The organism is Gordonia sp. YC-XJ4 (assembly GCF_059511865.1).
On record NZ_CM183447.1, the window covers coordinates 3163906 to 3221114 of the forward strand.

55 protein-coding genes, 1 tRNA gene and 2 rRNA genes (2 of these 58 only partly in view) are annotated in these 57209 nt (G+C 66.1%); 17 read left to right on the forward strand and 41 right to left on the reverse strand.

Features of this window, described 5'->3' with window-relative positions:
- Together ppk2 and AC5ZH6_RS13915 are read left to right on the forward strand one after the other, a co-directional pair.
- Nucleotides 1–235 carry the final stretch of a polyphosphate kinase 2 gene (gene ppk2 / locus AC5ZH6_RS13910; protein WP_006368082.1) on the forward strand. It extends 596 nt beyond the left edge of the window, so only the last 235 of its 831 coding nucleotides appear in the window; its start codon lies off the left edge, out of view; its stop codon occupies nt 233–235.
- Between the two features lie 95 nt (nt 236–330).
- Nucleotides 331–630: a DUF503 domain-containing protein gene (locus AC5ZH6_RS13915; protein ID WP_006368083.1), complete on the forward strand. Its 300-nt coding sequence runs from the start codon at nt 331–333 to the stop codon at nt 628–630.
- A 36-nt stretch (nt 631–666) separates the two neighbouring features.
- Here AC5ZH6_RS13915 and AC5ZH6_RS13920 read toward each other — a convergent pair whose 3' ends face one another.
- Nucleotides 667–1242 carry a mismatch-specific DNA-glycosylase gene (locus AC5ZH6_RS13920; protein ID WP_288336621.1) on the reverse strand — a complete coding sequence of 192 codons (576 nt, stop codon included), beginning with the start codon at nt 1240–1242 and terminating at the stop codon, nt 667–669.
- A gap of 19 nt (nt 1243–1261) precedes the next feature.
- Nucleotides 1262–1612 (reverse strand): VOC family protein, encoded by a 351-nt coding sequence (locus AC5ZH6_RS13925; protein WP_006368085.1) that lies wholly within the window; start codon nt 1610–1612, stop codon nt 1262–1264.
- A gap of 95 nt (nt 1613–1707) precedes the next feature.
- On the opposite strand from AC5ZH6_RS13925, the gene AC5ZH6_RS13930 reads away from it, so the two are divergent.
- Genes AC5ZH6_RS13930 through poxB form a run of 3 tightly spaced genes read left to right on the forward strand, consistent with a single transcriptional unit; the run spans nt 1708 to nt 5110 of the window.
- Nucleotides 1708–2130 (forward strand): PIN domain-containing protein, encoded by a 423-nt coding sequence (locus tag AC5ZH6_RS13930; protein ID WP_288336626.1) that lies wholly within the window; start codon nt 1708–1710, stop codon nt 2128–2130.
- A gap of 58 nt (nt 2131–2188) precedes the next feature.
- The gene (locus AC5ZH6_RS13935; RefSeq protein ID WP_288336622.1) at nt 2189–3313 is read left to right on the forward strand and encodes a baeRF11 domain-containing protein; all 1125 of its coding nucleotides are present in this window, start codon (nt 2189–2191) and stop codon (nt 3311–3313) included.
- 45 nt (nt 3314–3358) lie between these two features.
- Entirely contained in the window at nt 3359–5110 is a 1752-nt protein-coding gene (gene poxB, locus AC5ZH6_RS13940) for a ubiquinone-dependent pyruvate dehydrogenase (RefSeq protein WP_211544799.1), read from the forward strand.
- Between the two features lie 31 nt (nt 5111–5141).
- Here the strand turns inward: poxB and AC5ZH6_RS13945 are convergent, their stop codons facing one another.
- The 5 genes from AC5ZH6_RS13945 to AC5ZH6_RS13965 form a co-directional block, all read right to left on the reverse strand.
- On the reverse strand, nt 5142–6506 hold the full coding sequence (locus AC5ZH6_RS13945; protein ID WP_249155031.1) for a glycoside hydrolase family 183 protein: 1365 nt from the start codon (nt 6504–6506) through the stop codon (nt 5142–5144).
- 195 nt (nt 6507–6701) lie between these two features.
- Nucleotides 6702–7511, reverse strand: a complete 810-nt coding sequence (locus AC5ZH6_RS13950; protein ID WP_211544796.1) for a shikimate 5-dehydrogenase — start codon at nt 7509–7511, stop codon at nt 6702–6704.
- The gene (locus AC5ZH6_RS13955; RefSeq protein ID WP_211544795.1) at nt 7511–7972 is read right to left on the reverse strand and encodes an NUDIX hydrolase; all 462 of its coding nucleotides are present in this window, start codon (nt 7970–7972) and stop codon (nt 7511–7513) included. Before AC5ZH6_RS13955 ends, AC5ZH6_RS13950 begins: the two co-directional genes overlap by 1 nt.
- A 7-nt stretch (nt 7973–7979) precedes the next feature.
- Entirely contained in the window at nt 7980–10421 is a 2442-nt protein-coding gene (locus AC5ZH6_RS13960; RefSeq protein ID WP_288336624.1) for a Tex family protein, read from the reverse strand.
- A gap of 83 nt (nt 10422–10504) precedes the next feature.
- Nucleotides 10505–11500, reverse strand: a complete 996-nt coding sequence (locus AC5ZH6_RS13965; protein ID WP_006368093.1) for a hypothetical protein — start codon at nt 11498–11500, stop codon at nt 10505–10507.
- Nucleotides 11501–11612: 112 nt separating this feature from the next.
- Here AC5ZH6_RS13965 and AC5ZH6_RS13970 point away from each other — a divergent pair, with 112 nt between their 5' ends.
- Nucleotides 11613–13484, forward strand: coding sequence for an acyl-CoA thioester hydrolase/BAAT C-terminal domain-containing protein (locus tag AC5ZH6_RS13970; RefSeq protein ID WP_288337778.1), 1872 nt, complete (start codon nt 11613–11615; stop codon nt 13482–13484).
- A 20-nt stretch (nt 13485–13504) separates the two neighbouring features.
- On the opposite strand, the gene AC5ZH6_RS13975 is transcribed toward AC5ZH6_RS13970, so the two are convergent.
- Entirely contained in the window at nt 13505–14524 is a 1020-nt protein-coding gene (locus AC5ZH6_RS13975) for an LLM class flavin-dependent oxidoreductase (protein ID WP_288337779.1), read from the reverse strand.
- 74 nt (nt 14525–14598) lie between these two features.
- Between AC5ZH6_RS13975 and AC5ZH6_RS13980 the strand changes: the two genes are divergently transcribed.
- Complete coding sequence (locus AC5ZH6_RS13980) at nt 14599–15699, forward strand: threonine aldolase family protein (protein WP_288337780.1); 1101 nt, start codon at nt 14599–14601, stop codon at nt 15697–15699.
- 50 nt (nt 15700–15749) lie between these two features.
- Here AC5ZH6_RS13980 and AC5ZH6_RS13985 read toward each other — a convergent pair whose 3' ends face one another.
- Nucleotides 15750–16625, reverse strand: coding sequence for a hypothetical protein (locus AC5ZH6_RS13985; RefSeq protein WP_288337781.1), 876 nt, complete (start codon nt 16623–16625; stop codon nt 15750–15752).
- Between the two features lie 77 nt (nt 16626–16702).
- Here AC5ZH6_RS13985 and AC5ZH6_RS13990 point away from each other — a divergent pair, with 77 nt between their 5' ends.
- The 3 genes from AC5ZH6_RS13990 to AC5ZH6_RS14000 all read left to right on the forward strand — a co-directional run bounded on the left by AC5ZH6_RS13990 (nt 16703) and on the right by AC5ZH6_RS14000 (nt 20225).
- The gene (locus AC5ZH6_RS13990) at nt 16703–17785 is read left to right on the forward strand and encodes an alpha/beta hydrolase (protein WP_288337782.1); all 1083 of its coding nucleotides are present in this window, start codon (nt 16703–16705) and stop codon (nt 17783–17785) included.
- 139 nt (nt 17786–17924) lie between these two features.
- The gene (locus tag AC5ZH6_RS13995; RefSeq protein ID WP_006368099.1) at nt 17925–18698 is read left to right on the forward strand and encodes an acetoin reductase; all 774 of its coding nucleotides are present in this window, start codon (nt 17925–17927) and stop codon (nt 18696–18698) included.
- 153 nt (nt 18699–18851) lie between these two features.
- Nucleotides 18852–20225, forward strand: coding sequence for an NADP-dependent succinic semialdehyde dehydrogenase (locus AC5ZH6_RS14000; protein WP_288337803.1), 1374 nt, complete (start codon nt 18852–18854; stop codon nt 20223–20225).
- Nucleotides 20226–20268: 43 nt separating this feature from the next.
- Here AC5ZH6_RS14000 and AC5ZH6_RS14005 read toward each other — a convergent pair whose 3' ends face one another.
- The 3 genes from AC5ZH6_RS14005 to AC5ZH6_RS14015 form a co-directional block, all read right to left on the reverse strand.
- The gene (locus AC5ZH6_RS14005; RefSeq protein WP_288337783.1) at nt 20269–21426 is read right to left on the reverse strand and encodes a GTP-binding protein; all 1158 of its coding nucleotides are present in this window, start codon (nt 21424–21426) and stop codon (nt 20269–20271) included.
- A gap of 44 nt (nt 21427–21470) precedes the next feature.
- Complete coding sequence (locus tag AC5ZH6_RS14010; RefSeq protein WP_026920084.1) at nt 21471–21893, reverse strand: nitroreductase family deazaflavin-dependent oxidoreductase; 423 nt, start codon at nt 21891–21893, stop codon at nt 21471–21473.
- A 144-nt stretch (nt 21894–22037) separates the two neighbouring features.
- On the reverse strand, nt 22038–22514 hold the full coding sequence (locus tag AC5ZH6_RS14015; protein WP_079929876.1) for an OsmC family protein: 477 nt from the start codon (nt 22512–22514) through the stop codon (nt 22038–22040).
- A gap of 207 nt (nt 22515–22721) precedes the next feature.
- On the opposite strand from AC5ZH6_RS14015, the gene AC5ZH6_RS14020 reads away from it, so the two are divergent.
- On the forward strand, nt 22722–23597 hold the full coding sequence (locus AC5ZH6_RS14020; RefSeq protein ID WP_288337784.1) for an SDR family oxidoreductase: 876 nt from the start codon (nt 22722–22724) through the stop codon (nt 23595–23597).
- 9 nt (nt 23598–23606) lie between these two features.
- Here AC5ZH6_RS14020 and AC5ZH6_RS14025 read toward each other — a convergent pair whose 3' ends face one another.
- A complete protein-coding gene (locus AC5ZH6_RS14025) occupies nt 23607–24146 on the reverse strand; it encodes a hypothetical protein (protein WP_288337785.1) in 540 nt (179 codons plus the stop codon).
- A gap of 84 nt (nt 24147–24230) precedes the next feature.
- On the reverse strand, nt 24231–25145 hold the full coding sequence (locus AC5ZH6_RS14030; protein WP_288337786.1) for an exodeoxyribonuclease III: 915 nt from the start codon (nt 25143–25145) through the stop codon (nt 24231–24233).
- 173 nt (nt 25146–25318) lie between these two features.
- On the opposite strand from AC5ZH6_RS14030, the gene AC5ZH6_RS14035 reads away from it, so the two are divergent.
- On the forward strand, nt 25319–26116 hold the full coding sequence (locus tag AC5ZH6_RS14035; RefSeq protein ID WP_288337788.1) for a DUF1684 domain-containing protein: 798 nt from the start codon (nt 25319–25321) through the stop codon (nt 26114–26116).
- 32 nt (nt 26117–26148) lie between these two features.
- Here the strand turns inward: AC5ZH6_RS14035 and AC5ZH6_RS14040 are convergent, their stop codons facing one another.
- Both AC5ZH6_RS14040 and AC5ZH6_RS14045 read right to left on the reverse strand, forming a co-directional pair.
- Nucleotides 26149–26541 (reverse strand): PPOX class F420-dependent oxidoreductase, encoded by a 393-nt coding sequence (locus tag AC5ZH6_RS14040; RefSeq protein ID WP_271355492.1) that lies wholly within the window; start codon nt 26539–26541, stop codon nt 26149–26151.
- A gap of 71 nt (nt 26542–26612) precedes the next feature.
- A complete protein-coding gene (locus tag AC5ZH6_RS14045) occupies nt 26613–27020 on the reverse strand; it encodes a VOC family protein (protein ID WP_271355491.1) in 408 nt (135 codons plus the stop codon).
- A 75-nt stretch (nt 27021–27095) separates the two neighbouring features.
- Here AC5ZH6_RS14045 and AC5ZH6_RS14050 point away from each other — a divergent pair, with 75 nt between their 5' ends.
- The 4 genes from AC5ZH6_RS14050 (at nt 27096) to AC5ZH6_RS14065 (ending at nt 30098) form a co-directional block, all read left to right on the forward strand.
- Nucleotides 27096–27674, forward strand: coding sequence for a TetR family transcriptional regulator (locus AC5ZH6_RS14050; protein ID WP_288337789.1), 579 nt, complete (start codon nt 27096–27098; stop codon nt 27672–27674).
- A gap of 193 nt (nt 27675–27867) precedes the next feature.
- The gene (locus AC5ZH6_RS14055; protein WP_006368113.1) at nt 27868–28302 is read left to right on the forward strand and encodes a MarR family winged helix-turn-helix transcriptional regulator; all 435 of its coding nucleotides are present in this window, start codon (nt 27868–27870) and stop codon (nt 28300–28302) included.
- A 65-nt stretch (nt 28303–28367) separates the two neighbouring features.
- The gene (locus AC5ZH6_RS14060; RefSeq protein WP_288337790.1) at nt 28368–29864 is read left to right on the forward strand and encodes a DHA2 family efflux MFS transporter permease subunit; all 1497 of its coding nucleotides are present in this window, start codon (nt 28368–28370) and stop codon (nt 29862–29864) included.
- 18 nt (nt 29865–29882) lie between these two features.
- A complete protein-coding gene (locus tag AC5ZH6_RS14065) occupies nt 29883–30098 on the forward strand; it encodes a MerR family DNA-binding transcriptional regulator (protein WP_288337791.1) in 216 nt (71 codons plus the stop codon).
- 574 nt (nt 30099–30672) lie between these two features.
- Here AC5ZH6_RS14065 and AC5ZH6_RS14070 read toward each other — a convergent pair.
- From AC5ZH6_RS14070 to AC5ZH6_RS14085, 4 genes are all read right to left on the reverse strand, one after another.
- Nucleotides 30673–31575 carry an SDH family Clp fold serine proteinase gene (locus AC5ZH6_RS14070; protein WP_288337792.1) on the reverse strand — a complete coding sequence of 301 codons (903 nt, stop codon included), beginning with the start codon at nt 31573–31575 and terminating at the stop codon, nt 30673–30675.
- A gap of 173 nt (nt 31576–31748) precedes the next feature.
- Nucleotides 31749–31913 carry a hypothetical protein gene (locus tag AC5ZH6_RS14075; protein ID WP_288337793.1) on the reverse strand — a complete coding sequence of 55 codons (165 nt, stop codon included), beginning with the start codon at nt 31911–31913 and terminating at the stop codon, nt 31749–31751.
- 109 nt (nt 31914–32022) lie between these two features.
- On the reverse strand, nt 32023–32526 hold the full coding sequence (locus tag AC5ZH6_RS14080) for a hypothetical protein (RefSeq protein WP_288337794.1): 504 nt from the start codon (nt 32524–32526) through the stop codon (nt 32023–32025).
- Nucleotides 32527–32624: 98 nt separating this feature from the next.
- Nucleotides 32625–33392 (reverse strand): hypothetical protein, encoded by a 768-nt coding sequence (locus tag AC5ZH6_RS14085; RefSeq protein ID WP_288337795.1) that lies wholly within the window; start codon nt 33390–33392, stop codon nt 32625–32627.
- Nucleotides 33393–33536: 144 nt separating this feature from the next.
- Here AC5ZH6_RS14085 and AC5ZH6_RS14090 point away from each other — a divergent pair, with 144 nt between their 5' ends.
- Nucleotides 33537–34238: a tyrosine-type recombinase/integrase gene (locus AC5ZH6_RS14090; RefSeq protein WP_288337796.1), complete on the forward strand. Its 702-nt coding sequence runs from the start codon at nt 33537–33539 to the stop codon at nt 34236–34238.
- Between the two features lie 181 nt (nt 34239–34419).
- On the opposite strand, the gene AC5ZH6_RS14095 is transcribed toward AC5ZH6_RS14090, so the two are convergent.
- From AC5ZH6_RS14095 to AC5ZH6_RS14195, 21 genes are all read right to left on the reverse strand, one after another.
- Nucleotides 34420–36045: a DUF5677 domain-containing protein gene (locus tag AC5ZH6_RS14095; RefSeq protein ID WP_288337797.1), complete on the reverse strand. Its 1626-nt coding sequence runs from the start codon at nt 36043–36045 to the stop codon at nt 34420–34422.
- 133 nt (nt 36046–36178) lie between these two features.
- A tRNA-Pro gene (locus AC5ZH6_RS14100) sits at nt 36179–36252 on the reverse strand.
- 92 nt (nt 36253–36344) lie between these two features.
- Nucleotides 36345–36611 (reverse strand): GlsB/YeaQ/YmgE family stress response membrane protein, encoded by a 267-nt coding sequence (locus AC5ZH6_RS14105; RefSeq protein WP_006368449.1) that lies wholly within the window; start codon nt 36609–36611, stop codon nt 36345–36347.
- 47 nt (nt 36612–36658) lie between these two features.
- Nucleotides 36659–38107 (reverse strand): ribosome biogenesis GTPase Der, encoded by a 1449-nt coding sequence (gene der / locus AC5ZH6_RS14110; RefSeq protein WP_288337804.1) that lies wholly within the window; start codon nt 38105–38107, stop codon nt 36659–36661.
- 5 nt (nt 38108–38112) lie between these two features.
- A complete protein-coding gene (gene cmk, locus AC5ZH6_RS14115; protein WP_014360195.1) occupies nt 38113–38796 on the reverse strand; it encodes a (d)CMP kinase in 684 nt (227 codons plus the stop codon).
- Nucleotides 38793–39872, reverse strand: coding sequence for a pseudouridine synthase (locus tag AC5ZH6_RS14120; RefSeq protein ID WP_006368446.1), 1080 nt, complete (start codon nt 39870–39872; stop codon nt 38793–38795). The genes cmk and AC5ZH6_RS14120 overlap by 4 nt, the downstream gene beginning before the upstream one ends.
- Before the next feature lie 3 nt (nt 39873–39875).
- A complete protein-coding gene (scpB, locus tag AC5ZH6_RS14125; protein ID WP_288337799.1) occupies nt 39876–40739 on the reverse strand; it encodes an SMC-Scp complex subunit ScpB in 864 nt (287 codons plus the stop codon).
- Nucleotides 40736–41590, reverse strand: coding sequence for a segregation and condensation protein A (locus tag AC5ZH6_RS14130; protein ID WP_006368444.1), 855 nt, complete (start codon nt 41588–41590; stop codon nt 40736–40738). The genes scpB and AC5ZH6_RS14130 overlap by 4 nt, the downstream gene beginning before the upstream one ends.
- Nucleotides 41587–42552: a ParA family protein gene (locus AC5ZH6_RS14135; protein WP_006368443.1), complete on the reverse strand. Its 966-nt coding sequence runs from the start codon at nt 42550–42552 to the stop codon at nt 41587–41589. Before AC5ZH6_RS14135 ends, AC5ZH6_RS14130 begins: the two co-directional genes overlap by 4 nt.
- 131 nt (nt 42553–42683) lie before the next feature.
- Nucleotides 42684–43613, reverse strand: a complete 930-nt coding sequence (gene xerD, locus AC5ZH6_RS14140) for a site-specific tyrosine recombinase XerD (protein WP_006368442.1) — start codon at nt 43611–43613, stop codon at nt 42684–42686.
- A gap of 56 nt (nt 43614–43669) precedes the next feature.
- Nucleotides 43670–44326: an NUDIX domain-containing protein gene (locus AC5ZH6_RS14145; RefSeq protein WP_014360198.1), complete on the reverse strand. Its 657-nt coding sequence runs from the start codon at nt 44324–44326 to the stop codon at nt 43670–43672.
- Nucleotides 44323–46086 carry a CTP synthase gene (gene pyrG / locus AC5ZH6_RS14150; RefSeq protein ID WP_288337801.1) on the reverse strand — a complete coding sequence of 588 codons (1764 nt, stop codon included), beginning with the start codon at nt 46084–46086 and terminating at the stop codon, nt 44323–44325. The genes AC5ZH6_RS14145 and pyrG overlap by 4 nt, the downstream gene beginning before the upstream one ends.
- Before the next feature lie 182 nt (nt 46087–46268).
- Entirely contained in the window at nt 46269–47210 is a 942-nt protein-coding gene (locus AC5ZH6_RS14155; RefSeq protein ID WP_006368439.1) for a copper transporter, read from the reverse strand.
- 3 nt (nt 47211–47213) lie between these two features.
- On the reverse strand, nt 47214–48401 hold the full coding sequence (steA, locus tag AC5ZH6_RS14160; protein WP_006368438.1) for a putative cytokinetic ring protein SteA: 1188 nt from the start codon (nt 48399–48401) through the stop codon (nt 47214–47216).
- A 95-nt stretch (nt 48402–48496) separates the two neighbouring features.
- Entirely contained in the window at nt 48497–50245 is a 1749-nt protein-coding gene (recN, locus tag AC5ZH6_RS14165) for a DNA repair protein RecN (RefSeq protein ID WP_006368437.1), read from the reverse strand.
- A gap of 2 nt (nt 50246–50247) precedes the next feature.
- A complete protein-coding gene (locus AC5ZH6_RS14170; RefSeq protein WP_006368436.1) occupies nt 50248–51333 on the reverse strand; it encodes an NAD kinase in 1086 nt (361 codons plus the stop codon).
- Between the two features lie 30 nt (nt 51334–51363).
- Entirely contained in the window at nt 51364–52290 is a 927-nt protein-coding gene (locus AC5ZH6_RS14175; protein ID WP_006368433.1) for a TlyA family RNA methyltransferase, read from the reverse strand.
- Between the two features lie 29 nt (nt 52291–52319).
- Complete coding sequence (locus AC5ZH6_RS14180; protein ID WP_006368431.1) at nt 52320–52613, reverse strand: hypothetical protein; 294 nt, start codon at nt 52611–52613, stop codon at nt 52320–52322.
- Between the two features lie 13 nt (nt 52614–52626).
- Nucleotides 52627–54654, reverse strand: a complete 2028-nt coding sequence (locus tag AC5ZH6_RS14185) for an HAD-IIA family hydrolase (protein ID WP_006368430.1) — start codon at nt 54652–54654, stop codon at nt 52627–52629.
- A gap of 136 nt (nt 54655–54790) precedes the next feature.
- A 5S ribosomal RNA gene (rrf, locus tag AC5ZH6_RS14190) occupies nt 54791–54907 on the reverse strand.
- A gap of 112 nt (nt 54908–55019) precedes the next feature.
- Nucleotides 55020–57209, reverse strand: a 23S ribosomal RNA gene (locus AC5ZH6_RS14195) (it continues 949 nt past the right edge of the window).

The window sequence follows — 57209 nt, forward strand, 5'->3', positions numbered from 1 at the left end:
CCACACGGACACCTCGATCTGCCCGTGGTACGTCGTCGAATCCGACATCAAGAAGCACGCGCGCCTCAACATGATCTCGCATTTGCTCTCGACCATCGAGTATCATGAGGTCCCGAGTCCGAAGGTCAACCTGCCCAAGCATCCCATCGAGACCGGCAACTACCACCGTCCCCCGCGATCGTTGTCGAAATACGTCCCCGACCACGTGGCCACCCTGCTCGGCTCGCCGGAATGATTCCTGTGCGCGCCCTGGTGATCTCCCGCACGGACGCACCCCGACGTTCCCCCACGCGGTGCGTCCGTGCAGACGGGGCGTAGTATCACCCCACGATGTGGATCGGTTTCGCAGAGTTCGATTACCTGCTCGGTGATGTTCATTCCCTCAAGCAGAAGCGGTCGGTGATCCGACCGATCATCGCCGAGATGAAATCGCGGTTCGCCGTGGCCGCCTCCGAGGTCGATCACCGGGAGGTGCACCGGCGCACGGGAATCGGGGTTGCCGTCGTGTCTCCGGACCGGGCGCACGCGGTGGAGATTCTCGATGCGGTGGAACGCTATGCCGCCGCACGCCCTGAGGTGCAGTTGCTCTCCGCCAGGATTCGCGTGATGCAGTCGGGCGACATCGAGTGACGCCGCGACGATCGCAGGGCGGACGATCGCAGGACGTCAGTCGGTGACCACCCCGGCGGCCATCGCGACCTCTCGATAGGCCCGAGCCAACGAGTCCACGGTCTCGTGGGCATTGAGCCCGCTGGGGTTGGGTACCACCCACAGCTGCGCCCCGGCCCAGTCCGGGGTGTCGGGCTGTCGTCCGGGCGTTGCGTTGCGCTGCCCGAATGCGGTGCGGTAGGCCGTGATTCCGAGGATCGCCACCACCCGCGGAGCGACCCGGGCAACGGTCGAGCGCAATCGTTGCCCGCCCGAGCGCAATTCGTCGGCGGAGAGGTCGGCAGCCGCTGCGGTGGCCCGCTCGACCACGTTCGTGATGCCGATCCCCGCGTTCAGGAGAGCCGCGCGATCGGCCTCGCTCATGCCCGACGACGCATCGATCACGTTGTCGGTGATCCCGGCGCGGTGCAGCGCCGGGTAGAAGCGATTACCCGGCCGGGCGAAGTGTGCGCAGGTGGCCGCGCTCCAGAGCCCGGGGTTGATCCCCACGAACAGCAGTCGGCATCCGGGACCGAGGAGGTCGTCGATCCGCTCGTCGCGGTGCGAGAGCAGTTGCGCCTTGGTGAAGCCCATCGGTAGAGATGCGTGGCGATCAGTGGCCCGAGGCCACGCAGAACTGGTTGCCGTCGGGGTCGGCCAGGGTGATCCACGCGAATCCGTCGATCTCGTGTTCCCCGATGCGTGTGGCGCCGGCGTCGACGAGTCGTTGTGCTTGAGCAGTGCGGTCGTCGGCGGTGAGGTCGAGGTGCACTCGGTTCTTGCCCGGTGTCGGATCCTCCACCTTCTGGAAACCCAAGGTCGGTGCGCCCTCGCCGAGGGAGACCATCACGAAGTAGCCCTCGTTCTCGGCGACGACGGTGCCGCCCATCGCGTCGGCCCACCACCGGCCGAGTCGTACCGGGTCCAGCGAATCGATGGTGATCATGCCGATGGCGAGGCTCATGTCTCGACCGTAGCCGAATCATGCGTGATGGTGCATTCACCTGGTCGTTCGGCGTCACGGGTTGACCGGCGCGAGTCGTCGTGAGTGCATGGGACATGCCACGCAGCGAGCCCGACATCGATCACCCCGCCGACGGACAACCGGTCCTCGTCGTGGATGCGGCCAACGTCGTCGGTTCGGTGCCCGACGGATGGTGGCGCGACCGGCGCGGGGCCACCGAACGCCTGCGGGACCGGCTCGCCGCCGTCGCCGACTCCGGTGTCGCAGGGTTCGAGGGGCCCGTGAACATCGTCCTGGTCGTCGAGGGCCGGGCGCGGGGCATCGCCTCGACCGCGTCGGTCACCGTCATCGACGCCGACGGCTCGGGTGATGACGCGATCGTCGACGTGGTCGCGCGAACCGACACATCACAGCTCGCCGTGGTCACCGCCGACCGCGAATTACGAAGGCGCGTAACCGCTCTCGGTGCCGTGACACTCGGCCCATCGGTGATCACCCGACAGAATCCCCACGTGTGAGTCGACGTCGTGGTTACAGTGAGGAGGCAGCCGTACGGACGACCCGAAAGGACGGACCATGGCCCGCTTCACCCTCCCGACCCTCGATGATCTCAAGGAGCTCGGGGCACCGCGCGAGAACGCGATCACGATCTACGCCGAGACCTCACCGGCACCGGACGCGCGCGAAACCAGCTATCTGAACGCCAAGAGCGCCTTTGACCAGGGCATCCGAACCCTGCGGGAAATCGGGATTCGCCATGCCGTCGAGGAGTCGCTGCGCGCGCAGTGGGAGAAGGTTCGTTCCGACGAGGTATGGGGGCGTTTGTCGCGATCGGTCGCGATCTTCCTGACCCCCGACCAGGTCGAGATGTTCGCCCTGCCCAACCGGTTGGAGAATCAGTCCCAGGTCGGTTCATATTTCGATCTCGGACAGATCGTGCGTGCGGTCACCGCGAGCCAATCGGCCTTCGGGTTGACGCTTTCTGCCAACGGATGGAATCTGTGGGAGGCCACCGCGACCACCGTGGCCACCGAACTCGAACTCAGCGGTGAGCACGCCGTCGATGCTGCCGACGCCACCAATCGCGCCACGATCCGTGACCGGGGCCATGTTCGCCGTCTCGTCGGCGACGAAGGCAAGAAGGTTCTGCTCGAGCAGTACGCCAAGCGCGTGGCCGAGGCAGTGAAAGCCGAACTGGCGCCGCGAGATCCGCACGGCGAGCGACCGTTGTTCCTGTTCGCCGCCGACCCGCTGCTCGATCTGTATCGCAACGTCGAGTCAACGCGTCGTGTCGTCGCCGTCCCGGGTGCACCCGACGAATTGCATGCCGACCGCATCGACGCAGCCATCCGCGCCGAGATGCCCACGCTCAATGCAGAGCGGAACAATGCCGTTCTCGATCGCATCGCCGACGGCGTCTCCTCCGGACTGGTGGCCACCGACCTGGCCGACATCAGCCGTGCCGCCACCTCCGGCGCGGTGTCGACATTGCTCTACGACTTCACCGTCGATGTGCTGGGTAGCATCGACACCCGAACCGGGGAGGTCACGGTCGACGACACCGGTCACGATGTACTGTCCGACATCGTGGTGACGGTCCTCGACCATGGCGGCGAGGTGATCCCGGTGCGCGACAACGAGATCTCCAATTCCCTCTGGAACGGCACCGCCGTCGCCGGACTCCGATTCCGACCGACCTGAGGCCGACCCACCCGACGTCCCGATACCCAGACCTGAGGAGATCCCTTGGCCCACACCGTCGCTGCCGAAATCGTCGAGACTCTCCGGGCCTCGGGTACCGAGCGCGTGTACGGCATCCCCGGCGACTCGTTGAACGGCTTCACCGATGCGCTGCGGAAAGACGGCACGATCGGCTGGGTGCACGTGCGCCACGAGGAGACCGCAGCGTTCGCGGCCTCGGCCGACGCCGCACTCACCGGTGAACTCGCCGTCTGTGCGGGTAGTTGTGGACCGGGCAATCTGCACCTGATCAACGGCCTCTACGACGCCCACCGCTCACGGGTGCCGGTGTTGGCCATCGCCGCGCACATCCCGGCCGCCGAGATCGGCAGCGGCTACTTCCAGGAAACCCACCCCGAGCGACTGTTCACCGAGTGCAGTTCGTTCTGCGAGATGGTCTCGACGCCCGAGCAACTCCCCCGGCTTCTCGACATCGCGATGCGCACCGCTGTGGAGCAGCGTGGCGTCGCCGTCCTGATCGTCCCTGGCGAGATCTTCCTGGCCAAGACCGCGCGCCGCAAGAATCGTTCACCGATCCGCGCGATTCCCACCGTGATTCGGCCCACCGACGACCAATTGCGCCGGGTGGCAGAGCATCTCAATGGTGCGCAGCGGGTGACCATCCTGGCCGGTGCGGGCACGGCCGGCGCCCACGACGAGGTGGTGGCGTTCGCCGACGCGCTTCAGGCGCCGATCGTGCATGCCTTGCGCGGCAAGGAGTTTCTCGAGTACGACAATCCGTTCGACGTCGGGATGACCGGGCTGCTCGGCTTCTCCTCGGGCTATCGCGCGATCGAGAAGTGCGACACGCTGGTCATGCTCGGCACCGACTTTCCGTATCAGCAGTTCTTCCCCACCGAGGCGACCATCATCCAGCTCGACATCCGCGGCGAGCAGATCGGGCGCCGTACCCGCGTCGATATCGGGCTGGTCGGCAGCGTCGCCGACACCCTCTCGGCGTTGACTCCGCTGCTGACGCGCGAGCGGCCGTCGGACCACCTGAGTGCTGCGCTCGATCACTATGCGAAGGCGCGGACGTCTCTCGACGAACTCGCCGTCGACGACGGCAAGACACCGATCCACCCCCAGTATCTGACGATGCTGCTCAGCAAGTACGCCGATCCCGACGCGGTGTTCATCCCCGATGTGGGGTCGCCGGTGGTGTGGGCCGCACGCTACCTCGCGATGAACGGATCCCGAAGGCTGATCGGGTCGTTCACGCACGGATCGATGGCCAACGCCCTGTCGCAGTCCGTCGGCGCGCAGGCGTCGCTGCCCGGCCGGCAGGTCATCGCACTCGCCGGTGACGGCGGACTGACGATGCTGTTCGGTGAGTTGATCACGCTGACGCAGAATCGGCTTCCGGTAAAGGTCGTCGTCTTCGACAATTCGTCACTGAATTTCGTCGAGGTGGAGATGAAGGCGGCCGGGTTCGTCAACTACGGCACCGACCTCGAGAATCCCGACTTCGCCGCCGTCGCACAGTCGTTGGGTATCTACGGGCGACGGATCGAACACCCCCGCGAGTTGGATGAGGCCGTGCGCGAGTTCCTCGCCCACGACGGTCCGGCCGTCCTCGACGTCGCGACTGCGCGCCAGGAGTTGTCGATCCCGCCGACCATCACCGCTGCGCAGGCCAAGGGCTTCACGTTGTACGCCATCCGCACGGTGCTGTCCGGTCGTGGTGACGAGCTCGTCGACCTCGCCGAGACCAATCTGTTCCGTCGATTGTTCGACGCCGCCACACCCGACGACTGACCCCGGCACCGGCGACACGTGTCCGCGTGCGTCAGTGCGGGATTTTCGACAGGTCCGAGTGCAGCAGCATGACGTTATAGTCACTCCACCGGGAGGCGTTGAAGTACAGATCTTTTCCGGTACCGAGGATCGCCGGTGAGTGCGGCTGGATCATCGGCCCATACAGGACGACGGCGACTGGCGGCACCAGGTAGGTCGGAGCACTCCACGGGCCCTCGGGATGGTCGGCGGTCCGGAGACGAATCCCGTTGTCCCCGTCGAGCATCATGTACTTGTTCAGGTAGGGACTCCAGGAGACCGACGCCTCGGTGACCGGTGGCGGCAGGATCTGCGCCGAACCGTCGTCGGGGATGGCGGTGATGTCGCGTTTCCATCCACGTCCGGCCCCACTGCCGGTCCAGTACTCGTAGTTCTCGAGATTGCGGATGTCCCCGGGCGCGAATCGGGCGAGGAACGCGGCGCCGAATCGTCCGTTGGGCGTACCGAGTTGGTAGATGTAGCCGGCATCGGCTCCGTGGCCGCGGAAGTAGGCGCTCTGCTGGAACTTGCCGTTGTTGTAGGTGACCTCACGCAGTGCACCCGGGAGCGCGAGGGTCACCGGGGCGTTGATCAGGATGGTGTTGGGGTCGGTGGCCCACGTCTGCCCGTTGTCGGTGGAGTAGGCGATCGCCGAGAAGTTGGTGACCCAGTGTCCCGCGTCACCCCACGACCGCACCGACATGTAGTTCATGTACTGCGTGTAGCCGCCGTCGCCGTCGGGCAGCGAGATGGCTGTGGTCGGGATGGTGGTGACCTCGACCTGACTGACCCCGATGGCCGGGATCAGCTGCGTCGCGAAGTTGGGGGCGTCGGCGCCGACCACACTGCCCGATCGGGGATCGCCGGGTACCGCGTCGGGAACGCTGACCCCGTCGGTGAAGTCGTCATCGGTGGAGCGGAGCAACACGTTGTGCCGCCACTGTTGCCCCGCCACGGCGCAGTCGCCGAAGGTATCGCCGAAGGCCATCAGCGTCTGCCCGGAACCGTTGTCCCAGCTGATCCCGAGGTCGGTGCCGGAGATACCGAACCGCGAGAACGTCTGATCGGGACTCTTCGGCCCGGTGATCCAGGCGACCGTGTTGGTACTCGGTCCCCGGTAGATCGGCAGATTCCCCTGCGGGCCGGTGTTGGGATTGCTCGAACTGCCTGATCCCGTCCCCAGTGATCCCGAGCCCGCCGACCCAGAACCCAGTGAGCCGGTGGAGCCCAAGGATCCGGTTGACCCGGTACCGCCGTTGCCACAGGGTGCTGCGTTCGCGGCGCCGGTTCCGGCGAGAATGCCACCGCCCACCATCATGGTCGACACGACGATGGCGACCGCCGCCACTCGCGCACGTCGAACAAGACGAATGTTCATGAATCGTGGCTCTCCCGGCGTTCGTTCTGACACGAGCTGCGCCGTTTCCGATGACAACGATAGGTGTGACAGAAGTGGTGTGTGGTGCTGGTGAGACAATCAGATCAGGTACGACGTGCCGGCGACACCGGTGGCGATCACGAATGAGTTTCAGCTTGGCGACGTCGGTGAGATCCCATGCAGCGGTGGGGACCGTCAGCGGCGAGAGAACTCCGATGCCCGAGCGACCTGCTCTGCGGTCAGCGCGACTCCGGTGTACTTCTCGAACTGCCCGGCCGCCTGGAGCGCGATCACCTCGGCTCCGGTGATGACCTGCTTCCCCGCCGTCCGGGCGGCAACGATCAGCGGCGTCTCCGGTGGGAAGGCAACCACGTCGAACACCGTTGCGGCAGCGGCAATCGTGGCATCGTCGAACGCCTGCGCGTCCGCATCGGCGCCGGACATCCCCAACGGGGTCACGTTCACGATGATGTCGGCACCGGGTGCGGGAGCACTGATGTGGCGATACCCGTATTTGTCGGCGAGCGCCGAGCCGGCGGACTCGTTGCGCGCCGCGACGGTGAGGTCGCCGAACCCGGCACTGCGGAACGCCCCGACGACGGCCCGCGCCATCCCGCCCGAGCCCTGCACCATCACCGCGGCATCCCGATCGAGCTCGTGGCTCTCGAGGAGCGCCGACACCGCCTCGACATCGGTGTTCGACGCGATCAGCCGACCGCTGTCATTGACGATCGTGTTGATCGATTCGATCACCGACGCCGACTCCTCGATCTCGTCGACGAGCGGGATGACCGCCTCCTTGAACGGCATCGACACCGAACATCCGCGAATCCCCAGGGCTCGCACGCCACCGATCGCCCCGGCGATGTCGTCGGTCGTGAACGCCTTGTAGATGAAGTTCAGGCCGAGTTCGTCATACAGATAGTTGTGAAAGCGCGTACCGATGTTCGACGGCCGGCCGGCCAGCGAGATGCACAGGGTCATGTCCTTGTTGAGGATCGGCATCAGTTCAGACTAACCTCGCCGGCCGACGGTTGATCCCGGCTGCGCAGCGCGGGAATCACCTGCTCCACGAGCAGGGGCGCCAACGACACCGACGTGTTCTCGGTGCGTGTACTCCCCGCGTCGTCGAGAGACAGCCATCGCAGTTCGGCGATCTCGGCTGCCGCAGTGGCGTCCTGAACCACGCGACGGTACTCGAAGACGTTGGCGCGCACCGCGAATCCGACTTCGTTGGCCGCGGCGGCGGTGAAGGTCCCGAGCTCGGTCAGGTCCCGGGCAGGCAACCGCACACCGGTTTCCTCGGCGCACTCACGAATCGCGGTCTCGCGCGGAGCCTCCCCGGGCTCGGGTTTGCCGCCGGGCAACATGAACCGGGAGCTACCGACCTTGCGCACGATCAGCAGGGCACCCGATTCGTTTCGCAGCACAACGGCACTGACGGTGATCACCCGATCATCGGTCACCGGCTTCTCAACGCCCGAAGCCCGCGTCCCGCAGGGCCTGTGCCATCGAGCCATTGGGGGCCGCCTCGCGTCGGCGCGAGTTGCCACCCCGTCGGCCGTCGTCTTTCGGCTTGCCACCCCGACGGTCGTTCTTGGTGCCGGACTGAGCATTTCGAGGCTGCGATTTCGCACCCCCGTCCTTGGCTCCGTCCTTGGCCCCGCCACGTCGCGCACCACCGCCGGAGACCTCGTCCTGCAGGCGAAGAGTGAGGCCGATCCGCTGTCGTTCGACGTCGACCTCGAGGACCTTGACCCGGACGACCTGCCCCGAACGCACGACCTCATGGGGATCGGACACGAAGCGATCAGACATCGCCGAGACGTGCACGAGCCCGTCCTGATGGACGCCGACATCAACGAACGCGCCGAACGCGGCGACGTTGGTGACGACACCTTCGAGCACCATGCCGGGCGTGAGGTCGGCGACCTTCTCCACACCGTCGGCGAAGGTCGCGGTGGTGAAGGCCGGACGCGGGTCACGTCCGGGTTTCTCCAACTCGGCGAGGATGTCGGTCACCGTCGGCACACCGAAACGCTCGTCGGCGAAATCGGCCGGGCGCAGGGATCGCAGGGTGCGTTCGTTACCGATCAATTCGGCGAGGCCGATGCCCGAACGATCGAGAATTCGACGCACCACCGGATAGGACTCCGGGTGCACGCCCGAACCGTCGAGCGGGTCGTCGCCGTCGCGGATGCGCAGGAAGCCCGCGCACTGTTCGAATGCCTTGGGCCCGAGTCGCGGAACATCGAGCAGCGCCGTGCGATTGCGGAACGCACCGACCGAATCACGATGGGTGACGATCGCCTCGGCCAGCGTCGGCGTCACTCCGGACACCTTGGCGAGCAGCGGGACCGAGGCGGTGTTGAGGTCCACGCCGACCGCGTTGACGGCATCTTCGACCACCGCGTCCAGACTTCGCGCCAGCGTGCCCGGGGTGACGTCGTGCTGATACTGGCCGACACCGATCGATTTCGGTTCGATCTTGACCAGTTCGGCCAGCGGGTCCTGCAGGCGCCGCGCGATCGAGACCGCGCCGCGCAACGACACGTCGAGGGCCGGGAGTTCGCGCGAGGCGTACTCCGAGGCCGAGTACACCGACGCGCCGGCCTCGCTCACCATCGCCTTGGTCGGCACCGCAGCACCGGCCGATTTGATGTCGGCGATGAGTTCGGTTGCCAGTGCATCGGTTTCGCGGGACGCGGTGCCGTTGCCTATCGCGATCAACTCCACCTGATGACGTGCGATGAGCGCACCGAGCGTCGCCTTGGCCTGATCCCACTGCTTCTGCGGCTGATGCGGATAGATCGCGCACGTGTCGAGCACCTTGCCGGTGGCGTCGACCACCGCGACCTTCACCCCGGTCCGGAATCCCGGGTCGAGTCCGAGGGTGGTGCGCGCGCCGGCCGGTGCGGCCAGCAGCAGGTCCTTCAGGTTGGTCGCGAACACCGCGACGGCGTCCTGCTCGGCGCGCTGACGCAGACGGACGCGGGCGTCCACGGCCGCCGACACCATCAGTTTGGTCCGCCACGCCCAGCGCACGGTCTGCGACAACCACGGGGTTGCCGGGCCCGGATGCGACCGGTCGACACCGAGCGTGGCCGCGACCATCGCCTCGTACTCGTCGTCCTCGCCGGCATCGAAATCCAGCGAGAGCACGTCCTCCTTCTCACCCCGCAGCACGGCGAGCACCCGATGCGAGGGCATCTTCTCCAGCGGTTCGGAGAACTCGAAATAGTCGCGGAACTTCTGTCCGGCAGGCGTTTTCGCAACCACCTCGGAGCGCGGCGCGGTCCGCAGGGCGCCCTGCGACCACAGTTTCTCGCGGACGGCGCCCACGAGTTCGGCGTCCTCCGCGGCCCGTTCGATGAGAATGTGACGTGCGCCCTCGAGGGCTGCCGCGGCGTCGGCGACACCCGCGGAATCCCCGTCCGCCGGGGCGACGAATCCGGCCGCCACGTCCTCGGGGACGAGGGTGGGATCGTCGAGCAGTCGCTGCGCCAACGGCTCGAGACCGGCCTCTCGGGCGATCTGGGCCTTGGTGCGGCGTTTGGGCTTGTAGGGCAGGTAGATGTCCTCGACACGCGACTTGGTGTCGGCGGCGACGAGCGCGACCTTCAGTTCGTCGGTGAGTTTGCCCTGCTCGGAGATGGAGGCCAGCACGGCGGCCCGGCGCTCGTCGAGTTCCCGCAGGTACCGCAGTCGTTCGTCGAGTAGGCGCAGTTGCGCGTCGTCGAGGCTGCCGGTCACCTCCTTGCGGTACCGCGCGATGAACGGGACCGTCGAGCCCTCGTCGAGCAGCGCGACGGCTGCGGCGACCTGGTGCTCCCCGACGGCCAGTTCTTCGGCCAGACGTGCGTTGACGGACTTGACTCCGGGTATTGCCGGTGCGCTCGAACTCACCCGGTGCACCCTACCGAAGGGGTGCGACAGCCCGGCGGGTCAGGCACATGCGTGTCGGTTCACCGGGTCATGGGTCGGTCGTCACCGACCGCTCAGGTCGCCTCGATCGCCGCGCGGAACTCCTCGGAGCGGTAGAACGGTTCGAATTGTCGGCGGACCACCGGCTCGAGCATGTCCCGCTCGTCGAGCCGCGACATCACCGCCGGACCGAAGCGCAGCCCCTCCTCGATCAGATCCGCTCGACCGATACCGAGGTCGGCGAGGAGGTCGACCAGCGTCACCGCACCGTACTTGTCGAAGACGTGGTCGATGCCCTCGTCGAGGAGTGCGCGAAAATAGTCGGTGTCGCGGAAGGACTTCCAGAACTCGAACAGTACGACGACGAGGTCGTCGATGTCGTCGTCGGTCACCAGTTCGCGCCACCAGCCGACCGAGTCGTCCGAGCGCAACCGCCACAGATCGCGCGCCGCGTCGAGCAGGACGGCGTCGCCGTCCTCCTTGGCCGCGGCCAGCACGTAGCTCGCGCCCCGACGGGTGAGGATCGTCAGCGCCGAGGACACCACCGGCACGAGCGGACTTGCGAGCCGGGTGACCCCGCGGACCACCGAGGCGGCCACGCCAGGGCCGCCGGCCATCGCGCGCCCGTCGGCGACTGCGGCGTCGAAGGCGTGCGCCACCACATCCACGCAGGCATCGACCGCGGCCGGGCTGGTCGCGATCTCCGCAGCGATCCGACGGGCGATCCCGGTCTCGGCGATCGCCGTGAACAATTCGTCGGCGTGCCGCGCGTCGAGTACCTCCGTCATCGCGATCTCGTCGTTGACGCGATGGCGGTACAGGCGAGCAGCGATCTCACCGACCAACTCCGGGATCGAGCCCTCCACCGGCAACTGCACGGTGTACTTGTGGGCGGTCAGCTTGATCAGGTCACGGGTGATGACGTCGTCGAGGGTCAACCGGGACACGTCGCCGAGGAAGGCATCGACCTGCTCGACCACGAGTTGGCCGTAAGAGTGGGGGTCGCGCAGTTCGCGCAAGGTGAAAGAGATCTGGGCCTCGAGCAGGCGCGCGGCGAGATCGTCGGTCATCTCACCAGGGTGTCACACCCGGTGGAGGAGTTCGTCGCATTCTCGTGGTCGGGGACGGGTCGGACTCGTAAACTCCCACCGTGCGGGTTTCTTCGGAAGAATGTGGGCTTTCATGGGCTTCCTGATCGGATTCTCCCCCTGGATCGTGTACTGGATTCTGGTGGGCAACATGCCGTTTCGCGGTGCCGTGCTCATCGCGCTGGGATTGTCGGTGATCGCGGTGGCCGTGCAGCGCATCCGCAAACAGCCCTGGCATTCCCTCGAGGTCGGCGCGGTCGTGGTGTTCGTGATCCTGTCGGTGTTGTCGTTCACCGTCAGCGACAGATTCCTCGAGCAATGGCTGCAGCCGCTGGGTAATGCCGGCATCTTCCTCGTCGCGTTGACGGGCCTGCTGATCGGTCGCCCGTTCGTCCGCGAATACGCTGCCGCCTCGGTCGACGCCGCGACGGCCCGCAGCGACGGTTTCCGGGTGATCACCACCGCGATGACGTGGATGTGGACCACGGTCTTCGCATTGATGACGCTCATCTCGTGCATTCCCCCGATCATCCAGGGACAGGCCACGATTCGGGATGGCGGCTCGGTGGCCTCGGTGCTCTGCTATTGGGTCATACCGTTCACGATGATGGGGTTGGCCGGCACCGCGTCGGGAGTGTTCCCATCCTGGTTCGACAAGAAGACCGCGGCGATGTCCGAGCGCGAAGGCGCCGCCGATCCCGGCGCTCCGGTACCCCAGCCGCCGGCTGCCCCGCCGGTCACCGATCCCCATCTACAGCTGCAAGTGCCGCACACCTCCCGCCACGACGAGCCGTTCGCGATCACCGTCTCCACCCGCGCGACCTCGCCGGTGGCGCTGAGCGTTTCCGGGGCAGATCTGTACGGCCGCATGTGGACCTGGCGCGGGTCGGTCGAGAATGGCCAGACGATCGCCGACGAACCTATCTGGGCGATGCAATTCGAGGGCCCGGCCGACCGCGCCGACCTGTTCATCCCGCCGGAGCAACCATGGCAGGTCCGGGTCGAGGCCTCCGTGGACGGTCGGAGCGCGGCACTGACCTGCCTGCGTCGGGCCACCGACCCGGCAGTGGAGGTGATCGAGATCGACGTCGACGGGCGACGGGCACTGCTGGCCGTACCGGCGTCGGCGACCGGCCCCGCCGTCGTCTGTTTCGGCGGATCGGAAGGCGGGGTGGATTCGCAGCGGGCGGCCGTCTGCGCTCTCGCGTCCCGCGGGGTCACGGCACTGGCCTATGCGTGGCTCGACGACGGTCCCGACGCCGCTCCGATCGCCGACATCCCACTCGAACGATTCGCCGCAGCCGTGCACTGGCTGTCGGAGCACGTCGGCGGCCCGGTCGCCGCAATGGGCATCTCGCGCGGCGCCGAGGGTCTCGCGGCCACACTGGCCCGCGAGGCCGATCTCGCCGTGTCTGCGGTGATCCTGCTCAGCCCGAGCAGCGTCACCTGGCAGGCGATCGGGCCCGACGGGGAGATCCCGGGAACATCGTCGTGGACTCATCGCGGACAACCGTGCGCCTACGCCCCACTGCCGAGCGGGGCGTTGATGCCACAACTCGTCGGCAACGCCTGGCGGTTGTCGCGCGACGTCGCGGCGCACCGTCCGACCGTGCTCCGACTGCATCCCGCCTACGAGGAAGGCCTCGCTCGTGACGTCCCACCCGACGCGGTGATCGCCGCGGAGGCCATCGGGTGCCCCGTCCTCACGGTCAGCGGCTCCGACGACGAGCTCTGGCCTTCGGAGTCGATGGCCGATGCCCTGCTCGGGCGCCGGAACAACCCGGCGGACAGACACATTCGGTACGAGGGAGCCGGGCATTTCCTGCGGCCCGGGCTCTATCCGTCGACCGTGTCGAGGACCGGCGGAATCGCCCTCGGCGGCCGCCCTGCCGACCAGGCGGCGGCGTGCCTGTCGTTGACCGAGGAACTGGTCGGCTTCCTCGTCGGCGCACGGCACACGGTGTGAGTCGCACAGCGTGAGTCACCTCACGCCGGTGTCCACCCCAGCGCCGGCCCGAGGCGCTGTGCCATGTCGGTGATGATCTGCCGGTAGTCTTCGTCGTCGAAGCTGAACGGCAGAGCGAACGCCACCTCGTCAGCACGCTGGAACCCCTTGTGCTGGTACAGAATCTCCGCGAGTACTTCCGACGGGCCGACGAGGTCCGGGGAGAAGAGCATGCCGCGCGGGCCCTGCGGGGTGAGGGTGCGCGGCAGACGTGCCTCGGCGTAGGCCCGGTACCGGGCGATCTGCTCGGAGCTCGCCGTGTCGGTGGGAATGACCACGAGCCCCTGTGACACGCGCGCCGACGCCGGGTCACGATGGTGGGCCAGGTAGGCATCGATGTGTTCGGCCTGAATGGTCGCGAAGTCGCGCGCGGTGGTGCCCTCGGTGGTGACCACCGACGAGGTCAGAAAGTTCAGTCCCTGCTCCCCCGCCCAGATCGCCGACTCGCGCCCGCCGCCGTACCACACCCGGTCGGCCAGCCCCGGTGAGTGTGGTTGCACACGCCGCGAGAACGATTCGATGCCGACGACGCCCTCGAAGTCACTGACGGGGTCGCCACGCAGACAGGACAGCAGGCGGACGACCCGATCCTTGGAGAAGTTCTCGATGTCGTGGGTCTCCGGGTACAGGGCGGCCTTGACGTCGTCGTAACGCATCGGGGTACCCACGGAGACACCGGGATTGACCCGACCACCGGACAACACATCGACGGTCGCGAGGTCTTCGGCCAGTCGTAGCGGATTCTCCCAGCCGAGCGGGATCACCGCGGTGCCGAGCTGGATTCGACTGGTACGCATGGCGGCCGCGGCCATCACCGCGACCGGCGAGGAGATCCCGAACTGCAGATGCCGGTTGCGCAACCACACACTGTCGAAGCCGAGGTCCTCGGCTCGCTCGATGACGTCGAGGGTCGTGCGGTGCCCGGCCGCCGGATCGGCCTCATCGAACGACCCGATCGTGAGAAAACCCAGCGACCGCAGGGGTCGATCAGTCGTCGGCATGGCTCTCAGTGTGCCGCACCCCGGCGCGGTGAGCACGGCCCCGAGCGCCTTCGACCCTGTGAGAGCCTGAACTCGTGACGCTTCCCTCGATACACGACTCCTCGTGGCACGCCTTCGCCAGCGACAACTACGCCGGTGCCCACCCGGACGTGATGGCTGCGGTCGTCGCCGCCAACGGCGGACACCAGCGGTCCTACGGGACCGATGTCTACACCGAACGACTTCGAGACGTGGTCGCCGCGCAGTTCGGTGAGCAAGCCGAGGTCTTCCCGGTCTTCAACGGAACCGGGGCCAACATCGTCGCCCTGACCGCGGTGACCCCGCGCTGGGGTGCCGTCGTGACCACCTCCGAGGCACATATCAATGGTTCCGAAGGCACTGCACCCGAGCAGGTTTCGGGACTCAAGATCCTCCATGTGCCCACCCCGGACGGCAAGCTGCGGCCGGCACAGATCACCGCCGCTGCCCGCGCACTCGGCGACGCACAGCGAGCACAGCCGTCGGCGGTGAGTTTGACGCAGTGCACCGAGGTCGGCACCGTGTACACCGCGGAGGAGATCACCGAGATCTGCGCGGTGGCGCACGAGCACGGGATGGCGGTGCACATCGACGGAGCCCGCCTGTGGAATGCCGCGGCGGCACTCGACCTCCCGCTACGAGACTTCACCACCGGCGCCGGCGTCGACGTGGTCAGCCTGGGCGGCACCAAGAACGGCGCGCTCGGCGCCGAGGCGGTCATCGTCATCGACCCGGACCGGACCGCGGGCACCGCCTACGTGCGAAAGATGACGACCCAACTGCCGAGCAAGGTGCGGTTCATCTCGGCGCAACTCCTGGCTTTGTTCGACGGCGATCTCGGCCTCCGCAATGCCACGCACGCCAATGCGATGGCCGCGCGACTGCGGTCAGCACTGGAACACCTCGTCGCGAATGGCTCGCTCCCCGGTCTCGGATTCGCCCAGGACAGTCCCACCAATGCGGTGTTCGCGCGACTCCCGGTCCACATCGCCGACCGGATTCGCGAACAGGTGCACTTCTACGACTGGGACCGCCCCTCCGCAGTGGTCCGCTGGATGACGTCGTGGGACACGACCACCACCGACGTCGACCGATTCGTCACCGCCATCACCGACGCCTTCGCGAGCAGCGCCGGCACCGAAGCGGATCAGTCCTGACGATCGGGCGGTCTGGGTTCACTGCTGTCGGGGTTCACGGGCGGTCCGATTCACGATGGTCGCTGCTCGAGACGGTAATGCAGACGCAACGCCCGCATCGGTCCGAGATCCAATGCGTGGTCGGTGCGCAGTTCTCCCTCGTCGTCGACGAACACATGGATTCGCTCACGCAACGGGGCGCGGGCGGCGTAGGTCCGTCGGCCGAGGACGACGGTGACACACGCCCCGTCCTCGCCGAAGGTCCGCGATCGCGAGGTCAACACCAGTGAGCCATCCGGCTCGGCGCGCGGCCGCAGATATACGCCGACGTTGCCCGCCTCCAGCGGAAAGACCACCGCCACATGGGGTTGTGCCGATCCGGGCAGCATCGCGCTGCGATAGAAGCCGCTGTAGACGGCCGAGCCGTCCAGACGCAGCGTCCGTAGCCAGGCCGCTCCGGCACGATGTCCGTCGACGTCATCGATCACCCGCACACGACTGGTCATGCCGCGGCTCACCGACAATGGTGCGGTCGGTAGCGCCAGCTGCCGAACGCGGCGACCGAAGAGACCGGCGATCGCTGCCGCACCGGGCGCAAGCAGTGGATTCCATTGCGCCCAGACCTCCATGCGCCAGCGCGCGGTGTGTTCATAGAAGTCCCGGACCAGCGGATGCAGTTGTGTCGCAGTGAAGTCGGGCCCGTCGAGCACACTCATGTCGTCGAAGAGTCCGTCGTCGGCGGAGATCGGGCGGACCCGCCCCGAGCGGTCGAGGTCGTCGAACCATGCGTCGCCGACGGTGTGCCGACGATTCATCGGGCCGCGCAGGAAGGCGTGCTCGGACGAGTCGAGGTCGACTGTTCGTCCGACGAGTCGCCACCATGTCCGTGAGGGCAGGTCCAATGCGTGCAGCAACCGGTCCGCCGTCGGCGTCGTGCGCGTGGTCATGGACGCAGATCGTAGGTGACGGTGCTCGATCGCGACGAAGCGACACACACGCCCACCGCGCCGGCGATAATCGGCGCATGGTCGATCCCGAATTGCGCACCATTCCCGCTGGACTCGTCGATGTCACCGTCGGGGTGAGCGATCCCGAGGTGACGAGTGCCGACGCCCTGAGCCACTTCGCCCCGGACGATCCGGCGATGCCGATGTATCAGGTGATCGCCAACAACCGGGCGCCGGTTGCCCTGCGCGACTTGATGATCGCGCCGGTGCGCAGCGGCTACGTCGGCGACGGTCACCAACCCGATCCGACACTCGTCCCGCCGTCGGGCGCACAGGCCGTACCGGATGTCGATGTGAGCGAGATCTATGTGCCGGTCGACGGCGGGGTCGCCCGCTGCCAGCTGTATCGACCGACGGGCACCGATCCCGAGGAACTGCTGCCGGTACTCGTGTACTTCCACGGCGGAGGCTTCACCGTCGGCAGCTCCGACGACTGCGATTTCCTCACCCGCAAACTCGCCGCCACCAACCGTGCGTTGGTGGTGTCGGCCAATTACCGTCTCGCGCCGGAGTTTCCGTTTCCGGTACCGCTCGACGACGCCTACGGCGTGTATCGCTGGGTGACGGGCAATGCTTCACGTATCGGTGGCGACACTCGTTTCCTCGGAGTCGCCGGTGACTCGTCGGGCTCGAACTTTGCCGCCGCGATACCGCTGCGGTGTGCCGACGACGGGGTTCGCACCCCCGACGCCGTGGTGCTGTTGGGCGCGATGGTGGACTTCCGGTACGAGCGCTGGTCGTCGTTTCGTGAGCAGGCTCCGCGCGGCATCGTCTACGACACCGCGTTCACCGGATTCATCCGCGGCGCCTATCTGCCGACCACCCCGTGGGATCACCCGTATGCCAGTCCGATCGAGGGCGATCTGCATGCGTTTCCACCGACGGTGATCGCGACCGGCACCCACGACCCGATCATCGATTCGGCGCGTGCCTTCGCCGATCGCCTCGGCGAAGCGGGCACCTCGGTGACCACGTACTTCCCCGCCGGGATGCCGCACGGGTTCTATTTCTTTCCCGGCGTGCACCCCGAGGAGGACGTCGCGTATCGCATCGTGGCCGATGCGTTGGCACCGCTGATCAGCATGGCCACCGCCGGCTGATCGGCGGTTGGGCGGGCGCGGCGACCCGATGCGGGGGTTGCATCGCCATGCAACCCTATGACCCACGTCACTCCTCGTCGTAGCGTCATGCGCGCACCGGACCGATCAGCGCCCGGGAAGTCGAGAACGAGGAGAAGCAATGAGCGTCGCGCATGTCACCGGGGCCGCACGGGGAATCGGCAAAGCGATAGCGTTGCGGCTGGCCCGCGACGGGCACGACGTGGCCGTCTCGGATCTACCGTCCATGGCCGGTGAGCTGAAGGACACCCGCGCCGAGATCGAGGCGACCGGAGTCGCCTCGGTCGACCTCACCGGTGACGTGTCGGTGCGCCACGACGTCCGGTCGTTGATCAGTGGGACCGCCGAGGCGTTGGGTTCACTCGATGTGATGGTCGCCAATGCCGGTGTCGCACAGACGAAGGCGCTGCTCGATGTCACCCCGGAGGAGTTCGACGCAATCCACGCCGTGAACTCACGTGGGGCGTTCCTGTGCTACACCGAGGCCGCTCGCCAGATGATCGCGCAGGGGTCCGGCGGCAAGATCATCGGGGCCGCATCCATCGCCGCGCACAAGGGCTTTGCCTTGTTGGGTGTCTACTGCTCGACCAAGTTCGCACTGCGTGCCCTGACCCAGTCCGCGGCGCAGGAATGGGCGCCGCACGGTATCACGGTCAACGCCTATTGTCCGGGCATCGTCGACACCGCGATGTGGGAGGAGATCGACCACGACCTCGGCGAGATCAATCACGTCGGCAAGGGCGAGTCGATGAAGGCCATGGCCGCCGGGATCACGCTCGGACGCGTGTCGACCGGAGATGACGTCGCCAAACTCGTGTCCTTCCTGGCGGGTCCGGACTCCGACTACATGACCGGCCAGGCGGTGCTCGTCGACGGCGGGATGATCTTCGTCTGAGCGTGGTGGCCCTGCCGCGCGGCGCCGTGGCTGATCTCGACGGGGTTTGCGATCGGCTCGACGGTGGTAATCGTGGAGGGACAGTCATGGGAGGTGGATCTCCTCCACCTCCCATGATATCCACCGCCCTCGATGCAGAAGGGACTGACGATCATGGCCATCGCCACCGTCGACCCGACCACCGGCAGCACGATCCGCGAGTTCGAGCCCATGACCGACGATGAGGTCGACGCCGTGCTCGACCGCGCGGCGCAGGCATTCCCCGGTTACCGCAGAACGACTTTCGAGCAGCGCGCAGGGTGGCTACATGCGACGGCCGATCTGCTCGAGGCCGAGGCGGACGAGACCGCGGCGATGATGACCCAGGAGATGGGCAAGACCCTCTCGGCCGCGAAGGCCGAGGTCCTCAAGTGCGCGAAAGCCTTTCGCCACTATGCCGACCACGGCGCCGCCATGTTGGCCGACGAGATCGCCGACGCCGATGCCGTCGGGGCGAGCCGCGCGTACATGCGTTACCAGCCGCTCGGTGTGATTCTCGCGGTCATGCCGTGGAACTTCCCATTGTGGCAGGCGGTCCGCTTCATCGCCCCCGCCCTGATGGCCGGCAACGTCGGTGTCCTCAAACACGCGTCGAACGTCCCGCAGTCGGCGCTCTACATCTCCGACGTGCTGCGGCGTGCCGGTCTACCCGAGGGCTGCTTCCAGACCCTGCTGATCCCCTCGTCGATGGTCGAACCGATCCTGCGCGACCCGCGTGTGGCAGCGGCCACGCTCACCGGCAGTGAGCCGGCGGGACGCGCGGTGGCCGCTGTGGCCGGCGACGAGGTCAAACACACGGTGCTCGAACTCGGCGGCAGCGACCCCTACATCGTCATGCCGAGCGCCGACATCTCCGCGGCCGCCGCGACCGCGGTCACCGCACGGGTGCAGAACAACGGCCAGTCCTGCATCGCCGCAAAGCGTTTCATCGTCCACACCGATGTCTACGACGAGTTCACCGAGGCCTTCGTCGCCGGCTTCGCCGAACTCGTCGTCGGCGATCCCACCGACGAGGCCACCGATGTCGGACCGCTCGCCACCGAGCAGGGACGCGAGGATCTCGAGAAGCTCGTCGACGACGCCGTGGCGGCCGGTGCCACCGTGCTGATCGGCGGGCACCGTCTGGACCGCTCGGGCTGGTTCTACGAGCCGACCGTCATCACCGATGTCACCGACACAATGGATCTCTATGCCGCCGAAGCGTTCGGGCCCGTCGCCGCACTCTATCGGGTCGCCGACATCGAGGAGGCGATCGCGATCGCCAACGACACGACCTTCGGCCTCGGCGGCAATGCCTGGACCACCGATCCTGCCGAGCAGCAACGCTTCATCGACGAGATCGACTCCGGTCAGGTGTTCATCAACGGGATGACCACCTCGTATCCCGAGCTCGGTTTCGGTGGCATCAAGCGTTCCGGGTACGGGCGCGAGCTCACCGCCCACGGCATTCGCGAGTTCTGCAACATCAAGACGGTGTGGATCGGCTGACGCTTGCGTCCATGGCACATTGCGCACCATGACCCGTCGGCCGTCAGTGGTGGTGTTGCGCGGGAATGTTCCAGCGTGGCAGCGGATCCGGGTAACCGACCCACGCCTCGGGTCCGGCGAGCATCTCGTCGTCGGTCAGTAGTGCCGATTCGAGGAGGCGCACGGGTTCGCGCTTGTCGAGATGAATCCCGATGAAGACCAGCTCCTGACCCGGCCCGGCGAGCGGGTCATGCTCGGGCGGCGTCCAGTACTGTGCGGGTTCGATCATGAGGTTCGGGCCCGCCTGCGACCAGACCGCAACGATGTCGGGTCGGCTCGCGATCCAGCAGAAACCCTTGCTGCGCAACACTCCTCGGAGTCCGTCGAGAGCGTCGGCGAGGCGTGCCGGATGAAACGGCCGCTCGGCGCGGAACGCCACCGACCCGATTCCGTACTCCTCGGTCTCGGGCACGTGGCCGCCGAGGAGTTCGTCGTCCCAACCGGCCACCGCCGCGGCGGCCTCGTGGTCGAACAGACCCGTGCCGATCACCCGGTCCAGTGGCACCTCGCCGTGGGTGGTGACGATGACCTGGGCGCGCGGATTGAGTCGGCGCACCGTCGCCTCGACGCGGCCGAGCTGATCCGCACCGACCAGGTCGGTCTTGTTGAGGATCACCACGTCGGCGAATTCGACCTGGTCGACGAGGAGGTCGGCGATGGTGCGTTCGTCCCCGTCGCCGGCTTGCAGGGCGCGGTCGTCGAGGCGTTCACCACGCGCCAGCTCGGTGAGAAAGGTCGAGCAGTCGACGACGGTCACCATCGTGTCGAGGACGGCCAGGTCGGCCAGCGAGGAGCCGTCCTCGAAGACCCAGTCGAAGGTTGCGGCAACGGGCATGGGCTCGGAGATGCCGGTCGATTCGATGACGAGATGGTCGAATCGACCCGCCCGGGCGAGATCACCGACCGCGTCGATGAGGTCTTCGCGCAGAGTGCAGCAGATACACCCGTTGGTGAGTTCGACCATGCGCTCCTCGGTGCGGTCGAAGCCACCGAGGTCGATGAGCGAGGCATCGATGTTGATCTCGCTCATGTCGTTGACGATGACGGCGATGCGCCTGCCCTCGCGGTTGGCGAGCAAGGTGTTGAGCAGGGTGGTCTTACCGGATCCGAGGAAACCGGAGAGGACCGTGACGGGAAGCTGGGTTGCAGCGGAGGAGGACACCCGCTAATGATAATTGTTTTCATTAGTGGGTGTCCACGCGGGTGTCACTCCAGAACGAACACCGGGATCAGCCGGTCGGTGTTGACCTGATATTCGGCGTACGGCGGATAGGCGGCCACGGCCAGATTCCACCAGTGCTCTCGCTCGTCTCCGCTGACCTCGCGGGCGGTGAGCTCGGCAACCTTCTGGCCGTCCTGCACGGTGACTTGCGGGTGGGCCTTGACGTTGTGGTACCAGGCCGGATGCTCGGGAGCCCCGCCCTTGGAGGCGACCATCGCGTATCGGCCGTTCTCCTCGACGCGCATCAGCGGAACATAGCGCTTCTTGCCGGATTTCGCCCCGGTCGTGGTGAACAGCACGACCGGCCGGTCGGCCACCTGGACCCCGTCGGTGGTCCCCTGCTCCAGGATCTTCGCGGTCTGCTCGCGCACCCAATCGGTCGGACTCAGTTCTGGTTCATCGCTCATGCCCGGGGCCAACGCACCCGGCCCGCCGGGTATTTCCACCCCCGCGGCACATCACCGACGATCGGTCGGTGACGGGCCGGTCATTGTCCATCGACAGTGTCACTCGGTCAGGGGTCACTCGGTCAGGGGCCACTCGGTCAGGGGTCACTCGGTCAGGGGAGCATTCGTCCACTCGTTGCGGAATTCGAGTCCGCTCCGGATGAACAGTTGGCTGACCGGGCAGCGTCGCTCCACCTCCGATACGAACTCGGCGAACGTGTCTGCGTCGGCGTCGGTCTGCACCGTTGCCTGCACGGTGACCGAGGTGAAGTTGGCGTTGCCGTCCGCCCCGGCGACCAGCACCGCGGTATCCAGGTCGCCTTGCACCCGAAAGTCGAACGCGCCGAGCGAGATTCCCAAGTCCTTGGCAACCAGGGATGCGGTCACCTGGTTGCACGAGGTCAGGGCGCCGAGTGCGTAGAACAGCGGGCTCGGCGCGGCATCACGCCCACCGAATGCGGGATAGGCGTCGGTGTCGAATTCGTGTGCCACCGGCCCTTCGCTGACGAGGTGCTGTGCCACACCGGTTCCCGCCGCGGTGAGGACGAACGGGACAACGGTGGTGCGGATGGTGGCGGTCATGGGTCCTCCCGGGTCGATGGCGATCACCACCCACCTTTGTTGCCGGGACGGCAGCCGACGAGCGTTGTGGCCGCGGTGATCGCAACCCCGGTCCACCCGAGGAATGCCTGCGTCGCGGTGTCGTTGATGTCAAGGGTGTGTGCACTCCCGACGCGGGAGCCAAGCCCATCCAACGCATTCCCATCCAACGATGTGAGGAGAATCCCGATGAGTCCTGTGGACAGCGGTGCCGAGACGAGCGACCAGGCCACGAACACCGATGGCGGCAAGGTCTGGTTCATCACCGGGACCTCACGCGGCTTCGGCCGAGAATGGGCGATCGCGGCACTCGATCGCGGCGATCGCGTTGCCGCCACCGCGCGCAACCTCGACAGTCTTGCCGACCTCGTCGACTCCTACGGGTCCGCGATCCTGCCGATCGAACTCGACGTCACCGATCGCACCGCGGATATCGCTGCCGTTGCTCGTGCTCACGAGCATTTCGGCCGCCTCGACGTGGTGGTCAACAACGCCGGCTACGGCCAGTTCGGCTTCATCGAGGAACTCTCCGAGTCGCAGGCGCGCGACCAGATCGAGACCAATGTGTTCGGCGCACTGTGGATCACGCAGGCGGCGCTGCCGTTCCTGCGTGCCCAGCGCTCCGGTCACATCATTCAGGTGTCCTCGATCGGCGGTATCAGCGCATTCGCCAACATCGGCATCTACAACGCGTCCAAGTGGGCACTCGAGGGCTTCTCCCAGGCGTTGGCCGCCGAGGTCGAGGCGTTCGGCATCCACGTGACGTTGGTCGAGCCGGGCGGATTCGACACCGATTGGGCCGGGGCGTCGGCCAAACACGCCACGGCGCTCCCCGCCTACGACGAGGTCCGCGAGACCGCGGCCCGGGCGCGCCGGTCACGCACCTCCGCACCCGGCGACCCACACGCCTCGGCCGCAGCGATCCTGCAGATCGTCGACGCCGACGAGCCGCCGCTGCGGGTGTTCTTCGGCACCGCCCCGCTCGACATCGCGAAGGCCGACTACGCGAGCCGGCTCACCGAGTGGGAGAAATGGCAGCACGTGGCCGAACTCGCCCAGGGCTGACCCGGCCGCCTACCTGATCGTGTAGACGACACCATCGCCCGCCGCGGCCCGCTCGGTCATGAACTGCACCGCGGTGCGCAGAAAGTTGTTGATGTCCTCAGCCTTCCAGGTGATTCCGCGGGCGAGGGCCGGGTGGTCGTCAGCCACGAGCGGCACCAGCGTGAGATCGCGCGCGATCGCCGCGGTGTCCGTTGTATCGAGGACCCGTACCCAGGGGGTGAACGAATAGTCCTGCCCATAGGACACACTGGGCGCCCCCTCGACCAACGCATACGACTCCCGCGGGCCGGAATCGTCGTCGCGGCCGAAGAAGATGTCCTGGAATACACGAAAAGCCTTGTCTAGGTACAACATCGTGGGGCGCGGCTTGGCGTCGAGCGCGAAGACGCAGTCACTGGCCACCGTCTCGCCGGTCTCGGTCTCAACCGAGACCGGCACCAGACCCCATGCGTCGCCGAGGGGATCGGTACCGAGGAACAGTCCTGGATCACGGTGTGCGTCGTCGATGCGGTCGCCGGGTACCGGATATGCGTAATAGCGAATTCCCATGTGCCACAGTGTTCATCGCCGGCGCAGAGGCGGGGCCGGACCATCCACAGGCATCCACACGCGGCGCAAGGCTGTGGACAAGACCTATGCGGGATCGTGGCAGGTGTGCATGCGATAGTTCACCACGAGTGCGGCGTGATCGGAGAGCCGTTGCGCGGCCGACGGTTCCTTGTCGACCGTCACCTCGGTTGCGCACGCGGCGAGTCGGGGTGTCGCGAGCTGGTGATCGACTCGCCAGCCCACATCCTTGGTGAACGACTCTCCCGCCCAACTCCACCAGGTCAGCGGGCCCGGCCGATCGCCGTGCACCCGCCGCACGACGTCGACGAGGCGACGGGTCCCGAGAATCGACTCGAACCATTCACGGTCCTCGGGAAGAAATCCGTCCATCGAGCGGGCAGCACGCCAGTTCGTCACGTCGTGCCGGGTGTGAGCGATGTTGAGATCCCCGACGAGCAGGAAGTCACGGCCCGCGCGTTGCGCAGCAAGACGATTGCGGTGCAACTCCCGGCCGAATGCCGCGAGAAATCGTTGTTTGCGTTCGTACTTCTGGCCGCCATCGGGTTTCTCGCGCATCGAGCCGGGCCGCTGCCGGTGTGCGGGAAGTCCACCTTTCGGGAGGTAGAGGCACGCCACGGTCACCGGCCGTTCGGCGAGGTCGACCTCGATGTACCGACCATGTGTGGCGAATTCACCGAGACCGCGCGCTTTCGGCGGGTGGGTCAGCCAGGTGCGCACCGCGGTGCCCGGACGCCTGGTCAGTACCGCCACCCCGTTACGGCCGGCGATCGATCCGACGTCGGCCGCGACCGCGTATCCGGGAAACTCGCCGATCTCCGATGCCGGACAACGCAACTCCTGAAGCGCCACGACGTCCGGTGACCGGGATGCAAGCCACTCGTCGAATCCACGGCGGCGCGCGGCGCGGATGCCGTTGACATTGACGGTGGCAACCGTGAACACGGAGTCGGCCCCGTGACCACCGGGTGGATCGGACACAGCAGGCAACACTACGCGGGCCGTATCCCGCGTCCGAGGCCAGGAGTTGCGCGCAGGATGAACGAAATGCCATCGAGCAGGCCACGACTGCGCGTTGCACCAGGTACGCGCAGCACCGCGTCGACCACCCCAGGTCCCCCCGAATCCCCCACCATCGTCAGGAGCCTTGTGCGATGACCGAAACCTTATCGACCGACGCCGATTTCGCCGAGCAGTGGCATGAGTGGCACACCGCTCGCGAACGCGATCTCGCGAACCCGCTCGGATGGTTGTCGATCAACCGACTCGAGTGGCTCGAGACCGAGCCGACCCGATTCGACGGGCTTCCCGGCACCTGGTGGTACGACGATGCGACCGGCCACCTTCGACCCGACGGCGGCGAGACATTCGCAGCCCGCGACTTCGACCTCGATGCGACAGGAGCCGGCGAGATCGTCGAACTCGACGGTGTGCACATCGAAGTCGCGCGCCGCGGCGACGGCTATCTGATCCGGGTGCATGACGAGAATGCGCCCACCGTCCGCGATTTCCGTGGGGTGCCCACCTATGAGCCCGACCCGTCCTGGGCGCTGTCGGCCACCTTCGAGCCCTACTCGACACCCCGCCCGGTGACCGTGGGTGCCGTGGCCGAGGGGCTTGCGCACGTCTACGTCTCGCCTGGCGAGCTCGTCCTGACCCGCGACGGCGCCGACCATCGCCTCATCGCATTCAACGGCAAGGCCGGTGGCCTGTCCGTGCTGTTCACCGACGGCACCTCCGGGGTGACCACGTACGCGGCCAACCGCAGCGTGGCCATCGAGGCCGACGACGAGGTGGTGCGAAGTGGAGGCGAGGTCATCATCGACTTCAACCGGGCGACGAACCTGCCGTGCGCGTTCATCGACTTCGCGACCTGCCCCCTACCGCCGGCCGGTAACACTCTGCCGTTCGACGTGACCGCCGGCGAGAAGATCCCCCACGAGCGAGCGTGACACCTGCGCAGACAGCTCTGCGACAAGCCTTCTCAGCCGACTCCGTGGATCTTGTCGGCGTCGATGGTGAGGATGATGCGGGTTTGGTCGCGTCCCCCGAACCAGGGATACGGCGCTCCGAGGTATTTCTGCGACAACGCCTCGATGTGCTCGGCTCCCCCGTCGGTGGTCGACCCGATCACGTGGCCCCGGATCTCGAAATACCGTGCGGGGTTGTCGGGATCGGAGACGTTGATCGAGACCCGCGGATCGCGCTGGATGTTCTTCTCCTTCTGGAACCCCTGCACCGTGTTGATGAGAACGTGCTCGCCGTCGGTGTCGACCCACGTCTGGGTGAGCTGCGGCGACCCGTCGGGCATGATCGTCGCGACATGGCACGGTGCGGGTCGGCGCAGCAGGGCAACAAGATCATCGGGCAGCGTCATCGAGTCCTCGATTCGTCGCGGGGGCTGTCGTGTCAGCCACCCTGTCGTCTCACCGATCCATCGTGTCACCGCTACGCCGACGCGTAGGCGTCGGCGTACTCGGCACTCGGCGGCAGCGGCTGGATGACGTCGAGAAGGACACCGTCGGGTGCGGCGAGAATGAAATGCCGTTGCCCGAAGTCCTCGTCCCTGAGGCCCATGACGATCTCGATGTCCGGATCAGCCGCCAGGCTGCGGTGGACCGCGTCGACATCGTCGACCTCGAGGTTCACGATCACCCCTCGCGGGAGCGCTCCGTACCCCTCGGGGATCGTGGCGTGATCATGAGCCAGGACGGCCACCTCGAAGGCCCCCAATCTCAGACTGACGTACCAGTCGGACTCGAACGTCGTCTCGAACCCGAGGAGTTCGCGATAAAAGGATGCCGCGGCGCCGACGTCGCGCGACATGAGGACGGGATAGAAACTGGTGGCTGACAAGAGAACTCCCCTTTACGTACAGTGAGTATGTAACGAGATCAGAATACATACGCACCGCACGTAAAGGAAGAGCCCATGCCCCGCGCCTCCGCCGCCGACGCCGCTCAGACCGCCCAGCGCGTTCTCGACTCGGCAACCGAACTGTTCTCGTCACGAGGTTTCGCCGACGTCTCACTTGACGATGTCGCCGGCGCCGCAGGCGTCACGCGCGGGGCGGTCTATCACCACTACCGGAACAAGGCCGAACTGTTCGGCGCTGTCGCCGCACGGCTGCAGGTGCGCGTCGCCGATGCGGTCGTACAAGCAGCACAGGCGGCCGGTGCAGACCCCGGCGACCAACTCCGCGTCGGATCACACGCATTCCTCGACGCGATCACGTCCGGCACCGCGGTACGAATCCTGCTCATCGACGCCCCGTCGGTGGTCGGCTGGCAGGAGTGGCGTCGGCTCGACGCCGAGAATTCCGCAGCACACCTGCGCGATGCCCTGCGTGCGGCCGGCGTCGACGAGGAGCTGCTCGACGCGACCACCGCACAACTGTCCGGCGCCATGAACGAAACCGCCCTCTGGATCGCCCAACACGCGAATACCGATGTGGCTCGCGCCCAAGCACATTCGGCTCTCAACCGGCTACTCGCCGCCTATCTCTCGTGACAGCGTCGCAGGTTCCCGACGGCTGGCGAGGCAGCACTCGGTGCGATCCCGTCGAGTTCGTACGCGCAGTCGAGTTCGTCCACGCAGTCGGCGGTATTGCCCTCGAGACGTGATCCGACGCCATCTCATAGTTGATGTATCAATTATCTAGGCGTACGATCATGCCTGTCGATCGAGTGAGGAGGTACGTCAGGTGTATCCAGATATCGACGATTCCCTCAATTCGTTGGTGTACAGGACGAACACGATACTCAGAGGACGGTGGCAGGCCTACCTGAAGGACTTCGACATCACCTCGGAGCAATGGGCAATACTCAATCGCTTGATCCGGAAAGACGGGTACAACCAGAAAGAACTTTCCGCCGACAGCTTCAAAGAACCGGCGGCAATCACCAGGACGCTCGATCTCCTGGCGAGAAAGGGGCTGGTCGAGCGACGGAGATCGGCGACCGACGGAAGAGAATACCTCGTCTTCATCACAGAGGACGGGAAGCAACTCCTGAGAGAGACGAGGCCGCGCGCGAAGCAGTACAACGATGTGCTCAAAGCGGCGCTGCGCGACGACGAGATGGCGACACTGAAGTCGCTGTTGCGCAAGCTCGGCAATGGGCTGCAATCCGGCCGATGAAGGGCGAGATATTTTTTTTGCCCAGATAATTGATATATCAATCATCTGGCGATTGGTTGACAGAGATGGGAAGCGCGACCGTGCAGACAACCAGAGAAATCAAGTTCTGGCCGATGATGATGACGATGTTCTTGGGCTCGTTCGTCGTCAGGCTCAGCAGCAGCACGATCAACATCGCATTGCCATATCTCATGACGAATCTGCACACCGATCTCGACACGGCGAAATGGTTGATCACCGGCTTCATGCTGACCATGGGCACGTCAGCGCCCCTGACGGCGTTCTTGGGCGAGAGGATCAGCTACAAGCGTCTCTACCTGATCGCCATAGCCGGTTTCTCTGCTGCATCAGCGTTGGTCTTCGTCTCGAACACCATCGACATGTTGATCGCGATCCGGTTCCTGCAAGGGTTCTTCGGCGGCGTCACGATTCCCGCCACCATGGCGATCGTCTATCAGGCCCTCCCGAAGAAAAGACTGATCACCGCAGTCAGCATCTGGAGCATCGCCCCCACGCTGGCACCAGCGGTCGGACCGACGGTCAGCGGCTTCCTTATTCAGTACTTCAACTGGAAGGCCATCTTCTTCATCAACATCCCCCTGGGCTTGATCGCCCTCATCCTGGGAGTCATCTTCTTGCCGGGCTACCGCCTCTCCGCGGACAGCGCCCTCGACATACCCGGCATCGTGTTGAGCGTGCTCTCGAGCACTGTTCTGCTCTTCGCATTCAGCGAGGGTTCGGCCCTGGGGTGGAGTTCTGCGATCATCGTCTGCACGCTGATCGCCGGTGCTGTGTTCCTGGCTCTGTTCATCTTCTGGGAACTGCGGGCGAAGAGCCCGGTTCTGAATCTACGGACATTCAGATATCCGACTTTCACTGCCGGCGTGGTCGTTGGCTGCATCATCAACATCGCCCTGTATTCCGGCATATTTCTCACGCCGATCTTCTTGCAGAACATCCAGGGACTGGCCCCACTGGATGCGGCGCTGGTCCTACTACCCGCCACGATCTGCATGGCTGTCCTGATGCCGATCGTCGGAAGGGTCTATGAACGCATCGGAGCTCTGCCGCTGCTGCTCGTCGGGGTCTTCCTGATCGCATTGGGAACCTGGCGCATGACCCAGCTTTCGGTGACCACATCGCATGATTACGTGAGAATCTGGATGGCACTGCGGTACATCGGACTGGCCCTCGCGACGATGCCCGCCTCCAACGCCGGAATGATCACTCTGCCAAAGGAATTGTCGGGCTACGGCTCGTCCATCCTGAACTGGACGAAGCAGATGTCCGCCTGTCTGTCCATCGGCGTGTTCTCCTCGCTGCTCACCTCCAGGGCGTCGAATCACATCTCCGCGCTCTCGCATTGGGCCACGTCGCCTGCCGGGCTCGCCGCAGCCCATGCGAACGGATACGTCATGGGGATCAACGATGTCTACCTGGTCTCATGCCTCGTCATCTTGATCGCGCTGCCCTTCAGCTTCCTCCTCAGAAGGAGAAGGAAGCTCCACGATTCGCCGGTACCCCCGCACGCCGCGGCCGAGGTTGCACCTGACCCAACGTGAGGTCTCAGGGTCGTGGCCATGAGCCGACGAACCGACGATGACGCGTTGATCGGCGTCGGTGAGCTCGCCCGGGAAAACGGCCTGACCGTGCGCACGCTGCACCACGACGAAGCCGTCGGGCTGTTGCAACCGTCGGCACGCACCGACTCGGGTCACCGTCTCCACGGCCCGACCGAGATCAAACAACTCCAACGGACCCGCGAGGCGGTCCGGTCCGCACTTGTCGGGCCTTGAAGCCGACGACGACCCCACCGCGGACCTGCTGGGCACAATCAACGCCCAGCACGCCGGGATCTCCATATCCGGGCCTACCGGGACCTACGAGCCGCCTACGACCAATTGGTGCAGGTCTTCGGCCTGATACCGGGCGAGGTCGCCACCGATGACGAGGGCCGCCCGGTGCACGCCGAGGTGTTCGCCGGCGACTTCCTGGTCTGGCTGCCCCCAGAGACAGCCGACCACCAGCTGGCATCCCCGGCCACGCTCGGCGCCGCGACCGCTCACTTGATCCCAACGACCGTCCGCGCGGGACCTGTCCTCTGTTCCGCGGTTATGGCGGCCTCGACCGTGCCTCCGACAATCGCCTCCTCGCCGGGGGCTTATACGTCGGGCCGACAGGGTTTGAACCTGCGACCACTTGACCCCCAGTAGCTCGGAGAACGTGCACCTATGTTCGATGGCGTCCGATACGTTCAGCTCAACGGCCTGCCTCCGTTCACCGCGTACAGCCGCGACCACTGCGTACGCGCGGGTCTTGGCCCACTGTTGGCCCCACGTCGAACGTGTGAGCAGCAGTCTAGAGTTCGCCTCAGTTCTTCTTCCGTGCTGCCTGCCGCCGAGCCGCGCGGTTGCCACCGGGTGCTGTCGCCGGTCCAGTGCCGTCAGGCGCGGGGGGTGCCGCGACGACGGGATGGGGGCCGTTGATCACCACCTGCTGACTCTGAATAGCCTCGATGTACGCAACACCGTCGTCGTTCTCGATGATCTTGACTGCGGGTGTCTGATTGAACGTGTGGCGAACCGCGTGGTGAACCGACAAGACGAGGTCTTGCAGTGTCGGGTCCGATTCGAGATCGGTCACAGTGAGGTCGAGCGTGCGCGCCTCGTCTCTGCTTACTCGGCGACCATGGGACTTGAAGTACGAGAAATCCGCAAACCATGCCGCCGCAATGTCCGCCTTGTCAGCTGCATCAGGCTGACCGGCGAACATATGGGCTTCGAGCGCCGTCCGTGCGAACTGCTCCGCGCGGTCCCGAGAGTGCTGACATTGCGCGAGCAGCCCCGGCAATAGAGCGCGCAGCATCGGGAGCCACGCGCCGATATTCGCCGGGTCCTGGCACTCCCGCTTGGCTTGCTCGAACTGGTCGAGGATTGCCTGCCCCGGAGCGGAACGCGGCCCCTCCGGCGTCATGACGGTGAGCTGAGGGTCGATGGGCCCGAGCTGTGAGTGGTTGCCCATGATGATTTCGTCGGCAGCCAGGCTCATCATCGTCGCCGCTGACATCGCGGCCACCGGGATAATGGCCCGAATGTGGTCGAACTGAGTGCGGAGGTAGTCCATGATCGACTCGGCGGCGTCGGGGCTACCACCGGGGCTGGTGATGATGAGGTCCAGGTCGCGAGATTTGACTCCGTAGCAGGCCTCCATGAAGCCCTGGACGTCACCGAGGTTGACGGAGACCGCCTGTCCCGGGACTTCCTTGTTCTCCATCCAGCACGTCGCATAAACAATCGACGTCCTGCCCGTGTGCGCACTCAGCTTCTCGAGATACTTTCGCCGAATCACGTCCTGCGGCGATGGGTGCGGTGGCCCGGTCTTACCTTGCACCGTAAGTAGTTGTTCGGTTTCACCTATCTCGCGAAGAATCCGCCCCCAAGTCGGCATCAGAACTGGGTCGAGTTGTAGCCAGCGACGATGGTGGATTGGGTCGTCTGCGCAGCCGCGAAATACGCGCCTTCGAACTGTTCGTACGCGGTCACGACCTCCTGGATTCCAGGGGCAGCTTGATCGATGATGCGCTGAACATCGGGGTCCACGTCTGTCTGCATGAGCGCTCTCTTTCCCGAGGATGTGGGGTGTCGGACAAGGTTACGTCACAATCCTGCCTGAGTCGGTAGCCTCGCTCGACGTGATCCGTTCAAACCAATGACCGAGCGATCACGACACTGCTCGGTAGCCGCTGCGCAGCTCAGTGAGATAGCGCGTCTCCGCATCACCGGGCGGGACACGCAGCGCGGCGAGTACGTCACCCTCGCCGATCTCGCCGCGCTCATCGAGCACGCGTGCCAGCTCGATGACGGCGGTCCAACACCTGTCGAGCAGCGGCGCGGCGTCCGTCGGCGACGGATTACCCGAGGCCCGCGGCGTCGCGTAGTCGTGAGAGTTCACGTCGAGCACCGCGAACACTTGTCGCTGCGTCGGGCGGGGTCCGAACCGATGACGTGCCTCGGCCATCGGACCGGCGGCGGTGATGAGCGGGTGCATCCCGACGGCATCGGGACGGTTGTTGTGCTCGGTGAACCCGGCGTGATGCCGGTTGTTCGGCGTCAGCACTGCACGTTCGATGCCCGGCCCGAAGATCACCGAGGCGACGCAGTGACCGGATTCGTGCATCGCGGCGGCCATCCGATCTGCACTACGTACGGTCTGTTCACTCGCCACCGGATACCTCCTGGCGATGAGACTCGATGAAGTACGACGACCGGCGCTGGTGGCGCGTCGGCCCACGGTCGAGGCCGATCCGCGAGGTCATGCAGGCATCACAGGTGAATCCGTGAACGCTCCCTCGAAACCGAACGGTGGGCTGCCCGCAGCCGGAGCACGCGTGCAGGTACTCCGCGGTCATGACGTGCTGCCCTTCGTGTCGGTCGCCTGATCGATTCCAAGCTCAGCCAGCACGTCGCGGGCCATCTGGGCGTCGTTGCGGAGGGCCGTGCCGGATGAGGTGGTCCGCTGGGCGCGCCAGTATTCGGCCTTGTCGATGCGGCGTTCGAGGTCGCGGGCGCTGCGATCCACGTCGCGCACACCACGAGGAGGGTGTCGGAGGCAGTCTCACCACCACGTCGGTCGGTGGCCTGATGGCCGAGGAGCCGCGCGAGGGCGTCGGTGTCGCGGCGGGCCAGCTCGATCAGAGGCGCGACCCACGAGCCGTCGGTGAGCATGTCGGCGGTGATCGTCGGGACCGACGTACGCGTGACTGTGCGAAGAGCCGCGCGAGCACGGGTCCGGTCGGCACCGTCGAGTCCCCGGAGCTTGGCGTCGGCGGTAAGTCCGGCGACGGTTCCACACAGCTCTCCCACAGCCCCGACGATGGCCTCGACGTAGCCGACGTACCCACGGGCATTCGGCTGCTCCCAGATCCGTCGGGCAAGCGGTTCACAGATCGCCTCGACCTCGGTGTCGAGACGGAAGTCGGCGTCGAGGGTGAGAGCCACCGGCGTCGGCTCACGTTTCGTGGCCTGGTCGTAGACCGGGGTCGGGGCGGTGGGCCGCTCCCGGCGAGGTGCGAGGTATCCGCTGATCGGCATGGTGGCGTGTCTGCACACCTGCCTCGCCGGGCTGGTCCGTTCGGGTCGTGTCGTGCGGCCCCGCAGGGCAGCCTACGCGCCCGTTGACCCCGGCATTCTTCCGCGCCTGCCGGTGGGCAACCACGGGGTGTACGACCGATCACGGTGCGTGCGACGCTGACCGCATTCACTGCGGTGGTGCAGTCCTACGTCGACCAGGGTGTGCTGCCGCGCAACGTCGCCGCCCTGGTCGAGCGGCCCGCCGCCGCCGATGTCGATGAGGACGACGCGGAGCCGGACTCCGAGACCACGGCGAAGTCATGGACTGTGGCCGAGGCCCAGCGTTTCCGCGAGTCTGTCCGCGATGACCGGTTCTACGCCTGCTGGTTGCTGAGTTGCTACGGACTGCGGCGATCAGAAGTACTCGGCCGTCGGTGGTCGGCTATCGACGGCGAGGTGCTCCGGGTGCGCCGGGGCCGCGTGACCGTCGGCACCGAGACCATCGAGGGCGCGCCCAAGTCGCGTCGGTCCCGCCGGGAGTTGCCGATGCCCGCCGTGCTGATCGAGGCCCTGCGCGCCCTCAAGACTCGGCAGAAGGAAGCGGTTCTCGCCATCGGTGTGCCGTGGGACGAGGATCGCTTCGTGGCCTCCCGTGAGGACGGATCGCCCGCCGCTCCCGACTGGTACTCCGACGAGTTCCATCGGCTGCGTGCCCGCGCCGGGCTGCGTCGTATCAAGCTCCACGGTCTCCGCAATACGTCGGTGACCCTCATGCTCGACCGAGGTCCCGGTGCACATCGTGGCCGGATGGCACGGCCACGATCCAGCGGTCTCGCTGTCGATCTACTCCGACGCGAATGCCGATGAGCTGCGGGCCGCTGGCGCTTCCCTGTTCGGGTCAGCGGCACAGTGAGCGTCGCCGAACCGATTGACCTCACCGGGTTTACCGGCTGGGTCCCGTTCGGAACTTCCGGGCGCGAACGTGCCGACCGGACCAGGGGCGTATACGGTCTCGGCGGTGTCGTCAGGAGGGCGATGAGGACCTTGCTCAATTTTGCTCCAGGTTCGCTACCTCATCGCCGTTCGTCCACGCGAACGCCGACTCGACAGCAGCCGAATCGGTACCCAGCAGGTCGAGACTCCGGCGCATCAGAGCGTTCAGAGTAGCAATCCACGAATCGGCCAGAGCAATGTCCGCACCCACTGGCAGCGAAAGACTTGGGATCAGATGCCCCCGATGAAGGCTGTTCATGCATCGTTCCATGGCATGCGTCTCCACCGACCACCACTCAGAGTGCGTCACCCCGCTCGCCACGGTGTAGGCGTGCCGGTAGTAATCCAGAAGACCTGCTTCCTCCGCCATTTTCCTGAGAGACACCGCAGCGAAGGTGTCCCGGGTGTCAACTGTTCGCAGATCAATTCCCGAGTCATTGTGGCTGAGCGCAGCCACCGCATCAATAGACTCACGCACCGCCGGGGTCTTGTAGCGGTCTGGCAACTCTTCGGCTATAAGCGCATTCAGCTTCGCTTTGCCCTCCCCATATTCTTGGTACTTGCGGTATATCGAGTGGTCTTGCAGCGCCATCCACTCGATGTAGATCCGGACCTCCACGAGCGTCCGACCAACATGCGCGCCGAACTCGAAGCACCACAGGTCTGGGCTTCCAAGGACTGCGATAACTTCGCGCGCCGCTCGCATGACCAAACCGGACGTCACCTCCTGTCGCGCTGGTTCATGAAGATGTTGTGGCGCAGTCTCGATTGCTTCAGCGAAGCTGCTAGCCAAGTCCATGGCTAGCTGCCTCTTGTCCTCCGGCTGATCGCTGTAGCCGTCCGGAGCTGCCGGGCGTTCGTCGCCAGGAGCGGCGTCATTGGCAGAATTCATTTCCTCTGCTCCCTTCAAAGATCGCTCACGGACGCACGGGGTGATGATTGAGTTCACGCCCCAGAACTGGCGTGCCCAGCGGATCGACTGGTCATAGTATTCGGGGTCCTCGTACTTGTTTAGCCCGCGAAAAGAGCCCCAGGAAGCACGCACCACTGTCTCCGCTCGCGCCCTGGTTTCCGGATCGTTCGGGAATTTCCTGAGGACTTCAATCATCGCCGAGTCGGAGGTCTTGAAGACGCCTACCTGGACCATGCCCCAGATGGTTAGGCACTTCACCAACGCCTCCCAGTGCCCTTCGCCGATGACCTCAAGGAGGCCCCGTGATAACAGGTTCACGCCCGCCTGGGTGGGCGGCTCGATATCAGTACCGATCAGCCACCGCGCCGGAGCATCGGGATAGACCCGGAGCACACCAACCACTGATTCAGGGAGCAAGCCGTGCTCATGTGCACGCGCACACGCGCATTTCATCAGCGCCGGATGCGAACTGAGCACAGCATCCAGACTGGTAAGACGCCCGTCTATCGCCCTGGCCAACTCCTTGGGCGGTAAAGCGTCCCCCACGTCAGCAATCACTGACTTCTGCCAGCGGACAAAATCCATCACGCGGTTAGGTCCAGTGTCTGCCATGACAAGAATCGGCCACAGGAGGTCCGGCACGTCGTCTCGGACCCAATCACCCACCTCGATACCCAGCGCGATCATCGGCGGAGCATAGACCCGACTTCCCTGCTTGATATGGCCCACCATCGGGCCCGAACGCTCGATGCGCTGCTGCTTCGACATTGCTGCAAGCTACTCCGAGGCTCTGACATCTCACCGCACGTTGGCCCGCTGTTGGCCCACTGAGGTTCTGCGGGCCACCGGCCCACCAAGCACGAAACCCCCTCCGACGCTGGTCAGAGGGGGTTTCTGGTTGTCGGGCTGACAGGATTTGAACCTGCGACCACTTGACCCCCAGTCAAGTGCGCTACCAAACTGCGCCACAGCCCGTTGCCATGATCCGAGAAGCTCTCGTCATCAGGGCGTAGATGAGACTAGCCGACGATCCGCCCAGGGAGCCAATCGGCTGGTCAGGACACTGATCAGGAAGCGGCAGAGCGCTTCTTGTACCAGACCCAACCGCCGGTGACGATCAGTGCGCCGATCAACGACCCGATGATCCCGCTGGGGCGGAAGTTGATCCCGTCACCCGAGATCAAGCTGATCAGGAGTCCACCGACGAACGATCCGACCAGACCCGCGACGATCGCGAGACCCCAGTCGATGTTCCACATGTTCTTGCCGCCGATGAGCAGTTGGGCGAGAGCGCCGATGACCATTCCGAACACGATGATTGCCAAGATGAGCACGAAAGGAGTATGTCACAGGGCAATCCGGCGATCTCGGACCCGACTGGTCAGCGTTTGCGGTGATCCCTCTTGTCGCGCACCCGCACGTTGATCCGCACCGGCGAACCATCGAAATTGAACTGCTCGCGCAGTCTGCGCTCCAGGAAGCGGCGATAGCCGGCCTCGAGGAATCCGGTGGTGAACAACACGAATGTGGGTGGCCGCACCGCGGCCTGGGTGGCGAACATGACCCGCGGTTGGCGTCCGCCGCGCAGCGGCGGCGGGGTGGCCGCGATGACCTCCTTGAGCCAATTGTTCAGCGGCCCTGTCGAAATCCGCTTGTCCCACGAGTCGAGGGCGCCTTCGAGCGCAGGCACCAGCTTCTGCACGGCTCGGCCCGTCATCGCCGAGATGTTGACCCGCCGCGCCCACGGCACCCGCGCGAGTTCCCGGTCGATCTCCTTGTCGAGGGTGTACCGACGGTCCTCGTCGACCAGATCCCACTTGTTGAACGCGATCACCAGCGCTCGACCGGAGTCGATGATCATCGACAGCACACGCAGGTCCTGCTCGGTGATGGGCTCGGAGGCATCGATCAACAGAATCGCCACCTCGGCGGCGTCGAGCGCCGACCGCGTCCGCAACGATGCGTAGTACTCGTGACCGCTGGCCGTGCGGACCTTGCGCCGCAGACCCGCGGTGTCGACGAATTGCCACGTCTTGCCGTCGAGCTCGATCAACTCGTCCACCGGATCAACGGTGGTGCCGGCAACATTGTCGACCACCGAGCGTTGCGACCCGGCGAGCTTGTTCAGCAGCGAACTCTTGCCGACGTTCGGTTTCCCGACGAGCGCGACCCGACGTGGCCCGCCGAGCCGGATACCGGCGTCCTCCCGCGGCGTATGCGGCAGCCGCTCGAGGATGACGTCGAGGACATCGCCGGCGCCTCGACCGTGCGCCGCCGACACCGGGTGTGGCTCACCGAGTCCCAGCGACCACAGTGAGGCCGCCTCGGCCTCCTGCCGCTCGCTGTCGATCTTGTTGGCCACCAGGATGACCGGGGTCTTCGATCGGCGCAGCGTGCGGGCGACGGCCTCGTCGGTCGTGGTGGCCCCGACCGTCCCGTCGACCACGAGCACGATCACGTCGGCCGTGCGCATCGCGAGTTCGGCCTGCGCCGCCACCGCCTGCTGCAGGCCCTTCGCATCCGGTTCCCAACCGCCGGTGTCGACGACGGTGAACCGGCGGCCCGACCACGTCGCCGAATACGAGACGCGGTCACGAGTAACGCCGGGGATGTCCTCGACGACGGCTTCACGGCGGCCGAGGATACGGTTCACGAGAGTCGACTTGCCGACGTTCGGGCGACCGACGATGGCCACCTCGGGTACCCGTTCGGCCTCACCGAACTCCTCGACGTCGTCGAAGTCGCCGAGATCCCACTCGGTTTCATCGCTCCAGGTACCGTCGCCGGGCAGGGCGAGCGCGTCGGCTGTGCCGCCGGTGGCGTCGGACATGTCGGTCACGAGGCAACTCCGATCCGTGCGCGGACCAGTTCGACCAACCGGTCGAGAACCTGGTCCAAGGTCATGTCGCTGGTGTCCACCAGCACCGCATCGTCGGCCTGCCGCAGCGGGGACACCGCGCGGGTCGAGTCGAGATGGTCGCGTCGGTTCACCGCGGCAAGGACTTCGGCGTGGTCGCTGGGCCGTCCCGCGGCGAGGTTCTGGCGGTGCCGGCGTTCGGCCCGCGCCTCGGGTGATGCGGTGAGGAAGATCTTGATCGCGGCGTCGGGGAACACCACGGTACCGATGTCTCGACCCTCGACCACCAGCAGCTCCGATTCGGCCTGGCGGCGTTGCAGCGCAACGAGTTTGGTTCGCACGGCCGGGACCGCCGACACCGCGGAGACGGCGGCGGTGACCGCATCGGAGCGGATCGGACCGCTGACGTCCTCACCGTCGAGGAACACCCGCGATGAGCCGTCTCCGTTGGGACGCAAGGCGATATCGGCGGCGTCGACGGTTGCGACCACCGCATCCGCGTCGGCGGGATCCACCCCGGCCCGCTGCACCGCGAGAGTGGCCGCGCGATACATCGCGCCGGTGTCGAGAAAGTGCGCGCCGACCTTGTGCGCCAACAACTTCGACACACTCGACTTGCCGGTTCCGGCGGGACCGTCGATCGCGATCACGCCGCCGTTCACAGGCCGACCGCCTTGTACAGCGCACCGACCTCGTCACGTCCGAGCACCCGCAGACTTCCCGGCCGCTGTTCGCCGAGGGCCACGGTACCGATGTGGGTTCGCACCAGCGCCTGCACCGGGAATCCGACCTCCTCCATCAGCCGACGGACGATCCGATTCCGACCCTCGTGCAACACGATTCGGACCTGGGATTCACCCTGGTGCACACCGAGGATCGTGAAGCCGTCGACGGCGACCGGCCCGTCGTCGAGTTCGACCCCGTCACGCAGCGTGCGCACCAATGATCGGGGCACCTCACCGCGCACCCAGGCCAAATAGGTCTTGGGCACCTCATAGGACGGATGCATCAGACGGTTGGCCAATTCACCGTCGTTGGTGAGCAGCAACAGACCTTCGGTGTCGGCGTCGAGCCGGCCGACGTGGAAGAGTCGCTGACCCGACATGACCCGCTCGGCGACGATGTCGCCGACACAGGGGCGCCCCTGGTCGTCGGACATGGTGGACTGCCAACCCTTGGGCTTGTTCAGCGCGAGGTACTGACGTGTCTCGTCCATGATGACCCGGGCACCGTCGACCCGGATGATCGCGGTGTCGGGATTGATCCGCAGACCCTGCTCGGTGACGATCTCGCCGTCGACCTCGACACGCCCGGCGGCGATAAGCTCCTCGGCGCCGCGCCGCGAGGCCACACCGGCCTGCGCGAGAACCTTTTGCAGGCGCACCCCGTCGGCGACATAGGTGGCACCCTGCTCCTCGACGTCGGGCGTCGGACTCTGATGCCGTGCGGGTCGGGCATTGTTGAGCCGGATCCGACCGGCCTTCACATCCGGTTGCGAACTCCCCTTGCGGTGCCGCTTCTTGGCGTGTGCCGGCTGCTGGGCACCCGCGCCGCCGGCGCCCTTACCCACCGGCTTGCCGCCACGCTGACCGCTCGCGGCCTTGCCTGCCCGCGAACCGTCGCCGGTGGCCTTGCCGCGCGGCGTGGCGTTTCTGTCCGCCCTACCGTTCTTGTCTGACTTGCTGTTCTTGTCTGTCCTGCGTCGTCCCGGTGTGCCGTCCCGGCCAGCGGTTGCCATATCTCAGTCCTGATTCTCGAGGTCGTCGTCGGCGACGCCGATCGGCGATGTGCCGTCGGGTGCCCCCTCTGAGTCTGACGCTTTACCCGCGAGTTTGGCGAATCGGGGATCGGAGTTGAGTTCCTCATCGAGGTCGTCGATGAGGTCGACGTCGGGCAGCAGGGGTGCGAGATCGGGCAGTTCCTCCAGTGAGGCGAGGCCGAGTCGTTCGAGGAACAATTCGGTTGTGCCGTAGGTGGTGGCGGTGGTCTGCGGATCGGTTCCGACCTCGTTGATCAGTCCGCGCGCCACCAGGGTCCGGATGACACCGTCGACGTTGACGCCGCGGATCGCACTGACCCGCGCCCGCGAGACGGGCTGCCGGTAGGCGATCACCGCCAGGGTTTCCAGCGCCGCGCGGGTCAGTTTCGAGCGCGCTCCGTCGAGCAGCAGTCGCTCGACGTAGGGCGCGTAGTCGGCTCGCGTGTAGTACCGCCAGCCGTCCCCGGCGAAGCGCAGATCGATTCCGCTGTGCGCTGACGTCAGGTCCGCCGACATCTCGTTGAGCATCTCCCGGACCCGCAGCGCGTCGACGCCGATCGCGTTCGCCAGCTCGTCGGAGGTCACCGGTGTGTCGACGACGAGCAGCAGGGCCTCCAGTGCGGAGCGAAGTTCCGCGTCGTCGACGGTCTCGTCGGTGGCGACGTCGAGGGCGCCCTGCCCGGGCTCGGAGGTGCCCTCGGGTGTGTGGTCCCCGTGCCCCTGGTCCCCGTGTCCCCGGTCGTCGTGTCCCCGGTCCCCGTGTCCCCGGTCGTCGTGTCCAGGGTCGTCGTGTCCGGGGTCGTCGGCTGCCCGCTCGGGGGCCGGTGCATCGTGCGGCTCGGTCATCCGTAGTCCTCTGCCTTGTCGAAACTCAGATCGTCGAGTTCACGCTCCCCCGACCACAGCACCCGCAGGTCACCGAGCGCCTCGGGTTGAGAGAACGTGATCGCGCGTTCCCGGAACAGTTCGAGCAACGCCAGGAAGCTGCCGACCACCTCCAGCGCGTTGGCGCAGCCGGCGACGAGCTGACCGAAGGTCAGCCCCTCGCCGGGGGCGCTGTCGGCCAACAGCCCCGCCATCCGTTGCGCCTGCGCCGGGACCGACACCTGGTGTGAGTCATGCAGGTGGTCGAGCCCCACGGTCGGTGTCGGCCGCGGCCGCAACGCCGCCGCGGCGACCTCGGCGAACCCTCCGGGCGTGACGCCCAACGTCACCTCGGGCAGCAGATCGGCGTAACGCTCCTCCAGCGACACCGCACGCGGATACCGTTGCAGTGCAGCGGCTTCCAACTCGCCGAACAGCGCCGCCACCTGCTTGTACGCACGGTATTGCAGGAGCCGCGCGAACAACAGGTCGCGTGCCTCGAGCAGGGCGAGATCCTCGGGATCGTCGACCTCCCCGGACGGCAGCAGGCGTGCGGCCTTGAGGTCGAGCAGCGTCGCGGCCACCACGAGGAATTCGGTGGTCTGCTCCAACCCCAACTCCGGACCCATCTCCCGGGTGTAGGCGATGAAGTCGTCGGTCACCTCGTGCAGCGCCACCTCGGTCACGTCGAGGCGATGCTGACTGATCAGGTTGAGCAGCAGGTCGAAGGGGCCTTCGAAGTTCGCCAGACGTACGCGAAAACCGGAGTCCGGCTCAGCCGGTGCCGAGTCGGGAGCAGCATCTGCCCCGCCGACGTCGCTCGGTTCGCTCATGCCTGCTTGACGTTGCGCGCGATGACCTCGCGAGCCAGGGCCCGATAAGCCTGTGCTCCAGCAGATTTCGGCGCCCACGAGGTGATCGGTTCGCCGGCCACACTGGTTTCCGGGAAGCGGACGGTGCGCGCGATGACGGTGTCGTACACCTTGTCGCCGAACACCTCGACGACCCGCGCCATCACCTCTCGGGAATGCAGGGTGCGCGCGTCGAACATGGTCACCAGGATTCCGCCGACGTCGAGACGCATGTTGAGGCGGTCGTGGACCTTCTCGATGGTGTCGGTGAGCAACGCCAGTCCGCGCAGGCTGAAGTACTCGCACTCCATCGGGATCAGCACCGTGTCGGCGCAGGCCAGGGCGTTGACGGTGAGCAGACCCAGCGACGGCTGGCAGTCGATGAGGACCACGTCGTAACGGTCGAGGACCGGATGCAGCGCACGGGCGAGAGCCTGCTCGCGGCCGACCTCGGTGACCAGTTGGATCTCGGCGGCCGAGAGGTCGATGTTGCTGGGCAGCAGATCCAGGCCGTCGACCCGGGTGCGCATCAACACCTCGTCGGTCGGCGCGTGCGGCGGCACGAGCAGGTTGTAGACGGTCTCGTCGAGTTCGTGGTGCGGCACACCCAAACCCGCCGACAGCGCACCCTGCGGGTCGAGATCGACCAGCAGGACGCGGCGGCCGTACTCGGCGAGGGCCGCACCCAGATTGATCGTCGAGGTGGTCTTGCCGACCCCGCCCTTCTGGTTACAGACCGCGATGACCGTCGCCGGACCGTGCCGATCGAGCGGGGTCGGTTCGGGAACGGGACGGTAGGGACGACCGGTGGGACCGATCTGATCATCGGCCGGGACCCGGGCGGTGCGGTGATCGGTCTCGTCGATGTCCGCGCCGCTGGGAACCTCGAGACGGTACTGGTCGTCGAAGTGGGCGCTGGGTCGCCGGGTGCTCGAGATACTCACCGCTGCGCAGCCCCCTTTCTGTCGTCTCGGCCCGGCCGTTTCGGCCCGGACCTCCACCAAAGCCTAGTGGGTCGCGCCGACGATCCCGTGGAGCATCGCCGCAACCATGGACGTTCGTCGCCGACCGTGTATCACCGCGCCCGCGGGTGCGCGGTCGCGTACACCTCGCGCATCGTGTTCACCGTCACCAGTGTGTAGACCTGAGTGGTCGTCACCGACGCGTGCCCCAACAGTTCCTGGACCACGCGAACATCGGCTCCACCGTCGAGGAGATGGGTGGCGAAACTGTGCCGCAGGGTGTGTGGCGACACCGCGCCCTCGAGTCCGGCGCGCTCTGCCGCCGACGCCAACACCTGCCAGGCGCCCTGACGGGTGAGCCGACCCCCGCGGGCGTTGAGGAACAGTGCCGCGGTCGACCGGTGCACGAGTGTCGGACGTCCGCGCACCAGATATGCCTCGAGAGCATCGATGGCCGGCCCGCCGACGGGAACCACCCGCTCCTTGCCACCCTTGCCGTGTAACCGCACCGCCCGGGTGTCGGTGTCGATGTCGTCGAGATCGAGCCCGGTGGCCTCGGAGATGCGTGCGCCGCAACTGTAGAGGAGTTCCAGGAGTGCCCGATCGCGGAGCGCGCGTGCGTGATCGGGGGCTCCGGAGGCGTCCAGGATGCGTTCGACGTCGCTCACCGACAACGCCTTGGGCAGCCGGCGGGCCGGGCTCGGCGGCCGTACCGCATGGGCGACGTCGTCGGCGACGAGCCCCTCCGCCGCGGCGAACTTGTGAAAACCTCTGGTGGCCACCAGGGTTCGCGCCACCGAACTCTCCGCGAGCGGTCGTTCCCCGGATTCCGGGGCACCTCTGCGCAACGCGACGAGGAACTCACGGACATCGGCCTCGGCCACGTCGGCGAGATCGTCGATCTTCCGCGCACGCAGATACTGCCGATACCGTCCGAGGTCGCGACCATAGGAGCTCAGTGTGTTCGCCGCAACGCCGCGTTCGACGGTCAAGTGATCGAGATAGCGGGTGATCGCCGCGTCGATGCCCTCCTGCTCGGTCATGCCGACTCCTCGCTCCCGATCCCACTCCCGACCCGGCGTGGCCCGCCGGTCGAGGCCTACTGGTGCGCGCCCCGCTCCCGTCGGGCGCGGAAGGCACTCGGCTCGTCGCGCCAGGGTGCCTCCACCGGCCGCAACGTGACCTCGCCGCGATCGGCCGCCGCAACGGCCAGGATGCCCGCGACGCTGGTCGCGTTCACGATGTCGCCGGCGAACACCTTGCGGACCGCTTCGTCGGTGGCGATCCACTCGATCGACATGTCGGCTTCCTCATCAGTGCGCTCGGCCGCGGTGAGCGTGTGCAAACCCTCGGCGAGGTAGAGGCGTAACGCCTCGTCGGTGAAACCCGGTGACAGATCCAGATCGACCAACACCCGCCACCGATCGGCGGCGAGGTCGGTTTCTTCGGCCAGTTCGCGCCGGGCGGCGTCCACCGCCGTTTCGGCACCCCCCTGATCGAGCAGCCCGGCGGGCAGTTCGAGCAGACGGTGCCCGATCGGGTGCCGGTATTGGCGCACCATCGCGATCCGACCCTGCGCGTCCCGGGCAACGACGGCCACCGCACCGAAATGCTCGACGACCTCACGCTCGGCGGTTCGGCCACCGGGCATCACGACCTCGTCGACCCGTAACGCGAGGATCGCTCCCTCGTACACCAGGCGTGAACCACGGACCCCGAAGTCGTGGGTTCCGGCGCCATCGGAGGTGCCGGTCAAGCCCGATCGCCTCCGGCGTCGACAGCCACGGCGGTCGCAACCTGGGACTCGTCGTTCTCGGCCTGCGGCGCGTCGTAGTCGCCCAGATCCACCGGAAGCCGTTCGGCTGCCTTGTATTTCAGCGCCGCGTCGATGAACGCCCGGAATAGCGGGTGTGGGCGCGTCGGCCGGCTCTTCAGCTCCGGGTGCGCCTGAGTGGCCACCAGGAACGGGTGCACCTCGGGCGGGTACTCGACGAATTCGACGAGATGCCCATCGGGCGAGGTTCCGGAGAACACCAGCCCGGACTCGGCGATGGTGTCGCGGTAGGTGTTGTTCACCTCGTAGCGGTGACGGTGGCGTTCGGAGACCTCGGTGGTGCCGTAGGCCTTGGCGACCACCGACCCCTCCTTCAGGCTCGCCGGGTAGGCACCCAGACGCATCGTTCCGCCCAGATCCGCCTCGCCGGCGACCGCATCGTGCTGGTCGGCCATCGTGGAGATCACCGGATGCGGTGTGTCCGGGTCGAATTCGTCGGAACTGGCATGGTCGAGTCCCACTGAGCGCGCCGCCTCGATGACGATGCACTGCAAGCCCAGGCACAGCCCGAGGAGTGGGATACCGCGACGGCGGGCGTAGCTGATCGCGCCGACCTTGCCCTCGATGCCGCGGATCCCGAAGCCTCCCGGGATGAGGACGCCGTCGACGTCGGAGAGCGCGGCCTGTGCACCCTGCGATGTGGCGCACTCGTCCGACGGCACCCACTTGATCTCGGTGCGCGCACGCCACGCGAAGCCGCCGGCGCGGATCGCCTCGGTCACCGACAAGTAGGCGTCGGGGAGGTCGACGTACTTGCCCACCAACGCGATTCGCACGGTCTCCCGGGGCTCGTGCACCCGGTTGAGCAGCTCACCCCACTCGGTCCAGTCCACGTCGCGGAAGGGCAGGCCGAGTTTGCGGACCACGTAGGCGTCGAGTTGCTCGCTGTGCAGCACCTTGGGGATGTCGTAGATCGACGGCGCGTCGGGTGTGGAGATGACGCCTTCGATGTCGACGTCGCACATCAGCGCGATCTTCTTCTTGAGACCTTCGGGGACGTCGCGGTCGCACCGCAGGATCAGCGCATCGGGCTGGATACCGACGTTGCGCAGCGCGGCCACCGAATGCTGGGTGGGTTTGGTCTTGAGCTCACCCGACGGTGCGAGGTAGGGCACCAGCGACACATGCAGGAAGAACACGTTGTCGCGCCCCACGTCGTGGCGGATCTGGCGGGCGGCCTCGATGAACGGCAGTGACTCGATGTCGCCGACGGTGCCACCGATTTCGGTGATCACCACGTCAGGTGCCTCGCCGTCGTCACCGGGTTCACGCATCGCGAGGACCCGCGACTTGAGTTCGTCGGTGATGTGCGGGATCACCTGCACCGTCTCGCCGAGGTACTCGCCGCGTCGTTCTTTGGCGATGACACTCGAATACACCTGTCCGGTGGTCACATTCGCCGACTGCGACAGGTTGCGGTCGAGGAAGCGCTCGTAATGTCCGACGTCGAGATCGGTTTCCGCGCCGTCCTCGGTGACGAAGACCTCACCGTGCTGGAACGGATTCATCGTTCCCGGATCGACGTTGAGATAGGGATCGAGCTTCTGCATGGTGACCCGCAGACCGCGGGCCGTGAGGAGCTGACCGAGACTCGAGGCGGTCAAGCCCTTACCCAAGGACGAGGCGACTCCGCCCGTCACGAAAATGTGTTTGGTGCCCGTATGAACGCGCAGTGGTCGCAAAACCGTTTCTCCCGTCGGCCGGATCAGGTCATCAAAGCCTGCTCACCTACGGGACTCCAGGGTAACACCACAGCCGCCTCACGCCTGCCACGACACCGACGGGGCGGGCAGCCCCGCGTGTCGCGGCAGACGTCGGATCGCGGGTGACGATGCGGGCGTGTGGTGCGCGGCGCTTCGACTGCTCAGGCCGGTTGCGACTGGGCCGGTTGCGCGCCGACGGTGATCGCGGTCGCCCCCGGACCGGAGCCGAAGGAACCGGAGCGGCCCTGACTCTCCTCGTCGAGCGCGAGGACGGTGGTGATCAGGCCGGTCTGCGCATCGACGTTGTCGGTCGTCGTGATCGCGTTGCGCAACGCCGGGTCCGAACGGATCACCGCTATCGGTGACACGCCCGTCGCCGAACCACTGCGACCGACGAGCTCGCCGCCCTGTGCGCGCGCGGTCATCGCGGCGGCCAGCCGGGCGACCAACTGCCCCTGGGCGCCGGAATTCTCCGGCAGCGCATCGCCGGAGATGAACACCACCAGATCGGCGGGCCGGATCGCGTTGTCGACATAGGTCAGGAACCCGCCGTCACGCAGGGTTTGCAGCCCGGTCTGCCGATCGGCAACCGCGGCAGCGTTCTGATCGCTGCGATGCATCACCAAGGTCCCCAACAGATCCCCGACGCGTGAACCCGAGTCGGTCAGTTCCGCACGCAGTGTCGCGCCCGGGGGAATCGTCTGGTCGACGATGGTGCGGACCTGTTCGGCGCTGTCGTCACGCACGAGCTTGTCGGTGAGGCCGAGTTGCCCGGAAAACGTTGCGCCCGCGGTCGACAACGACTGTTTGACGGCGTCGACGTCGGAGTCGGCGGCGTTGGGCGTGGTGACGACGAGGACGGCGTGCCCCTTGAGCTGATCGGCGATCAGCCGCGGAGCGATCGCGGCGTCAAAGCTGTTGGCGGCGTTCACCTGATCGTTGAGACCGTCGCGCTGCTGCTCGAGGTCGCCGATCCGGTCGCGACTCGTACCGGTCAGGGAATTGACGCGATCGCCCACGAACCCCGAACCGAGGAACAACCCCAGCGCGAGGGCCAGGAACACCGCCACCAACGAGATGGCGTGCTGGCGTAGTGAAATCATGCCCTACCTGTTCCAGACTCCCCGGGCCCACTCGAACAAGTGGTTCCATTGGGCCACAGCCCAATCGGTGATCTCGGGTCCCGCGCTCGAGAGCATCACCGCGGCGATGACCGCGATCAGCGCGGCGAGAATGACGCAGGCGATCGCGGCGCCGGACACCCGGCTGCGATACAGCGTCGCGACTGCCTTGGCGTCGACCAGTTTGGGTCCGACCTTGAGCCGGGTCAGGAACGTCGACGGCGTCGACTCACGACGTGAGCGGTCGAAGAAGTCGTCGAGGGACCCGCCGTAGCCGGCGGTGACGATGAGGTCGGCACCATGGAAGTCGGTGAGCAGCAACGCGAGATCGGCCGCGGTTCCGGCGGCCGGGAAAGTCGTCGCTCCGATGCCGAGGTCCTGGATGCGTTCGAGGCCGGGGGCGTGTCCGTCGGTGTCGGCGGGCAGCACGACCTGCGCACCACACCGCAGGGTCGCCGCCTTCATCTGTTCCGGGTCGCCGACGACGATCGCCGGTTTGTAGCCCGCTTTCACCAGGGTGTCGGCGCCGGCACCGACACCGACGAGAACCGGCGAGTACTCCTTGATGAACGGCTTGAGTGAGCGCAGTTCGGTTCCGCGATCGGGTCCGTCGGCGACGATGACCACATGCTTGCCGGCCAGCGATACGTCCACATCGGGCACGCCGACACCGTCGATCAGAAGCGGTGACTCGCTCCGGATGAACTCGATCGTGTTGCCGGAGAACGCTTCCAGATGGTCGACCAGTCCGGTCTTGGCGTCGATCATCATGCTCGCGATGTCGTGCTCCTCGAGCGTGGTGCCGCGCGCGAGACGCCGGTCCCCGACCATCAGGCGGTCATCGTGGACGCGGAGCTTGGCGCCGTCCTTGACCCGCTTGAAGACCTCCGGGCCGACTTCGTCGAGCAGGACGATGCCGGAGGCCACCAGCACCTCGGGACCCAGATTCGGATAGCGGCCGCTGATCGACCGGGATGCGTTGACGACGGCGACGACGTTCGCCTCCACGAGCGCGTCGGCGGTCACGCGATCGAGATCGACCTCGTCGAGGATCGCGATGTCACCCGGCCCCACCCGTTCGAGGAGGCGCTTGGTGTTCTTGTCGATTCTGGCGATACCAATGACGCCAGGCAGTTCTTCGGTGTTCCGCGCGAGCAGTGCAGGCATCTTCATGACGGCAATGATTGACCGCTCCGCGCATCGGCTGCGGGAGGCGCGCCGCAACAATGGCAACTTTTGTCACACACGCATCAAGAACACCGAACGACTCAGGAGCCTTTTTCTGTCTCAGCAGTTGTCAGGAGTTCTTCGGCGTGCGCCTTGCCCGTATCGGATTCGCCGAGGCCGGCGAGCATCCGGGCGAGTTCGGCGATCCGCTCGTCGCGGTCGAGCGCACGTACGGTACTCGTCTGCACCGCACCCTTGCTCGCGCTCTTGCCGATGACGAGGTGGTTGTCGGCGAACGCGGCGACCTGCGGGAGGTGGGTCACGACGATGACCTGGTGAGCGCGCGCCAGCCGGGCCAGACGACGGCCGATCTCCACCGCCGCGCGTCCCCCCACTCCGGCGTCGACCTCGTCGAACACCATCACCGAGCCCGAAGTCGGTTCGGCGAGAACGACTTCGAGAGCGAGCATCACTCGTGACAGCTCACCGCCGGACGCCGAGGTCGCGATGGGCAGCGGGCGGGCGCCCTTGTGCGGAACCAGGGCGAACTCGACGCGGTCGGCGCCGTCGGTGCCGGCGTGCGCCCGCTGCCCGTCGACCTCGATGGCGAGCCGGTCATCGGCGTCGGCGGATTCGAGCCCGACCTCGACCGACAGCGTCGAGTCACCCATCGCCAACCCGGCGAGTTCCTTGGACACCTTGCCGGCCATCGTCGTGGCCGCTTTCGCACGGATGCGGTGCAGGGTGGCCGCGGCCTCGGCGACGACCTCGGCCGCCGCGGCGGCGCGCCGCTCGAGGTCGTCGACGCTGCCCTGGGGGTCCTCGATCTGCTCGAGTCGGATCTGCGCCTGCGTGCGCCAGTCGATCACCCCGTCGATATCCGGGGCGTACTTGCGTACCAGCGACTTCAATTCGCCCTGGCGGGAGAGTAATTGGTCGAGCGAATCGGCGTCGGTCGGTAGCGCCGACAGGTACGCGGTGAGTTCGTCGCCGATGTCGGTGACGACCGTCAGTGTTTCGCCGACGCGGCCGGCGAGACGTTTGAGCTCATCGTCGGCGGCCGCCTCGAGCATCGACCGCACCTGGCCGAGGCCCTCGATCACCGACCCCGACTCGCCGGCAACGATCTCGTGCGAGCCCGATGCGGCGGACCGGATCGACTCGAGATCGGTGAGTCGTCGGATGGTGTCGGCGAGGGAGTCGTCCTCACCGGGTTGTGGGTCGATCGCTGCGATCTCGTCGATCCCGAAGCGCAGTCGGTCGGCCTCCTGGGCGAGTCCGCGGGAGTTGGCGCGGAGTTCGTCGAGCTCGTCGAGTATTGCCAGCCACTCGGCTCGTGCGCTGCGATAGGCGGCGAGCGCCTTGGCCGCCTTCGCTCCGGCGAAGGTGTCCAGTGCCGCGCGCTGACGGTCGGGTCGCAGCAGTCGTAGCTGGTCGTTCTGACCGTGCACGGTCAGCACCGAGCTGACGAGTTTGCCCAACGCGCCCACCGGAACCGAACGTCCGCCGAGATGGGCGCGGGATCGGCCGTCGGCGTTGACGGTGCGGATCGCGATGACGGTGCCGTCGTCGTCGAGGTCGGCGCCGGTGGATTCCAGGAGGTCGGCGACCTCACCATCGGGCCCCCGATCGGGATGGGCGACACGGAAGCGCCCCTCGACCGTTGCCTTCGCGGCACCGGAGCGAACCCGCCCGGCGTCGGCGCGTCCGCCGGCCAACAGACGCAGGCTGGTCACGATCATGGTCTTGCCCGCGCCGGTTTCACCGGTCAGCGCGGTGAAACCGGGAGGAAACTGCGCCGACGCCCCGTCGATGACGCCGAGGCCGGCGATGGACAGTTCTTCCAGCACTCCTAGGCCTGCCTCCCCCGCCAGCCCGTGACCGGCAGATCGAATTTTCGGACGAGCCGATCGGCGAAGGGGTCGGAGTCGATCCGCACCCACTGCACCGATCGGTCGCTGCGCACGACCTCGACCCGCGCACCGGCGGGCACGTCGAGGCGGCGGCGGCCGTCGCACAAGGCGAAACCGGAGCGGCCGAGCTTGTCGACCTCCACCGCGATCCGGGACCGCGGACTGGTCACCATGGGTCGGGCGAACAATGCGTGGGCATTGCTCGGCACCACCAGGATCGCCTCGAGGTCGGGCCACATCACCGGTCCACCCGCGGAGAACGCGTAGGCGGTGGAGCCCGTCGGCGTCGACACCAGGACGCCGTCGGCCCCGAACCCCGACACCGGACGGCCGTCGACCTCGGTGATCAGTTCGAGCACACCGGTGCTGGTCCGGTTGAGGATCGCGACCTCGTTCAGCGCCCAGCTGGTCTGGGGCGTGCCCTTGGTGTCGGCCGGGTCGATGACGGTGACGTCGAGTGTCATCCGCGGTTCCACCCGATAGTCCCCGGAGACGAGCTGGGCCATGACCTCGTCGACGCGGTTCGCCTCGCCCTCGGCGAGAAACCCTATGTGGCCCAGGTTGATTCCGAGGACCGGGACACCTGCGGGATAGGCCAGCTCGGCGGCCCGCAGGAAGGTGCCGTCGCCCCCGAGCACGATGACGATCTCGCATCCCTCCGCCGAATCGGGGTCGCCCGAGGTCACCTCCACCTGCGCACCGAGTTCCCGCAGATGCGCGGGATCGAGGGGGTTGCGTTCCGGGGGGCGCGGTATCGGGCCGGTATCGGCCACCGACTGCGGGTAGGCGCGGGCCTCGCTCGCGGGGTCGGGATCGACGTGGGTGTCGTGATCGACGACCCGTAAGGCCACACCGCCCTCGGCGCAGTGCCGGGCGATCGCGGCGATGGTGTGGGTGACGGTCTCGCGGCCGGTGTGCGCGACGACGAGGAACTCGCGATGGGCGGAACCGGTCCGTACGGACCCGCGGGCCGGATCGGAAGCACCACCTGTGCCAACCGAATCCGCGACCGATGCGTTGCCCACCTGGTCTCCTCTCGTCTCGCGCGATGACATTCAGCGCGGACCGTCGGCGACGGCCTGCCTGATCATCTGGATGATGTCCGGATCCACGCCGGGCTGCAGCGCATTCCCGTCGAGGACATCGGGTGCCGAACCCGCGTCCGGTATCTCGCCCTCGACCGGCGATCCGCCCCGGCTACCGACCCTATCGTCCGACGCCGACACCGTGCCCGACGGCCGCTGCAACCAGAGGAAATACTCGACGTTGCCCGACGGTCCCGGGAGCGGGCTCGCCGTCACCGCGCGCGTGACCAGTCCGAGCCGCGCGGCCTCGGTGACCACCTTGACGACGGCCTCCACCCGCAGGTCGGGATCTCGGACCACGCCGCCGGAACCGACGCGATCCTTGCCCACCTCGAACTGCGGCTTGACCATCGGCACGATGTCGGCCCCGGGGCGCGCACATGCGACGAAGGCCGGCAGGACCAACGCCAGTGAGATGAACGACAGATCGGCGACGACGAGGTCGACGGCACCCCCGATCTGTTCGGCGGTGAGATGGCGGACGTTGGTGCGGTCGCGGATGTCGACGCGGTCATCGTTCTGCAGACGCCAGATCAGTTGCCCGTAGCCGACGTCGACGGCAACGACCTCGCGGGCGTCGCGGCGCAGGAGCACATCGGTGAATCCTCCGGTGGATGCGCCCGCATCGAGACACCGCTTGCCGGCGACCGTCAGGCCCTGCGGCTCGAAGGCGTCGAGCGCACCGATCAGTTTGTGTGCTCCTCGCGACGCCCAATCGTCGCGGTCGTCATCGACGACGACGATCGGTGTGTCCCGACCGACATTGGTTGCCGGCTTGGCGGCGATAGTGCCGTTGACCTTGACCGCCCCGCGGTCGACGAGTTCGCGCGCCTGCTCGCGTGAGCGTGCGAGACCACGGCGTACCAATTCGGCGTCGAGACGCGCCCGCGCGGCCACTCAGCGACGCCTCGTCCGTGCTGGCCTGGTCACCGACGGTCCACGTCCGACAACGCCGAGGTCAGTACCTCATGCGCTTGTTCGAGCAGTTGTGTCTGGCGCGCCAAGGCCACCAAATCGATTGCCTCGCCAGACTGTTCGCGAATGTCGTCCACCTGACCGAGGAGCTCACGCACCCGCACCGGGATGGATTCGGCCAACTCGGGGTCGACGGCATCGACGGTTTCGGCATGTACCTCGCCGGGCCGCGCGCCGGGCATCATCTGCGGCGTCGGCCCCATCGCCGGTGCCGGCCTCGCGGAGGCATCGTCGGGGAAGGTCATTGCTCTCGTCCCTTCACTCGGCGCCGAGACCCAGATCCTCCAGCGCACTTCGGGTCGTCGGGTCATCGGCGGTGATGGTGATTTCCGTCAGGTCGATCTCGTCGGCGTCGGCGAGCGCCCAGACGCGAGCGGCCAGTGATGGCAGCAGGCGCAGCGTCGCGGGCGGCTCGGCCACCGGTGACACCGTCAGCGTGTCGCCGGTCTGCTCGATACGCCAGTCGTCATTGTCGGCGATGCGCAGCGAATCGGCAGGGTCGAGAACTCCCGACAGATCGGCACAGACGAAGGTCGGCCGCTGCTGCGGTGGTGCGGCGAGAAGGTCTGCTGCCGTGCTGACGCCGCTGAGCACCAGGAGACTGTCGAGGCCCACCGAATGTGCGCCCTGGATGTCGGTGTCGAGTCGATCCCCGACCACCAGCGGGGTGTCTGCGCCGCTGCGGTTGATGGCGTCGGCCATGAGGGGCGCGGCCGGCTTTCCGGCGACGAGCGGCTCCTGGCCGGTGGCGTTGGCGACCGCTGCGACCAGGGATCCGTTGCCGACGAGTAGCCCACGTTCGGAAGGCAGAGTCGCATCGACGTTGGTGGCCACCCACAGTGCGCCTGCCCGGATCGCCAGAGCGGCCTCCGACAAGCTCTCCCATGAGGTCTCCGGTGAAAAGCCCTGGATGACGGCGAGCGGACGATCGTCCGCGCTGCGCGTCACGGCGATCCCGACCTCGCGCACCTCCTGGGCGAGACCGTCGGTGCCGAGCACAAGGGCTCTCGATCCGGGCTCAAGGTGCTCGGAGAGCAACCGGGCTGCCGATTGAGCACTGGTGACGACCTGTTGCGGGGTCGCCGTGAAGCCCATCGACCGAAGATGCTCGGCAACGTCATCCGGGCGTCTGCTCGCGTTGTTGGTGACGAAGATCGTCGTCACGTCGATCCGCTCCAGGGTCTCCGGCGCACCAGGTATCGGGCTCTTCCCGGCGAACACGGTGCCGTCCAGATCGAGCAGCAACGCGTCGTACGCGTCAACGACGCGCGCGGGCACAGGTGGCGGGGGAACCAGCTCGGTCTCCCTGGCCGGTGCCACGGCGGCGTCGGGAACCTGCTCGCTCTCCGGCTCCGCAACGCTCGCTTGCCGAACAGACCCGGGCTGCGACTCGGTACTGCGCAGCGACTCCGACTGGGGCGCCGGCCCAGGCTCGGACGCAGGCTCAGGCTCAGGCCCGGCGATGGCCGCTCCGGAGACCTGCTGGTCTTCGTGGGCGGGGCCGACATCCGGCTCGGCACTGCCGACCGAGATCTCCATCAACCGGAACTCGGCATCGGTGGCATCCTCGGTGTCGGCGGCCGAGGCATTCATGAACCAGGTCGTCGCCTCATCAAGGCGGCCGGCCGCTTCGAGGGCCGACGCGTAGGCATAGAACAGACGCGCTGCGGCAGTGCCGGTACGGCTCGGACTCAGGTCTTCCAGTTGGAGGGTCACCAACGCCTTCTCGGGCTCCCCGATGTCGAGGCGGGCGCCGGCTTCGACGATGCGCATTTCTGTGGCCTCGTCATCGCGCAATGCGCGCCCTTCCTCGCTGCGTGCGATCTCGATGGCACGCTCAGGTCGTCCCAATCCGCGTTCGGCGTCGGCGATGAGCGGAAGCAGTGCCGAACTACCCGTGATCCGACGAGCCGCGCGCAGCTCGGAAATGGCTTCCTGCCACTGCCCGGCGTTATAGGCGGCAACGCCGGCGGTCTCGCGGACCACGCCGACGCGCGCTGCACGACGCCGAGCCGCACGAGCATGTTCCAGAGCCAGATCGGCGTCTTCATATAGGAGCTCCGCCACCATCACCAGATGCCGCGCGACACGCTCCGCTGTCCCCTTCTCCAGGGAAAGCAGATCACGTCGGGTATCGGGGTCGAGATCGGAGGCGACGACGTCATCAGGAAGAGCAGGATCGGTGGGACCGTCGGTTCGTGGCCGACCCTCACGGTGAGGGCGGCCCGACTGATCGGCTCGGTCCGGACGCTGGCGGCGGCCGCGAGTGCGGTCACGGTCATTCATGGTTGCCAATCTATTCCCTCGTCACGGCCTCGGCCGAGCCGACCCCGGGCACATCACCGTCGGCCGATCGGGAGATGGGTTGAATGGGGGATGCCCCGCAACACGATGTGTGTTGCGGGGCATCCCTGAAATTTGTGTTCGGCGGTGTCCTACTCTCCCACACTGATTAGGGTGCAGTACCATTGGCGCTGGTGGGCTTAGCTTCCGGGTTCGGAATGGGACCGGGCGTTTCCCCACCGCTATAGCCGCCGAAACTCTGTGAAACTCGCACCAGTCGAGTTTGTTTATCTCCTGGTGTTGTTTCAGAAGTGCATAGTGGATGCGACACATCTCTACTCTTCGAGAATATAAAAGAATAAGGATGTTGTTGTAAGTCCTCGGCCGATTAGTACCAGTCACCTACACCCATTACTGGGCTTCCAGTTCTGGCCTATCAACCCCATGGTCTGTGGGGGGCCTTAACCACTCAATGGTGGTGAGAAACCTCATCTTGGAACAGGCTTCCCGCTTAGATGCTTTCAGCGGTTATCCCTTCCGAACGTAGCCAACCAGCAATGCTCCTGGCGGAACAACTGGCACACCAGAGGTTCGTCCGTCCCGGTCCTCTCGTACTAGGGACAGGTTTCCTCAAGTTTCTAACGCGCGCGGCGGATAGAGACCGAACTGTCTCACGACGTTCTAAACCCAGCTCGCGTGCCGCTTTAATGGGCGAACAGCCCAACCCTTGGGACCTACTCCAGCCCCAGGATGCGACGAGCCGACATCGAGGTGCCAAACCATCCCGTCGATATGGACTCTTGGGGAAGATCAGCCTGTTATCCCCGGGGTACCTTTTATCCGTTGAGCGACACCACTTCCACACGTTGGTGCCGGATCACTAGTCCCGACTTTCGTCCCTGCTCGACATGTACGTCTCACAGTCAAGCTCCCTTGTGCACTTACACTCACCACCTGATTGCCAACCAGGCTGAGGGAACCTTTGGGCGCCTCCGTTACCTTTTAGGAGGCAACCGCCCCAGTTAAACTACCCACCAGGCACTGTCCCTGAACCCGATCAGGGTCCGAGGTTAGAAGTCCAATACGATCAGAGTGGTATTTCAACAACGACTCCACAACCACTGGCGTGGCCACTTCACAGTCTCCCACCTATCCTACACAAACCGAACCGAACACCAATACCAAGCTATAGTGAAGGTCCCGGGGTCTTTTCGTCCTGCCGCGCGTAACGAGCATCTTTACTCGTACTGCAATTTCGCCGAGTCTGTGGTTGAGACAGCAGAGAAGTCGTTACGCCATTCGTGCAGGTCGGAACTTACCCGACAAGGAATTTCGCTACCTTAGGATGGTTATAGTTACCACCGCCGTTTACTGGGGCTTAAATTCTCAGCTTCACACCCCGAAGGGCATTAACCGGTCCTCTTAACCTTCCAGCACCGGGCAGGCGTCAGTCCGTATACATCGTCTTACGACTTCGCACGGACCTGTGTTTTTAGTAAACAGTCGCTTCTCTCTGGTCTCTGCGACCCACACCAGCTCAAACAGTAAATGTCGTCACCAGAATGGGTCCCCCTTCTCCCGAAGTTACGGGGGCATTTTGCCGAGTTCCTTAACCACAGTTCTCTCGATCGCCTTAGTATTCTCTACCTGACCACCTGTGTTGGTTTGGGGTACGGGCCGTGTACCAACTCACTAGAGGCTTTTCTCGGCAGCATAGGATCATGGAATTCACCACAACGGTTACGCATCACCTCTCAGACACCTGAAGCACGGATTTACCAATGCCTCGTCCTACAGGCTTACACCAGGACAACCATCGCCTGGCCCCACTACCTTCCTGCGTCACCCCATCGCTTGCCTACTACCACCCGAGGTCCCATGCAGCCCCCGCCGGCTACCCGAAGGCAGTCCATTGGGATTTGGATGGTTAGTACAGATGATTCAGCATGGGCGCGGATACACGGGTACGGGAATATCAACCCGTTGTCCATCGACTACGCCTGTCGGCCTCGCCTTAGGTCCCGACTCACCCTGGGCGGATTAGCCTGGCCCAGGAACCCTTGGTCATCCGGCGGCAGAGTTTCTCACTCTGCTTTCGCTACTCATGCCTGCATTCTCACTCCCACACCCTCCACACCTAGATCACTCCGGCGCTTCCACGGATGCAGGACGCTCCCCTACCCACCCACACACCTAGACCACCCTCCGCAGAAGGAAGCCAGATCATTGTGTGAGTGCCGCGGCTTCGGCGGTGTACTTGAGCCCCGCTACATTGTCGGCGCAGGATCACTTGACCAGTGAGCTATTACGCACTCTTTCAAGGGTGGCTGCTTCTAAGCCAACCTCCTGGTTGTCTTCGCGACCCCACATCCTTTTCCACTTAGTACACGCTTAGGGGCCTTAGCCGGCGATCTGGGCTGTTTCCCTCTCGACTACGAACCTTATCGCCCGCAGTCTCACTGCAGTGCTCTCACTTACCGGCATTCGGAGTTTGGCTGACGTCAGTAACCTAGTAGGGCCCATCGGCCATCCAGTAGCTCTACCTCCGGCAAGAAACA

Excerpts from the sequence above, each read along its gene's own strand:
- AC5ZH6_RS13935 (WP_288336622.1), top strand. The coding sequence starts at position 2,189 with ATGGCCCGCTTCACCCTCCCGACCCTCGATGATCTCAAGGAGCTCGGG.
- AC5ZH6_RS13975 (WP_288337779.1), bottom strand. The coding sequence starts at position 14,524 with ATGCCGACGACTGATCGACCCCTGCGGTCGCTGGGTTTTCTCACGATC.
- AC5ZH6_RS14000 (WP_288337803.1), top strand. The coding sequence starts at position 18,852 with ATGGCCATCGCCACCGTCGACCCGACCACCGGCAGCACGATCCGCGAG.
- AC5ZH6_RS14050 (WP_288337789.1), top strand. The coding sequence starts at position 27,096 with ATGCCCCGCGCCTCCGCCGCCGACGCCGCTCAGACCGCCCAGCGCGTT.
- AC5ZH6_RS13970 (WP_288337778.1), top strand. The coding sequence starts at position 11,613 with ATGGGCTTCCTGATCGGATTCTCCCCCTGGATCGTGTACTGGATTCTG.
- steA (WP_006368438.1), bottom strand. The coding sequence starts at position 48,401 with ATGAAGATGCCTGCACTGCTCGCGCGGAACACCGAAGAACTGCCTGGC.
- AC5ZH6_RS13965 (WP_006368093.1), bottom strand. The coding sequence starts at position 11,500 with ATGACCGACGATCTCGCCGCGCGCCTGCTCGAGGCCCAGATCTCTTTC.
- AC5ZH6_RS13945 (WP_249155031.1), bottom strand. The coding sequence starts at position 6,506 with ATGAACATTCGTCTTGTTCGACGTGCGCGAGTGGCGGCGGTCGCCATC.
- AC5ZH6_RS13925 (WP_006368085.1), bottom strand. The coding sequence starts at position 1,612 with ATGAGCCTCGCCATCGGCATGATCACCATCGATTCGCTGGACCCGGTA.
- AC5ZH6_RS13995 (WP_006368099.1), top strand. The coding sequence starts at position 17,925 with ATGAGCGTCGCGCATGTCACCGGGGCCGCACGGGGAATCGGCAAAGCG.
- AC5ZH6_RS14035 (WP_288337788.1), top strand. The coding sequence starts at position 25,319 with ATGACCGAAACCTTATCGACCGACGCCGATTTCGCCGAGCAGTGGCAT.
- scpB (WP_288337799.1), bottom strand. The coding sequence starts at position 40,739 with ATGACCGAGCCGCACGATGCACCGGCCCCCGAGCGGGCAGCCGACGAC.
- AC5ZH6_RS14040 (WP_271355492.1), bottom strand. The coding sequence starts at position 26,541 with ATGACGCTGCCCGATGATCTTGTTGCCCTGCTGCGCCGACCCGCACCG.
- AC5ZH6_RS14130 (WP_006368444.1), bottom strand. The coding sequence starts at position 41,590 with ATGAGCGAACCGAGCGACGTCGGCGGGGCAGATGCTGCTCCCGACTCG.
- AC5ZH6_RS13950 (WP_211544796.1), bottom strand. The coding sequence starts at position 7,511 with ATGCCGATCCTCAACAAGGACATGACCCTGTGCATCTCGCTGGCCGGC.
- xerD (WP_006368442.1), bottom strand. The coding sequence starts at position 43,613 with ATGACCGAGCAGGAGGGCATCGACGCGGCGATCACCCGCTATCTCGAT.
- AC5ZH6_RS14075 (WP_288337793.1), bottom strand. The coding sequence starts at position 31,913 with ATGCAGACAGACGTGGACCCCGATGTTCAGCGCATCATCGATCAAGCT.
- AC5ZH6_RS13915 (WP_006368083.1), top strand. The coding sequence starts at position 331 with ATGTGGATCGGTTTCGCAGAGTTCGATTACCTGCTCGGTGATGTTCAT.
- AC5ZH6_RS13920 (WP_288336621.1), bottom strand. The coding sequence starts at position 1,242 with ATGGGCTTCACCAAGGCGCAACTGCTCTCGCACCGCGACGAGCGGATC.
- AC5ZH6_RS14155 (WP_006368439.1), bottom strand. The coding sequence starts at position 47,210 with ATGATTTCACTACGCCAGCACGCCATCTCGTTGGTGGCGGTGTTCCTG.
- der (WP_288337804.1), bottom strand. The coding sequence starts at position 38,107 with ATGTCCGACGCCACCGGCGGCACAGCCGACGCGCTCGCCCTGCCCGGC.
- AC5ZH6_RS14025 (WP_288337785.1), bottom strand. The coding sequence starts at position 24,146 with ATGGGAATTCGCTATTACGCATATCCGGTACCCGGCGACCGCATCGAC.
- AC5ZH6_RS13985 (WP_288337781.1), bottom strand. The coding sequence starts at position 16,625 with ATGACCACGCGCACGACGCCGACGGCGGACCGGTTGCTGCACGCATTG.
- AC5ZH6_RS14085 (WP_288337795.1), bottom strand. The coding sequence starts at position 33,392 with ATGCCGATCAGCGGATACCTCGCACCTCGCCGGGAGCGGCCCACCGCC.
- AC5ZH6_RS14010 (WP_026920084.1), bottom strand. The coding sequence starts at position 21,893 with ATGAGCGATGAACCAGAACTGAGTCCGACCGATTGGGTGCGCGAGCAG.
- AC5ZH6_RS13990 (WP_288337782.1), top strand. The coding sequence starts at position 16,703 with ATGGTCGATCCCGAATTGCGCACCATTCCCGCTGGACTCGTCGATGTC.
- AC5ZH6_RS14120 (WP_006368446.1), bottom strand. The coding sequence starts at position 39,872 with ATGGCAACCGCTGGCCGGGACGGCACACCGGGACGACGCAGGACAGAC.
- AC5ZH6_RS13930 (WP_288336626.1), top strand. The coding sequence starts at position 1,708 with ATGCCACGCAGCGAGCCCGACATCGATCACCCCGCCGACGGACAACCG.
- AC5ZH6_RS14020 (WP_288337784.1), top strand. The coding sequence starts at position 22,722 with ATGAGTCCTGTGGACAGCGGTGCCGAGACGAGCGACCAGGCCACGAAC.
- AC5ZH6_RS14180 (WP_006368431.1), bottom strand. The coding sequence starts at position 52,613 with ATGACCTTCCCCGACGATGCCTCCGCGAGGCCGGCACCGGCGATGGGG.
- AC5ZH6_RS14015 (WP_079929876.1), bottom strand. The coding sequence starts at position 22,514 with ATGACCGCCACCATCCGCACCACCGTTGTCCCGTTCGTCCTCACCGCG.
- AC5ZH6_RS14070 (WP_288337792.1), bottom strand. The coding sequence starts at position 31,575 with ATGGAGAACAAGGAAGTCCCGGGACAGGCGGTCTCCGTCAACCTCGGT.
- AC5ZH6_RS14065 (WP_288337791.1), top strand. The coding sequence starts at position 29,883 with ATGAGCCGACGAACCGACGATGACGCGTTGATCGGCGTCGGTGAGCTC.
- AC5ZH6_RS14060 (WP_288337790.1), top strand. The coding sequence starts at position 28,368 with ATGGGAAGCGCGACCGTGCAGACAACCAGAGAAATCAAGTTCTGGCCG.
- AC5ZH6_RS14095 (WP_288337797.1), bottom strand. The coding sequence starts at position 36,045 with ATGTCGAAGCAGCAGCGCATCGAGCGTTCGGGCCCGATGGTGGGCCAT.
- AC5ZH6_RS14185 (WP_006368430.1), bottom strand. The coding sequence starts at position 54,654 with ATGAATGACCGTGACCGCACTCGCGGCCGCCGCCAGCGTCCGGACCGA.